Annotated in this window: 54 protein-coding genes (2 of these 54 running past the window's edge); 30 read left to right on the top strand and 24 right to left on the bottom strand. The window is 71.6% G+C overall.

Features of this window, described 5'->3' with window-relative positions; genetic code table 11:
* The 5 genes from E1286_RS00560 to E1286_RS00540 form a co-directional block, all read left to right on the top strand.
* Positions 1-893, top strand: partial view of a LysR family transcriptional regulator gene (locus E1286_RS00560; RefSeq protein WP_132608027.1) — the 3' portion only. It extends 7 nt beyond the left edge of the window; 893 of the gene's 900 nt are visible here — the last part of the coding sequence; its start codon lies beyond the left edge, outside the window; its stop codon occupies positions 891-893.
* 108 nt (positions 894-1,001) lie between these two features.
* On the top strand, positions 1,002-2,009 hold the full coding sequence (locus E1286_RS00555; RefSeq protein ID WP_132608025.1) for an ABC transporter substrate-binding protein: 1,008 nt from the start codon (positions 1,002-1,004) through the stop codon (positions 2,007-2,009).
* Positions 2,006-3,088: a FecCD family ABC transporter permease gene (locus E1286_RS00550; protein WP_132608023.1), complete on the top strand. Its 1,083-nt coding sequence runs from the start codon at positions 2,006-2,008 to the stop codon at positions 3,086-3,088. Before E1286_RS00555 ends, E1286_RS00550 begins: the two co-directional genes overlap by 4 nt.
* A complete protein-coding gene (locus E1286_RS51085; protein ID WP_132608021.1) occupies positions 3,085-3,831 on the top strand; it encodes an ABC transporter ATP-binding protein in 747 nt (248 codons plus the stop codon). Before E1286_RS00550 ends, E1286_RS51085 begins: the two co-directional genes overlap by 4 nt.
* A gap of 53 nt (positions 3,832-3,884) precedes the next feature.
* Positions 3,885-4,325 carry a hypothetical protein gene (locus E1286_RS00540; protein WP_132608019.1) on the top strand — a complete coding sequence of 147 codons (441 nt, stop codon included), beginning with the start codon at positions 3,885-3,887 and terminating at the stop codon, positions 4,323-4,325.
* 8 nt (positions 4,326-4,333) lie between these two features.
* On the opposite strand, the gene E1286_RS00535 is transcribed toward E1286_RS00540, so the two are convergent.
* Both E1286_RS00535 and E1286_RS00530 read right to left on the bottom strand, forming a co-directional pair.
* Positions 4,334-4,564, bottom strand: coding sequence for a Rossmann-fold NAD(P)-binding domain-containing protein (locus tag E1286_RS00535; protein ID WP_132608017.1), 231 nt, complete (start codon positions 4,562-4,564; stop codon positions 4,334-4,336).
* 11 nt (positions 4,565-4,575) lie between these two features.
* Entirely contained in the window at positions 4,576-5,307 is a 732-nt protein-coding gene (locus E1286_RS00530) for a carbonic anhydrase (protein WP_223189390.1), read from the bottom strand.
* A gap of 147 nt (positions 5,308-5,454) precedes the next feature.
* Here E1286_RS00530 and E1286_RS00525 point away from each other — a divergent pair, with 147 nt between their 5' ends.
* On the top strand, positions 5,455-6,210 hold the full coding sequence (locus E1286_RS00525; protein WP_132608013.1) for an ABC transporter ATP-binding protein: 756 nt from the start codon (positions 5,455-5,457) through the stop codon (positions 6,208-6,210).
* Positions 6,207-7,757, top strand: coding sequence for a hypothetical protein (locus tag E1286_RS00520; protein ID WP_132608012.1), 1,551 nt, complete (start codon positions 6,207-6,209; stop codon positions 7,755-7,757). The genes E1286_RS00525 and E1286_RS00520 overlap by 4 nt, the downstream gene beginning before the upstream one ends.
* Here the strand turns inward: E1286_RS00520 and E1286_RS00515 are convergent.
* Genes E1286_RS00515 through E1286_RS00505 form a run of 3 tightly spaced genes read right to left on the bottom strand, consistent with a single transcriptional unit; the run spans position 7,750 to position 9,472 of the window.
* The gene (locus E1286_RS00515) at positions 7,750-8,391 is read right to left on the bottom strand and encodes a CPBP family intramembrane glutamic endopeptidase (protein ID WP_132608011.1); all 642 of its coding nucleotides are present in this window, start codon (positions 8,389-8,391) and stop codon (positions 7,750-7,752) included. The genes E1286_RS00520 and E1286_RS00515 overlap by 8 nt on opposite strands.
* Positions 8,388-9,089 carry an RDD family protein gene (locus tag E1286_RS00510; RefSeq protein ID WP_132608010.1) on the bottom strand — a complete coding sequence of 234 codons (702 nt, stop codon included), beginning with the start codon at positions 9,087-9,089 and terminating at the stop codon, positions 8,388-8,390. The genes E1286_RS00515 and E1286_RS00510 overlap by 4 nt, the downstream gene beginning before the upstream one ends.
* The gene (locus tag E1286_RS00505) at positions 9,032-9,472 is read right to left on the bottom strand and encodes a PadR family transcriptional regulator (protein WP_132608009.1); all 441 of its coding nucleotides are present in this window, start codon (positions 9,470-9,472) and stop codon (positions 9,032-9,034) included. The genes E1286_RS00510 and E1286_RS00505 overlap by 58 nt, the downstream gene beginning before the upstream one ends.
* A 127-nt stretch (positions 9,473-9,599) precedes the next feature.
* On the opposite strand from E1286_RS00505, the gene E1286_RS00500 reads away from it, so the two are divergent.
* On the top strand, positions 9,600-9,836 hold the full coding sequence (locus E1286_RS00500; protein WP_132608008.1) for a hypothetical protein: 237 nt from the start codon (positions 9,600-9,602) through the stop codon (positions 9,834-9,836).
* Between the two features lie 85 nt (positions 9,837-9,921).
* Here the strand turns inward: E1286_RS00500 and E1286_RS00495 are convergent, their stop codons facing one another.
* Positions 9,922-10,323 (bottom strand): MerR family transcriptional regulator, encoded by a 402-nt coding sequence (locus E1286_RS00495; protein WP_132608007.1) that lies wholly within the window; start codon positions 10,321-10,323, stop codon positions 9,922-9,924.
* Between the two features lie 390 nt (positions 10,324-10,713).
* Between E1286_RS00495 and E1286_RS00490 the strand changes: the two genes are divergently transcribed.
* Together E1286_RS00490 and E1286_RS00485 are read left to right on the top strand one after the other, a co-directional pair.
* Positions 10,714-11,397, top strand: coding sequence for an NADPH-dependent F420 reductase (locus tag E1286_RS00490; protein WP_132608006.1), 684 nt, complete (start codon positions 10,714-10,716; stop codon positions 11,395-11,397).
* A gap of 228 nt (positions 11,398-11,625) precedes the next feature.
* Complete coding sequence (locus E1286_RS00485; protein ID WP_132608005.1) at positions 11,626-13,353, top strand: ABC-F family ATP-binding cassette domain-containing protein; 1,728 nt, start codon at positions 11,626-11,628, stop codon at positions 13,351-13,353.
* A gap of 30 nt (positions 13,354-13,383) precedes the next feature.
* On the opposite strand, the gene E1286_RS00480 is transcribed toward E1286_RS00485, so the two are convergent.
* Positions 13,384-13,950: a TetR family transcriptional regulator gene (locus E1286_RS00480; RefSeq protein ID WP_132608004.1), complete on the bottom strand. Its 567-nt coding sequence runs from the start codon at positions 13,948-13,950 to the stop codon at positions 13,384-13,386.
* A gap of 83 nt (positions 13,951-14,033) precedes the next feature.
* On the opposite strand from E1286_RS00480, the gene E1286_RS00475 reads away from it, so the two are divergent.
* Positions 14,034-14,957: an SDR family oxidoreductase gene (locus E1286_RS00475; RefSeq protein ID WP_132608003.1), complete on the top strand. Its 924-nt coding sequence runs from the start codon at positions 14,034-14,036 to the stop codon at positions 14,955-14,957.
* Here the strand turns inward: E1286_RS00475 and E1286_RS00470 are convergent.
* Positions 14,939-15,286, bottom strand: coding sequence for an STAS domain-containing protein (locus tag E1286_RS00470; RefSeq protein WP_165969500.1), 348 nt, complete (start codon positions 15,284-15,286; stop codon positions 14,939-14,941). The two genes, E1286_RS00475 and E1286_RS00470, sit on opposite strands and share 19 nt — an antisense overlap.
* A 211-nt stretch (positions 15,287-15,497) precedes the next feature.
* Between E1286_RS00470 and E1286_RS00465 the strand changes: the two genes are divergently transcribed.
* From E1286_RS00465 to E1286_RS00435, 7 genes are all read left to right on the top strand, one after another.
* Positions 15,498-15,782 carry a hypothetical protein gene (locus E1286_RS00465; RefSeq protein ID WP_132608000.1) on the top strand — a complete coding sequence of 95 codons (285 nt, stop codon included), beginning with the start codon at positions 15,498-15,500 and terminating at the stop codon, positions 15,780-15,782.
* Between the two features lie 65 nt (positions 15,783-15,847).
* Positions 15,848-17,011, top strand: coding sequence for a sensor histidine kinase (locus E1286_RS00460; RefSeq protein ID WP_246074266.1), 1,164 nt, complete (start codon positions 15,848-15,850; stop codon positions 17,009-17,011).
* On the top strand, positions 17,008-17,658 hold the full coding sequence (locus E1286_RS00455; protein ID WP_132607996.1) for a response regulator: 651 nt from the start codon (positions 17,008-17,010) through the stop codon (positions 17,656-17,658). Before E1286_RS00460 ends, E1286_RS00455 begins: the two co-directional genes overlap by 4 nt.
* 93 nt (positions 17,659-17,751) lie before the next feature.
* Positions 17,752-18,657 carry an ABC transporter ATP-binding protein gene (locus E1286_RS00450; RefSeq protein WP_132607994.1) on the top strand — a complete coding sequence of 302 codons (906 nt, stop codon included), beginning with the start codon at positions 17,752-17,754 and terminating at the stop codon, positions 18,655-18,657.
* A gap of 11 nt (positions 18,658-18,668) precedes the next feature.
* Positions 18,669-19,400, top strand: a complete 732-nt coding sequence (locus tag E1286_RS00445; RefSeq protein ID WP_342776144.1) for an ABC transporter permease — start codon at positions 18,669-18,671, stop codon at positions 19,398-19,400.
* 1 nt (position 19,401) lies between these two features.
* Positions 19,402-20,154, top strand: coding sequence for an ABC transporter permease (locus E1286_RS00440; protein WP_132607990.1), 753 nt, complete (start codon positions 19,402-19,404; stop codon positions 20,152-20,154).
* Between the two features lie 327 nt (positions 20,155-20,481).
* Positions 20,482-22,182: a nitroreductase/quinone reductase family protein gene (locus E1286_RS00435; RefSeq protein WP_132607988.1), complete on the top strand. Its 1,701-nt coding sequence runs from the start codon at positions 20,482-20,484 to the stop codon at positions 22,180-22,182.
* Here E1286_RS00435 and E1286_RS00430 read toward each other — a convergent pair.
* From E1286_RS00430 to E1286_RS00420, 3 genes are read right to left on the bottom strand one after another with little or no spacing between them, the layout of a single operon-like run.
* Positions 22,151-23,005, bottom strand: a complete 855-nt coding sequence (locus E1286_RS00430) for an alpha/beta fold hydrolase (protein ID WP_223189388.1) — start codon at positions 23,003-23,005, stop codon at positions 22,151-22,153. The genes E1286_RS00435 and E1286_RS00430 overlap by 32 nt on opposite strands.
* The gene (locus E1286_RS00425) at positions 22,977-23,477 is read right to left on the bottom strand and encodes a hypothetical protein (protein WP_187368091.1); all 501 of its coding nucleotides are present in this window, start codon (positions 23,475-23,477) and stop codon (positions 22,977-22,979) included. The genes E1286_RS00430 and E1286_RS00425 overlap by 29 nt, the downstream gene beginning before the upstream one ends.
* A gap of 34 nt (positions 23,478-23,511) precedes the next feature.
* Positions 23,512-24,540, bottom strand: a complete 1,029-nt coding sequence (locus E1286_RS00420; RefSeq protein WP_132607984.1) for a LacI family DNA-binding transcriptional regulator — start codon at positions 24,538-24,540, stop codon at positions 23,512-23,514.
* A gap of 442 nt (positions 24,541-24,982) precedes the next feature.
* On the opposite strand from E1286_RS00420, the gene E1286_RS00415 reads away from it, so the two are divergent.
* On the top strand, positions 24,983-28,198 hold the full coding sequence (locus tag E1286_RS00415) for a family 78 glycoside hydrolase catalytic domain (RefSeq protein ID WP_165969499.1): 3,216 nt from the start codon (positions 24,983-24,985) through the stop codon (positions 28,196-28,198).
* Positions 28,199-28,281: 83 nt separating this feature from the next.
* On the opposite strand, the gene E1286_RS00410 is transcribed toward E1286_RS00415, so the two are convergent.
* The 5 genes from E1286_RS00410 to E1286_RS00390 form a co-directional block, all read right to left on the bottom strand.
* Positions 28,282-29,256: a saccharopine dehydrogenase NADP-binding domain-containing protein gene (locus E1286_RS00410; protein WP_132607982.1), complete on the bottom strand. Its 975-nt coding sequence runs from the start codon at positions 29,254-29,256 to the stop codon at positions 28,282-28,284.
* A gap of 18 nt (positions 29,257-29,274) precedes the next feature.
* Positions 29,275-30,705, bottom strand: a complete 1,431-nt coding sequence (locus tag E1286_RS00405; RefSeq protein WP_132607980.1) for an MFS transporter — start codon at positions 30,703-30,705, stop codon at positions 29,275-29,277.
* 311 nt (positions 30,706-31,016) lie between these two features.
* Positions 31,017-31,673: a maleylpyruvate isomerase N-terminal domain-containing protein gene (locus E1286_RS00400; RefSeq protein WP_132607978.1), complete on the bottom strand. Its 657-nt coding sequence runs from the start codon at positions 31,671-31,673 to the stop codon at positions 31,017-31,019.
* 201 nt (positions 31,674-31,874) lie between these two features.
* On the bottom strand, positions 31,875-32,270 hold the full coding sequence (locus E1286_RS00395) for a VOC family protein (RefSeq protein WP_187368090.1): 396 nt from the start codon (positions 32,268-32,270) through the stop codon (positions 31,875-31,877).
* A 5-nt stretch (positions 32,271-32,275) separates the two neighbouring features.
* A complete protein-coding gene (locus E1286_RS00390; RefSeq protein WP_132607976.1) occupies positions 32,276-33,112 on the bottom strand; it encodes a helix-turn-helix domain-containing protein in 837 nt (278 codons plus the stop codon).
* A gap of 328 nt (positions 33,113-33,440) precedes the next feature.
* Between E1286_RS00390 and E1286_RS00385 the strand changes: the two genes are divergently transcribed.
* Positions 33,441-36,761 (top strand): S8 family serine peptidase, encoded by a 3,321-nt coding sequence (locus E1286_RS00385; protein ID WP_281282596.1) that lies wholly within the window; start codon positions 33,441-33,443, stop codon positions 36,759-36,761.
* A gap of 43 nt (positions 36,762-36,804) precedes the next feature.
* Here the strand turns inward: E1286_RS00385 and E1286_RS00380 are convergent, their stop codons facing one another.
* Positions 36,805-37,623 (bottom strand): helix-turn-helix domain-containing protein, encoded by an 819-nt coding sequence (locus E1286_RS00380; protein ID WP_132607972.1) that lies wholly within the window; start codon positions 37,621-37,623, stop codon positions 36,805-36,807.
* Between the two features lie 133 nt (positions 37,624-37,756).
* Here E1286_RS00380 and E1286_RS00375 point away from each other — a divergent pair, with 133 nt between their 5' ends.
* Positions 37,757-38,482, top strand: coding sequence for an alpha/beta fold hydrolase (locus tag E1286_RS00375; RefSeq protein ID WP_132607970.1), 726 nt, complete (start codon positions 37,757-37,759; stop codon positions 38,480-38,482).
* Positions 38,483-38,552: 70 nt separating this feature from the next.
* Here E1286_RS00375 and E1286_RS00370 read toward each other — a convergent pair whose 3' ends face one another.
* Positions 38,553-39,191, bottom strand: a complete 639-nt coding sequence (locus tag E1286_RS00370; protein WP_165969498.1) for a DUF305 domain-containing protein — start codon at positions 39,189-39,191, stop codon at positions 38,553-38,555.
* Between the two features lie 196 nt (positions 39,192-39,387).
* Here E1286_RS00370 and E1286_RS00365 point away from each other — a divergent pair, with 196 nt between their 5' ends.
* The 4 genes from E1286_RS00365 to E1286_RS00350 all read left to right on the top strand — a co-directional run bounded on the left by E1286_RS00365 (position 39,388) and on the right by E1286_RS00350 (position 43,282).
* Positions 39,388-41,193, top strand: a complete 1,806-nt coding sequence (locus tag E1286_RS00365; RefSeq protein ID WP_223189384.1) for an LVIVD repeat-containing protein — start codon at positions 39,388-39,390, stop codon at positions 41,191-41,193.
* Positions 41,194-41,337: 144 nt separating this feature from the next.
* Positions 41,338-41,736 (top strand): VOC family protein, encoded by a 399-nt coding sequence (locus E1286_RS00360; protein WP_132607966.1) that lies wholly within the window; start codon positions 41,338-41,340, stop codon positions 41,734-41,736.
* A 20-nt stretch (positions 41,737-41,756) separates the two neighbouring features.
* Entirely contained in the window at positions 41,757-42,095 is a 339-nt protein-coding gene (locus tag E1286_RS00355) for a YciI family protein (RefSeq protein WP_165969497.1), read from the top strand.
* Positions 42,092-43,282: an RNA polymerase sigma factor gene (locus E1286_RS00350; RefSeq protein WP_132607964.1), complete on the top strand. Its 1,191-nt coding sequence runs from the start codon at positions 42,092-42,094 to the stop codon at positions 43,280-43,282. The genes E1286_RS00355 and E1286_RS00350 overlap by 4 nt, the downstream gene beginning before the upstream one ends.
* Positions 43,283-43,312: 30 nt before the next feature.
* On the opposite strand, the gene E1286_RS00345 is transcribed toward E1286_RS00350, so the two are convergent.
* Entirely contained in the window at positions 43,313-44,497 is a 1,185-nt protein-coding gene (locus E1286_RS00345) for a cytochrome P450 (RefSeq protein ID WP_132607962.1), read from the bottom strand.
* 90 nt (positions 44,498-44,587) lie between these two features.
* On the opposite strand from E1286_RS00345, the gene E1286_RS00340 reads away from it, so the two are divergent.
* Positions 44,588-45,175 carry a TetR/AcrR family transcriptional regulator gene (locus tag E1286_RS00340; protein WP_132607960.1) on the top strand — a complete coding sequence of 196 codons (588 nt, stop codon included), beginning with the start codon at positions 44,588-44,590 and terminating at the stop codon, positions 45,173-45,175.
* 22 nt (positions 45,176-45,197) lie between these two features.
* Here the strand turns inward: E1286_RS00340 and E1286_RS00335 are convergent, their stop codons facing one another.
* The 3 genes from E1286_RS00335 to E1286_RS00325 form a co-directional block, all read right to left on the bottom strand.
* Positions 45,198-46,433: an MFS transporter gene (locus tag E1286_RS00335; RefSeq protein ID WP_132607958.1), complete on the bottom strand. Its 1,236-nt coding sequence runs from the start codon at positions 46,431-46,433 to the stop codon at positions 45,198-45,200.
* Positions 46,430-47,509 carry a PLP-dependent cysteine synthase family protein gene (locus E1286_RS00330; RefSeq protein WP_132607956.1) on the bottom strand — a complete coding sequence of 360 codons (1,080 nt, stop codon included), beginning with the start codon at positions 47,507-47,509 and terminating at the stop codon, positions 46,430-46,432. The genes E1286_RS00335 and E1286_RS00330 overlap by 4 nt, the downstream gene beginning before the upstream one ends.
* 92 nt (positions 47,510-47,601) lie before the next feature.
* Positions 47,602-48,009, bottom strand: coding sequence for a hypothetical protein (locus tag E1286_RS00325; protein WP_132607954.1), 408 nt, complete (start codon positions 48,007-48,009; stop codon positions 47,602-47,604).
* A 242-nt stretch (positions 48,010-48,251) separates the two neighbouring features.
* On the opposite strand from E1286_RS00325, the gene E1286_RS00320 reads away from it, so the two are divergent.
* The 4 genes from E1286_RS00320 (at position 48,252) to E1286_RS00305 (ending at position 52,405) form a co-directional block, all read left to right on the top strand.
* On the top strand, positions 48,252-49,553 hold the full coding sequence (locus tag E1286_RS00320) for an aminotransferase class V-fold PLP-dependent enzyme (protein ID WP_132607952.1): 1,302 nt from the start codon (positions 48,252-48,254) through the stop codon (positions 49,551-49,553).
* A gap of 271 nt (positions 49,554-49,824) precedes the next feature.
* Positions 49,825-50,229 carry a hypothetical protein gene (locus E1286_RS00315; protein ID WP_132607950.1) on the top strand — a complete coding sequence of 135 codons (405 nt, stop codon included), beginning with the start codon at positions 49,825-49,827 and terminating at the stop codon, positions 50,227-50,229.
* 86 nt (positions 50,230-50,315) lie between these two features.
* Positions 50,316-51,458, top strand: coding sequence for a serine hydrolase domain-containing protein (locus tag E1286_RS00310; RefSeq protein WP_132607948.1), 1,143 nt, complete (start codon positions 50,316-50,318; stop codon positions 51,456-51,458).
* A gap of 92 nt (positions 51,459-51,550) precedes the next feature.
* A complete protein-coding gene (locus tag E1286_RS00305; protein WP_132607946.1) occupies positions 51,551-52,405 on the top strand; it encodes a hypothetical protein in 855 nt (284 codons plus the stop codon).
* Between the two features lie 72 nt (positions 52,406-52,477).
* On the opposite strand, the gene E1286_RS00300 is transcribed toward E1286_RS00305, so the two are convergent.
* Complete coding sequence (locus E1286_RS00300; protein WP_132607944.1) at positions 52,478-54,397, bottom strand: molybdopterin biosynthesis protein; 1,920 nt, start codon at positions 54,395-54,397, stop codon at positions 52,478-52,480.
* Positions 54,394-55,203 carry the 3' portion of a molybdopterin molybdotransferase MoeA gene (locus E1286_RS00295; protein WP_132607942.1) on the bottom strand. 411 nt of this gene lie beyond the right edge of the window, so 810 of the gene's 1,221 nt are visible here — the last part of the coding sequence; its start codon lies beyond the right edge, outside the window; it ends in the stop codon at positions 54,394-54,396. Before E1286_RS00295 ends, E1286_RS00300 begins: the two co-directional genes overlap by 4 nt.

Here is a 55,203-nt window from a genome sequence, read left to right as displayed (position 1 = left end):
GGCCCGAACTTCCCCTCGCGCAGCTGCACGCCTTCGTCGTGCTCGCCGAGGAGCTCCACTTCGGCCACGCGGCCGCCCGCCTGGGCATCGCCCAGCCCCCGCTGAGCCAGCAGATCCGGCGGCTGGAGGAGAAAGTCGGCCATGCGCTGTTCCACCGCACGCCGGGACGCGTCGCTCTCACGGCGGCGGGCCTGGAGCTCCTGCCCGCCGCCCAGCGCGCGCTCACCGGCCTCGCGGACGGCCTGGCCGCCGCCCGGGCCGCCGGGAGCGGCCGAGCCGGGCGCCTGCGCATCGGCTTCGCCGCCTCCCTCGCCTTGACGTTCCTGCCCGGCCTGTTGCGTACCTTCCGGCGGGAGTATCCCGACGTGCGGCTGGACATCCTGGAGATGACCACGGCGCCCCAGCTCTCGGCCCTGCGCGACCGGGCCATCGACGTCGGGCTGCTGCGGGAGCCGCCTGCCGGCGAGACCGAGCTCGGCTGCGAGACCGTGCTGAGCGAGCCCTTCGTGGCCGTCCTGCCCGCCGAGCACCCCCTCGCCTCCCAACGCACGGTCCGGGTCGGGCAGCTGGCGGACATGCCGTTCGTGCTCCTCCCCCGAACGGCCGGCCCAGGGCTGCACGACCAGATCGCCGGCCTGTGCGCGGCGGCGGGCTTCACCCCGCGGGTCGCCCAGCGCGCGGTGGAATGGCAGACCGTCTGCGCGCTGGTCGGGGCCGGGCTGGGCGTCTCGTTGGCTCCGGCGAGCATCCGGCGCATCCGCCTCAGAGGGGTCGCCTTCCGCAGGATCGAGCCAAGCGCCGTCCGCACCCGGGTGGCCGTGGCGTGGCGCAGGGACGACGCGAATCCGCTGGTCGCGAACCTGCTGGCGACCGTACGCCAAGGTCCGGCTTGATGCAGGTTGCTAGCAATTGCGAATTATGTGCAAAATGGCATCGCATCACGATCGTCCGACCCCGGAGGCCCGCCGCATGCCCCGCACCGCCCACGACGGCGCCGCGTCATGAAGAAGTTGTTCCTCCTGGTGATGGCGCTGACGCTGGCCGCCTGCGGGCAGACCCCCGCGACGCGCGAGGCCGAGCCGGCCGTGGCCCCGCAGGCCGGGTTCCCGGTCACGGTGACCAACTGCGGGCGCAGGCTCACCTTCGACCAGCCGCCCGGCAAGGTGGTGACCGGCTACCACCCCGCGCTGGAGACGCTGTTCGCCCTCGGCCTGGGCGACCAGGTCGCCGGCCGGACGAACTTCTCGGAGAGCGCGTTCCTGCCCGGGCACGAGGAGCTCTACGACAGGATCCCGGAGATCTCTCCGACGATCATGCTGCCGCAGAAGGAGATCATGCTGGCCCAGGGCGCCGACTTCGTCCTGGACAACAGCATGGCGAGCTTCGACGCGGGCGGCGGCTACGCCACCGTGGAGGAGCTGGACGCCGCCGGCTCCCCGGTCTACATCATGGGCGGCTGGTGCAGCCCCGAGGAGACGCTCGCGTTCACCCTCGAGGACACCCTTACCGACCTGCGCAACCTCGGCGCGATCTTCGGCGTCCCCGACCGCGCCGACCGGCTGATCGCCGAGCTGCGCGGCGACCTCGACGACGTGCGCGAGCGCGTCAGCGGCCGGCCGCCGGTCAGGGTGCTGGCCACCGACGGCGGCAAGGGCCCGGTCAACGCGTACGGAGGCGCCGGGGTGACGCACCAGCTGATCACCGCCGCCGGCGGGCAGAACGTGCTGGCCGACGTCAAGGCCGACTACACCGAGGTGAACCCGGAGGCGATCGCCGCCGCGCAACCCGACGCCGTCCTGATCAGCGAGTACGCCACGCTGCGCGGCGAGAAGAAGCCGACCGTGGAGGCCAAGGCCGCCGACACCCTCGCCGTCGCCGCGAACAGCCCCGCCGCGAAGGACGACCGGGTGCTCGCGCTGCCCGTGGCGGCCCAGCACCCGGGCTACCGCAACCTGCTGGCCGTCGTGGACATCGCCCGCTTCCTGCACCCCGACGCCTTCACACGATGATCATCGAGACGGCGCCGGTCGCTCCCGTGAAGCCTCGCAGGAACGGCCGGTTCACCCTGCTCGTCACCGTGCTGGCCGTGGCCGTGGTCGCCTCGACGTGGCTGGCCGTGAGCATCGGCGCGGTGCACGTCGCCCTCCCGCAGGCGTGGGCCATCGTCGCCGACCGCCTCGTGCCCGGCCTGGTGCCGCGGACGTGGACGCCGGTGCAGGAGCAGATCGTCTGGCAGTTCCGGCTGCCGCGCGCGCTGCTGGCGCTGCTCGTCGGGGCCGGGCTGGCGGTGGTGGGAGCGGTGCTGCAGGCGCTGGTGCGCAACCCGCTCGCCGACCCGTTCCTGCTCGGCATCTCCTCCGGGGCGTCGTTCGGCGCGGTGGTGGTGCTCATCATGGGCGCCTCCACGCTGGGCGGGCTGTCGCTGTCGGCCGCCGCCTTCGCGGGGGCGCTGCTGGCCCTGGCGTTGGTGTACGTGCTGGCCCAGCGTTCCGGGCGGCTCACTCCGTCACGGCTGGTGCTGGCCGGGGTGGCGCTGGCCTACCTGTTCCAGGCCGCCTACAGCTTCGTGCTGCAGCAGGCGCAGAGCGGGCGGGCGGCTCAGCAGGTGCTGTTCTGGCTGATGGGCAGCCTGGGCGGCGCCCGCTGGGAGATGTTGCCGCTGCCGTCCGTCGTGCTGGCCGCGGGGCTGACGTACCTGCTGCTGCAGCATCGTCCGCTCAACGCGCTCAGCGCCGGCGAGGAGACGGCCGTCTCGCTGGGCGTGAACGTGCACCGCCTGCGGATCACGCTGTTCGTGCTCACCTCGCTGCTGGTCGGCGTGCTGGTGGCGACCAGCGGCGCGGTCGCGTTCGTCGGGCTGATCGTGCCGCACGCCGCACGCCTGCTGGTCGGCGCCGACCACCGCCGGGTGCTGCCGGTGACGGCGCTGCTGGGGGCGGCGTTCCTGCAGCTCGTGGACGTGGCGGCCCGTACGGTGGCCGCGCCGCAGGAGCTGGCGTTGAGCATCGTCACGGCGCTGTTCGGCGTGCCGTTCTTCCTGTGGCTGCTGCGCCGCCGCTCGGTCGACCGGGCGGTGACCGTCACATGAGGCTGGACCTGCGTGGCGTCACCGTGAACCTGGACGGCCGCCCCATCGTGCACGAGGCCGGCCTGCGGGTGGACGACGGCGAGTTCGTCGCACTGGTCGGCCCGAACGGGTGCGGCAAATCCACCCTGCTGCGGACGATCTACCGGGCGCTGCGGCCCTCGGCCGGGCTCATCAGCGTGGACGGCGACGACGTGCACCGGTTGCCGTGGCGCGAGTCTGCCCGGCGGACCGCCGTGGTGGCCCAGGAGACGCCCGCCGAGCTGGACTTCACCGTCTGGGAGATCGTGCTCATGGGCCGCACGCCGTACGAACGCGACGCCGCCGACGGGGAGCGCTGCGCGCGGGCGCTCGACCGCGTCGGCCTGGCCGGCGCGCAGGACCGTGTCTACGCCACCCTGTCCGGCGGGGAGAAGCAGCGCGCGCTCATCGCCCGTGCCCTGGTGCAGGAGCCCCGCCTGCTGCTGCTCGACGAGCCCACCTCCAACCTCGACATCCGCCACCAGCTGGAGATCCTGCACCTGGTGCGGGAGCTGGGCGTGGCCACGCTGGCCGTGCTGCACGACCTCAACCAGGCCGCCGCCTTCTGCGACCGCCTGTACGTCATGAGCTCCGGCCGCATCCTGGCCGGTGGCCCGCCCGGCGAGGTCCTCACCCCCGAGCTGATCAGCCAGGTGTACGGCGTGCGCGCCGTCCAGCGCACCCAGCTCGTCTTCGAACGCCTCAAGGACGAAGCTGAACCCTGAGCGCGTCGGCTGCGTACCCAGGCATGAGAGCCGTACCGACAGCTGGGTTCAACGTGAAACTTCCACTGCACCGATTACGAGCCGTCGCCGCCTGTTGCCTGACCGCCCTGGGCGTGGGCCTGGCCGTGGTGACGTTCTGGGGTTCGGAACCGACGACCGCCGGAGGCCACGACCATCACCCGACCGTGCCGGAAACGCATCCGCCGGTGGACATGGACCGCATCGTCGCCGTGACGCGATGCCCGCGACCGCAGGAGCAGGGGCGGGCCGCCGACTACCGTCAGGTCGTGTGCCAGTCGCCGCAGGGCCGCTACACGATCATGACCTTCACGACGCCGGCCGGTAAGGACGCCTGGCTCGACGCGGCGGAGCCGTACGGCGGGACGTACCTCGTCGGCGACCGGTGGGCGGTCGTCTCCACCCCGGCCCTCCTCGGCGAACTCCGTGCCGAGCTCGGCGGCGAGATCCGCGAACACCAGCACCACGGCCCCTGATCCGGCGGCTACATCGCGTACACCTGGCCGGTCTGACGCCCCTCGGCGGAGCGGGCGTACGCGCCGGCGGCGCCGAGGGCCGGCGACGCGACCGAGCCCGTGGCGATCGGGTCGCGGGCGAGCATGCCGCTGATGAGCGTGAAGGACGTGTCCTCCGCCATGAGCTGGCTGCCCTGCCGGACGAGCTCGATCTGGCTGAACGCCTTGCCGGTGAGGCCGGGCCGGCTCCCGTCGGCCACGCGCCTGGGGCCTAGACGAGGCGGGTGACGAGGCCGGTGTCGAGGGAGTAGTAGGCTCCGACGATCTCGAGTCGGCCCCTGGTGATCCGGCGGACGAGCAGCCGGTCGGCCTTGAGCTCGGTGACGACGCCGATGGTGTTGAGCTTGGTCATCTTCTCCACGTCGCCGTCGGCGTGTTCGTAGGCGGGGCGCAGGGCCTCGACGATGTCCTGGAGACGTCCCGGGAGTTCGCGGCCTTTGTTCAGGGCGTGGGCGGCGGCCGACACCGCGCCGCAGCGCTGGTGGCCCAGCACCACGATCAGGGGGACGTCCAGCTGGGCAGGGCCGTACTCGATGGCGCCCGACACGAGCGGGTCGATGGTCTGGGCGGCGCTGCGCACCGTGAGCAGGTCGCCGAGGCCCGCGTCGAAGACGAGCTCCGGTGCCACGCGCGAGTCGATGCACGACACGACCGTCGCGTACGGCTCCTGCTTCTCGGCGACCTCGTCCCGCCGGGCGCGGTCCTGGTGCGGGTGGACGACCTTGCCGGAGGCCCAGCGGCGGTTGCCCCGCCTGAGCTCCGCCCAGGCCCCTGCCGGGGTGGGGCGGCGGGTGACGGCCGCAGCAGGGGCGGCGCCCAAGAGCAGGCCGGCGGTGAGGAGCCCGGTGGTGCGGAGGACCGCCCGACGGTTCACGGTCTGCGCGTTCATGGATCCCGTACGATCCGGCGTCTCCGGCATGGCGAGCGCTCCCCGACTCTCCACGGCCCTACTCGTTAGGGGCCGACAAGGTATCCCAGCACCTCTCCCGCCCTTCGCGTGGGCAGAACGGTCAGCTCAGGAGGCGGCCCCTGTGCCCGATCAGATAGAAATGGGCGGAATGTCGTGATGTCTCCCTGAGGACCCCCCACCGTGCCTGATCTCTCCACCCCCGCCGTCGAGGTGACCGACCTCACCCAGCGCTTCGGCTCCGTGGTCGCCGTCGACGACCTCAGCCTGACCATCCCGCCGGGGATGTTCTACGGCATCGTCGGCCCCAACGGAGCCGGCAAGACCACCACCCTGACGGCCGTGTGCGGGCTGCGGGAGCCGACCTCGGGCTCGATCAGGATCGCCGGCCACGACCTGCGGACCGACCGCGAGACCGCCCTCGCCCAGCTCGGCGTGATGATGGACGGGTTGTCGCTGCCCGAGCGGCTGACCGCCACCGAGGTCCTGCGCTACAGCGCCGGCCTGCGCGGACTGGACGACGGCTGGCGGGCACGCGCCCGTGACCTGCTGGAGATCCTGGGCCTCGACGCGGTCCCGCGCACGCTGATCGTGGAGTACTCCACCGGCATGCGCAAGAAGATCAATCTGGCGCTGGCGATGCTGCACCGGCCCCGCGTGCTGGTGCTGGACGAGCCGTTCGAGGCGATCGACCCGGTCTCGGCCCACTCCATCGAGCAGGTGCTCAAGCAGTACGTCGAAGCCGGCGGCACGGTGGTCATGTCGAGCCACATCATGGACTTCGTCGAGCGCAACTGCCGCCGGGTGGCGCTGGTGGCCGGTGGGCGGGTGCTGGTCGAGGGGCCGGTCGACGAGGTGACCGCGGGATCCACGCTGAACGAGCGGTTCGTGGAGCTGGTGGGCGCCGACCCGGTGCGTCCGCTGGAGTGGCTGGCATGACCCGGGCCCTGTTCGCGCTCAAGCTGCGCCTGTTCCGCAACGGCCCGCACAACGAGCGAGCCTTCAGCCTGGTCACCGGGCTCCTCCTGGCCGCCCTCGTGGTCGCGGGCGCGTCACCGGCTGTGCGCGGCGTGGTCGGGGAGAGCTGGATCGCGCTGGCGCTCACGGTGTGGGGCGGCATGTGGCTGTTCGGGCCGCTGGCCCAGCCCCGCCATGACCCGTCGGTCATCTCCCGCGAGTGGTTGCGCGGCTACCCCATCCGGCCGTGGCGGCTGGCGCGCGCCCTGTCGTGGACGGAGCTGCTCGGCGTCGGGCCGCTGATCACGCTGGCGTGCCTGCTCTCCTTGGTGGTCCTGGCCGCGCCGGGCGGGCCCGTCGCGGTGGCGATCGCCGTCGTCGCGGTGGTGGCCCAGCTCTATCTGCTGGTCTGGGCGGGCAAGACGGTGGCGGCGCTGGCGTCCTGGCTGCTACAGACCCGGGCCGGGATGACGCTGGCCGCCGTGCAGACCGCGGTCATGCTCGCGGTGTCGTTCGCCGGGTGGGTGCCGTTCGCGGCCTGGCTGCTGCCGCGGCTCGGCGAGGGCGAGGCCGATCTGGCCACCCCCTCCCTCGGTCGGCTGCCCGAGCCGGTGGTGGACGTGCTCGCCGCCCTGCCCACCGGCTGGGGCTACGGCGCGGTGGTCGCCGCCCGCGACGGCGCCGGACCCGGCGCCGTCGTGTTGCCGATGGCGGCCCTCGCCCTGGGCGCCCTGCTGCAGCTGGGCTGGATCGCGCTCACGGCTCGCGCGCTGCGCCGGCCGCCTCGCCGGGCGACGCCGCTGCGGCCTGCCGGACCAGGGCGGGGGTTGTCGTTGCCGTTCGTGTCGCCGCAGGTGTCGGCGGTCGTCGCGCGCGAGCTGGCCACCTGGTTCCGTGACCCGGCGCGGGGCGTCGAGCTGCGCAGCGCGTGGCTGACGCCGCCGCTGATGGCGGCGATCATCGCGTTGACCGACTGGAGCTGGGCGCTGCCGCTGGTCGGCCCGGCGGCGGCCGTGTTCGGCGCGATGGTGGCGATCAACACCTACGCCCTCGACGGCACCGCCCTGTGGCAGCTGCTCACCACACCGGGCGCGCTCAAGGCCGACGTGCGCGGGCGCATGGCGGCGTGGGCGTTGCTGTTCGGGGCGCCGTCCGTCGTGCTGGCGGCCGTGTTGTGGGCCGTGACCGGCTCCCCCCTGGGAGGCGCGGCCGTCTGCGGCGCCGTCGCCGCCACCGCGGTCGGCTGCGCCGCGGCGCCGCTGCTCGCGGTCGTGATGCCGGCCGTGGGCACCGACGCCCGCGATCGTGTCTATCCTGGCCAGCAGGCCGGCGATCCGACCGGCGGGCAGATGACGATCTTCCCCGTGGTCGCGCTGGCCGCCGTCGCCGGCTCTCTGTGGTGGGCGGCCCTCCTGCCGGCCGCCGCCGTCCTGTACGCGGCCCCCGCCCTCACGCTGCGCCTGCTCCGGCGGCGCGGCACCGGCCTGCTCGACGCGATGGCCTCCCGCGACGCCGCGTCCGTCAGGTGAGGGCGACGGCCAGGATGGGGAGGTCGATGACGGCGTGCGCGCCGACGCACAACAGCAGGTTGCGGCGCGCCCAGTAGAGGCCGACGAAGAGCAGCGATCCCACGGCGACGACGGTCAGCGTGGTGATCCCGCCCGAGCCGGGCAGGTGCCCGCCGACGAACAGCGCGTACGACACCAGCGCCGCCGCCCAGGGCCGCCCGGTGAGGTCGATGACCCGCTCCATGAGGAAGCCGCGGTAGAAGAGCTCCTCGACGACGGCCGCGTTGAGGATCAGGTGGACGCTGCCGACGACCGACAGGCTCGTGATGATCTGCCCCGACTGCGTCTGCTGGTCGGGGCCCGCGCCGGCGACGAGACCGTACAGGGAGTAGGCGACCACCAGCGTCAGGACGGACAGCCCGACAGTGATCAGGACGTCGCGCCCGCGAGGAGCGCGTAACCCCACCGACGACAGCGGGCGCCGTTCCACGGCCAGGACGAAGCCCAGCAGCAGCGCGGCGGCGAGCCAGCGCAACGCCAGGATCAGGCCGAAGCCGACCCCGCCCAGCAGCCAGTCCACCAGCGTGGGGAGATACCACAGCGCGACGCCGGCGGCCAGCGCCATCAGGGGCGGGACGCGGACGGCGGTCTTCACTTCGCCCTCACGACCTTGGTCTCGGTCAGGCGGTCGAGCACCCGCCGCCGGTCGCCCCACACGACGGGCGCCCAGTCCACCCAGGCGAGCGGCCCGAGCAGCAGGCTGAGCCGCCGTACGACACCGGTGACGGGGTGGATGCGCAGCCCGTTCTCGCTCACGACGCGGAGTTTCATGAGGCGTTTGCCGGGAGTCAGGCCGTTCCGCGCCTCCAGCAGCCCCAGCCCGACGATCGACCAGAGCAGGGCGAGCGGAACGCCCAGGCTGTAGAGCAGCCCCGCGTGGTCATAGGCGGCCACGTTGCAGATCATGGGCCCGATGGCCACGCAGCCGTCGCCGATCTCGAAGTACACCCATGGCGGGAACGCCAGCCCGAAACCCTGCCCGAACTCCACCGTCCTGACGATCCCCTGGACGAGGAGCGCGATCGTGACGCCGACCAGCGGCAGATTGTCGATCACCACCGCGATGAACCGGACGTCGACGGGGGCGGGCGGTGTCTCCCGCAGCTCCGCGAAGGTGGCCGCCGCCTCTTCCGGCTTGCCGAGCCGGCTCAGGGCCTCGTCTAACTCGCCCGCCTCCGCCGCGTCGGACAGGTGCTCGCCGAGCTCGGCCTTCGCCCTCTCCCGGGCGGGGCCGGTCAGGTGGCGTCCGACTCTTTCCGTGTAGTCGTCGATGATCTGCCGCTCGTCGGCCATTCCTGCACCTCACCAAGAGTGTCGAGTAGCTGTCGCATCCCGTCGACCAGGCCGCCCCACTCGGCGCGCAACATGCCGAGATACGCACGGCCGTCTGGCGTGAGGACGTAGTACTTGCGCGGCCTGGCGCGGCCCTCGGCCTCCCAGGAAGCGCGGATGTGGCCGGAATCCTCCAGCCGGTGCAGCAGCGGGTAGAGCGTGCCCTCCTTGACCTCCAGGACCCCCTCGCCCGTCTCCCGCAACACTTTCAGCAGCTCGTAGCCGTATCGGCGGCGCACGCTCAGGACGGACAGCACGGCCAGCTCGGTGGTGCCGCGGGCGAGCTCGCGACGCAGCCGGGCGATGGTCGCCGATCCCGGCGTCGTCTCCATGTCCTCGGACATGACACCACAGTACGACCCGATACCTTGCGTGACAAGGTATCAAGCCGAGCGAGGCACAGGCATAGAGCGCACCTGCCAGGAAAGAGGCAATCAGCGACGAACCCATCCGAGAAAAGAGGAGAAGCCCATGGATCCGACACGGCAGGAGACCGGTGACATCACCGGTACGCGGGACAAGGACTACAACCTGATCTGGTTCGTCGAGCAGTGCCTCAGCAACGTGCTGCGACTGGACACCTACGTCGCCGACGCCGAACGCACCGGCGACAGCGAGCTGGCCGGGTTCTTCCGGCGCGCTCAGGGCGAAAGCCGCAAGGGAGCCGAACAGGCCAAGGACCTGCTCCGCCGCCGCCTGGCCGCGTGACGTCCGGGAGAGGCGCCCGATCCCGTACTCGGGCTCGGGCGCCTCATCGGCTGCGGAAGCCGCCCGCCGCTCCCCGACAGGGACGTCAGCGTACGGCGTGACCTCCGGCTTGGTCGGCGCGGCGTTGGAGGTCGGCGGCGAACTCCTCGGCGCGGCTCAGTTGTGTGCGCAGCGCCTCGCAGCGCTCGCGGGCGGCCTGCTCGAACCGGCGCAGGCGGGCCAGCAGCTGCTCGCGCTCCGCCGTGCCGAGCGCGGTCGCGGTGTCGTCGAGCCGGTCGGTGACGGCGAGCAGCTCGCCCATCTCGTCGAGGGTGAAGCCGAGCGGCTTCATCCGGCGGATCACCATCAGCCTGGCCACGTCGGCCTCGGTGTACAGGCGGAAACCGCCCTGGCTGCGCGCCGACGGCCGCACCAGGCCGACTTCGTCGTAGTGCCGGATGGTGCGCAGCGACAGCTCCGTACGGGCGGCCACCTCTCCGATGTGCATGTGATCTCCGTCACCCCCAGGAGCGGCAGGGTCAACGGCGGAGAGCTCTGGTCCGTCCATCATTCGCACGACCTCACTGCTCGGCTGGCTGCGGTTGTGCGGGCAGGCACGCCTGGCCCCGCCAGATCTCTACCCTGACGTCAGGGTGGAGTTGCCGGTGGCCAGGACGGTCTCCGTTACCGGCTCCCGGTGGCCACGAGCGCGGGACATGATCGCACAGCGCGTGCGGTCGCCGACACCCTCCGGCCCGCCACTTCACCGAGGTAAGGGACTCCGACGCCGGACAGCGCGCGCGGCGCTCACCAGCTCCGCGCCGTCGGATGGCGGGGCCAGCACCGCGTGGCGGCGCAGCAGGGAACAGAAGCGGCTCGTCACGAGGTTGCCCCCTACATGGCGACACTTGGACTCATCGGCAGCGGCCTGATCGGCGGCACGCTGGCCCGCCTCGCGGTGAACAGCGGCCTTGACGTGGTGCTCAGCAACTCCCGGGAGCCGCAGACCCTCTCCGAGCTCGTGACGGACCTCGGTCCGCGGGCCAGGGCGGGCACGCCGCAGGAGGCGGCCGCGGCGGGTGACTGGGTGGTGGTGACCATCCCGCTCAAGGCCTACCGGAGCGTGCCGCAGGAGCCGCTCGCGGGCAGGACGGTCCTCGACACCAACAACTACTACCCGCAGCGCGACGGCGCCTTCCCCGAGCTCGACGCCAAGGAGACCACCACCAGCGAGCTGCTCCAGCGGCACCTGCCGGGCGCCCACGTGGTGAAGGCGTTCAACAACATCTTCTTCCGCCACCTCGCCGACCTGCCCCGCCCGGCGGGCGCCCAGGACCGTACGGCGCTGCCGATCGCGGGAGACGACGCGGGCGCGAAGGCACGGGCGACCGAGCTGCTCGATCTGCTGGGTTATGACGCGGTGGACGCGGGTCCGCTCGCCGAGGGGTGGCGTTTCGAGCCCGGGACCCCGGTCTACGGCATCCCGTACGCGGCGGAGGCGTCGCCGCGGTTCGCCGAGCTGCCGGCGGGGCCGGCCCCGGCGACCGAGATCGCCAAACTGCTCGAAGCCGCCCGGCGCTGACCGCTCTGCCGGTCGCCGCCGGCACGTGACCCCTGGCGATACGGAACGTCTCGTCTTGCATTTCGAGCCGCGCGGCTCCATACTGATCCTCTAACGAGACGAAACGTATCGTCTTTATTCAGCAGTTGGAGCGGGCCCGTACGGAGGAGCCGGGCCTGGGAGCACCTGAGCAGGAAGGCACCGCGCTGACGAGGCAAGGAGCTGACGAGGCAAGGATGTGGGCCCTTGATGCGGCAATTGGCACTCAACGAGATCACCAAGCGTTACGGCACCCGCGTCGTCCTGGACCGGGTGTCACTCACCGTGAAACCCGGCGAGCGGATCGGCGTGATCGGCGACAACGGGTCGGGCAAGTCGACGCTGCTCAGGCTCATGGCGGGCGCGGAGCGGCCGGACAACGGCGAGCTCGTGGTCGTCGCGCCCGGCGGCGTCGGATATCTGCCGCAGTCGCTCGCGCTGCCGCCGCACGCGACGGTGGCCGACGCCCTCGACCTGGCACTGGCCGACCTTCGCGAGCTGGAAACCCGGATGCGGGCGGCCGAGCGGTTGCTCGGCGAGCCGGGCATGGACGAGGTGTACGCGGGGCTGGTGGCGGAGTTCGAAGCGCGGGACGGCTACGAGGCCGACGCCCGGGTGGAGATCGCGCTGCACGGGCTCGGGCTGCCGGGGCTGGTGCGCGACCGCCCGCTGGGCACGCTGTCCGGAGGCGAACGCTCCCGGCTCGCGCCGGCCGCCACGCTGGCGTCCGACCCCGGGCTGCTGCTGCTCGACGAGCCGACCAACGACCTCGACGACCAGGCCGTGACCTGGCTCGAACACCGCCTGCGCGCCCACCGGGGCACGGTCGTGGCCATCACGCACGACCGGGTGTTCCTGGAGCGGGTGACCGACGCCATCTGGGAGGTCGCCGACGGGCAGGTGCGCCGCTACGGCGACGGGTACGCCGGATACCTCGCGGGCAAGGCCGCGGAACGCGCCGCCCAGGCGCGGGCCCATGAGGAGTGGAAGGCGGAGCTGGACCGGCATGCCACGCTGGTGGCGGCCAACGCGGGCCGGCTGGCGGTCATCCCGCGCAAGACGGCCAAGGCGGGCATGGGCACCGGGGCCTGGCGGGCGCGTTCCCGTACGCACGGGGCCGCGAGCCGCATCCGGCAGTCACAACAGCGGCTGCGGTGGCTCACCGACCACCCGGCGCCGCCGCCGCCCGAGCCGCTGCGCTTCACCACCGCCCTCCCCACCGCGGGAGCCGCCGCCGAGGCCGAGGTGGCCACGCTCGACGGCGTGGAGGTGGCCGGACGGCTGCGCCTCGATCACCTGACCGTCCGCGCCGGTGAACGGCTGCTCGTCACCGGGCCGAACGGAGCCGGCAAGACCACGCTGATGCGGGTGCTCGCCGGAGAGCTGCGTCCGGACGAGGGCGAGGTACGGCGCTCCGGCCGGATCGGCTTCTTCCGACAGGACGAACTCGACACCGCCGACGCACGGCAGGCCGGGCTGCACGACGGTCCCGCTGAGGTGCTTGGGCAGGAAGGACCGCACAACGGCCGCGCCGGCGTCGTTGCGCGGGAGGAGTGGACCGTGCTGCGGGCCTACGCGCACCGGCGTCCCGGCACCCTGGACGAGCACGCGGACGCGCTGCTGGCCCTGGGGTTGTTCCGGCCGTCCGATCTGGGGCTGCGCCTGAAGGACCTCTCCTACGGGCAGCGGCGCCGGATCGAGCTGGCCCGACTGGTGAGCGAGCCCGTGGACCTGCTCCTGCTCGACGAGCCGACCAACCACCTGTCGCCGATGCTCGTGGAGCAACTGGAGGAGGCGCTGGCCTCGTACCAGGGCGCGCTGGTGGTGGTGACGCACGATCGCCGCCTGCGGGCCGCGTTCACCGGCCGCCGCCTGGAGCTGGACGGAGGCGTGCGGGCGACCCCCTGCTCAGCGCAGGCCGGCGCGCCGCAGCCATGAATCGATCCGGGTCCGCCGTCGCCGCCCTCTTCACCTGCCCGCGGTGACGGCTTTCAGCTCGTCGAGCGACTCGCGGATGATGCTCGACAGGTCTGCCCCGCCGGTTTCGCTGATCCAGCGTCCGAACGCGATCTTGAAGACGGCGATCCCGGCCTCGGCGGCCAGGCTCGCGGCCGGCTCCGCGACGCCGCGCCGCCGCAGCGCCTCGGCGAGCGCCGCGGAGAGCGTCGCGAGCTTGACCAGCTCGCGTTCCCGCAGCTCCGCGTTCGCCGCGATGACGGCCTGGCGCCGCCGGGCGTTTTCGCCGCGCTCCTGGAACAGGGCGCCGACGGACTCGATCGCCGCCGCTGTCGCGTCCATCGGCGCCGCCGACTCGGGCGCGTCCGCGACGGCGTTCACGAGGTGCTCCTGCAGCGTGCCCGAGCCCCAGAACAGGACCTCGCGCTTGTCGGCGAAGTGCCGGAAGAACGTGCGCTCGGTCAGCCCCGCCCGCTTGGCGATCTCCGCCACCGTGGTCTGCTCGAACCCGCGCTCGAGATAGAGCTCCAGCGCCGCCTGCTCCAGCCGGCCACGCGCGTTCGGCTCCCATCGACCCATGCCCTGCATCGTATCCCGATGACAGCCACTGACATCAAGTGCTAGCCTGATGACAGTCACTGACATCATTGGGAGTGTTTCTCATGCGCGTATTCGTCACCGGCGCGTCCGGCTGGATCGGCTCCGCCGTCGTTCCCGAGCTCATCGGCGCCGGTCACCAGGTCACCGGGCTGGCACGCTCGGACGCCTCCGCCGCCGCTCTCACCGCGGCCGGGGCACAGGTCCGGCGTGGCACCCTGGACGATCTCGACGTCCTGCGGCGTGCGGCTGCCGCGTCGGACGGCGTGATCCACCTCGCCTTCAAGCACGACATCGCCTTCTCCGGGGGCTTCCAGGCCGCCGCCGACGCTGACCGCCGGGCCGTCGAGGCGTTCGGCGAGGCGCTCGCGGGCTCCGATCGGCCGTTCGTCCTCGCCTCCGGGCTGCTCGGGCTCGTCCCGGGGCGGGTGGCGACCGAACGGGACGGTCGCGATCCCGCCTCGGACGCGCCTGCCGGCGGCCCGCAGACCCGGCAGGCCACCGCGCAGGCGACGCTCGCCTTCGCCTCCCGCGGCATCCGCTCATCCGTCGTACGGCTGTCCCCCACGGTGTACGGCGAAGGAGACATCGGGTTCGTGGCGGCCCTGGTCGGCATCGCCCGCGACAAGGGCGTCTCCGGCTACCTCGGCGACGGGTCCGCCCGCTGGCCCGGCGTGCACCAGCGCGATGCCGCACACCTGTTCCGTCTGGCGCTGGAGCAGGCCCCGGCCGGATCGGTGCTGCACGCGGTGACCGACGAGGGCGTGCCGATCCGTGCCGTCGCCGAGGTGATCGGCCGCCATCTGGACCTGCCGGTGGTCTCCGTCCCCCAGGAAGACGCGGGCGCGCACTTCGGGTGGCTGGCCGGCTTCCTGGCGACCGACGGCCCGGCCTCCAGCGCGCTGACGCGCGAGCTGCTGGGCTGGCAGCCCACGCGCCCCGGCCTCATCGACGACCTGGGCAAGGGCCACTACTTCCGCACTGTCTGACCAGTGCCACCGGGGTCGGGTGTGATGGTGAAGACGCCCGCCAGACCGGTGATGGCCAGGATGCGGAGCAGCCTGCCGTGCAGGTTGACCAGTTCCATGCCGCCGCCCAGGGCGGCGAGGGTCCGTTCGGCGTGGATGAGCGCCCGCAGCCCGCGAGAGTCGCAGAACGTCAGGTCCGCGGTGTCGACCACGAGGTGTCGCAGACCGGCCTTGATCACCGCGTCGATCAGCGGTGGGACCAGCTCGGAGGAGGAGAAGTCGAGGTCGCCGCGGAGCGTCAGCACGCCGTGGGCGGGGTGATGAACCAGGTTTACCGTGAGAACGGTCATACCGGGTGTCCGATCCGCGGTGCGAGAGAAATCGCCTGGCGCCCGCATGTCGCGTGCTGGGCAAGTCACCACTGGAATCCCTCAACCCTACAGACCGCGTGCGGGGATGCCGGCGTGAACGGCGACCTGGTGCTCCGGACGGCGGGCGAAATGCGGGCATTCCCGTGCTTCGCCCTCGGACCGGGAATGGGCCACGACCCCCACTCCGGGCATGGACTGGACGGTCGCGCGGACCGTGGCCCACATCAGCGAGTGCCTGTTGTGGTACTCCGCCGATCTCGTCGCAGGCGATCGGGAGCTCAGCACCATGGACATGCGGGTCCGGACCGAGAGCGATCCGGCGGGCCTCATCACCACCCTGGGCTCCTTCGCCGCGGTCCTGGCGAGCGTCGTCGACGGCTCGCCGTCCGGGGCCCGCGGATGGCATCCCCACGGCCTCGCTGACGCCTGGCACTGCGCCCCCTTGGCCGAGTGGGACGGCGTCGTGCCCGCCTGACGCGGTCAGCACGATCGGTGATCGCCATGGAGACGTGGCGCGTCGCGGCGGTTATTTTGGGCCGGATGAGACGAAGGGCGAACGCGTCGTGGCTGCGGGAGCGTCCGTGGGTCGTCGATCTGGTCGTGGCGCTGGCGGTGTTCGGCTACAACCTGCCGATCCAGGTGGCGTACGTCCCGGACGGGTCGCCCATCGGGGTCGCCGTCTCCGCCGGGTTGTGCGCGCCGTACGTCTTGCGACGGAAGCATCCGTTTGCGGTGTTCGGCGTCATCCTGCTGACGGCCTGCGTGCAGCTCGTGCTCGGCGTGGGCATCCTCCCGGCGGACATCATGTTGGCGTTCGCGCTCTACAACGTCGCGGTGCGGTTCCCGTGGACGGCTTCGCTCCCGGCGGCCGGCGCGGTGGTGCTCTGGTCGCTGGTCACGGTGGCGCCGCGCCTGGAGGAGTACGACCTCTCCGTCTTCGACCTGGGCCTGCTCGTTCTTGTGGCCGTCTGGGCGTGGACGTGGGGAACGACGGTCCGGATCCGTCGTGACTACGTGGCGAGTCTGCGCGAGCGAGCGCTCCAGCTGGAACGGGAGCGTGAGGCCCAGGCGATGATCGCGGCCGCGGCGGAGCGGGCCCGGATCGCCCGGGAAATACATGACATCGTCTCCCACAGCCTGAGCGTGGTCGTACTGATGGCGGAAGGCGCGGCCCTGAAAGTGCGCAGTGAGCCGGAACGTGCCGAACAGGCGATGTTCACCGTGCGCGACACGGGCCGGACCGCACTGGCGGAGATGCGCCGGATGCTGGACGTGCTGCGTGACGGGGAACCGGGATCGCACGCGCCGCAGCCGGGCATCGCCCAGCTCGATCGCCTGGTGAAGGAGTCGCGCGCGGCGGGGCTTCCCGTCAGGATGACGGTGTCGGGCGAGCCCGGGGATCTGTCCGAGGGCCTCGATCTGGTCGTGTACCGGGTCGTGCAGGAAGCCCTCACGAACGCCCGCAAACACGCCGGCCCGAGGCTGCGCCGGGTCGATGTCGCGTTGCGCCACCGGGAGGGAGAGATCGAGGTGCGGATCACCGATGACGGGCAGGGCGTACGCGACGGCCCCGCCGCCGACGGCCATGGGCTGGTCGGGATGCGCGAGCGGGTCGCCGCCTACGGCGGCACGCTGCGGACCGGCTCACGGGCCGATCAGGGGTTCGAGGTGGTGGCGGTGCTCCCGGTTGGAGGGGCGGAATGACGATACGCATCGTGCTGGTCGACGACCAGGAGCTGATCCGGATGGGACTGCGGATGGTCCTCGAGTCCCGTCCCGAGATCGAGGTCGTCGGCGAGGCCGACGACGGCGACACCGCACTGGAACTGCTCCGGACGGTGGAGGCGGATGTGGTGCTCATGGACGTCCGGATGCCGCGGATGAGCGGCGTGCGGGCGACCCGGGCGATCCGCGCGTCCGACGGGCCGAGGGTGCTGATCCTGACGACGTTCGATCTGGACGAGTACGCCTACGACGCGCTCCGGGCGGGTGCGAGCGGGTTCCTGCTCAAGGACGCACCGCTGAACGACCTGGTCTCGGCGATCACGCACGTGCACCTCGGCGACGCGGTCGTCGCCCCGAGCACCACCCGCCGGCTTCTCGACCACTTCACCGGCGCCCCTGAACCGGACCCGCGGCGGTTCGAGGAGCTGACCCCGCGGGAGCTGGAGGTGCTGCGTCTCGTCGCCCGTGGCTTGTCGAACGCGGAGATCGCCGAGGATCTGAGCGTGTCGGAGGGCACGGTGAAGACGCATGTGGGCAGGATCCTCACCAAACTCCACCTGCGTGACCGGGTGCAGGCGGTCGTCCTGGCCTACGAGAGCGGCCTCGTGCAGGCGGGCCGGCGCTGACCGAGGGGAGTATGCCTTGAGGCATACGCCGTACGTGAAAGATCCGCTTTCTGGGAGACGATTCGCGCCGACGACGTTGGGACGGTGGATCGCATGTCCTGCATCGTGTCCACGGATCGACTCACCAAGCGGTACGGAAAACGTGCCGTCGTGGAGAACCTGAACCTGCGCATCCCGCAAGGGTGCGTGTACGGCTTCCTCGGGCCGAACGGATCGGGCAAGTCCACGACCATGAAGATGCTCCTGTCCCTGATCCGGCCCACGAGCGGGCAGGTCGAGGTCATGGGGCGCCCGATGAACCGCTCGACGCGGCGGGAGCTGCTGGGGCGGATCGGCTCCCTCATCGAATCCCCGCCCGGATACGGGCACCTCACCGGCGGGGAGAACATGCGCCTGGTGCAACGCCTCCTGGGCATCGATGACGACCAGGTCGGCCGCGCGGTGCGCACGGTGCGGCTGCAGGGCCAGCTCGACAAGAAGGTCCGCGACTACTCGCTGGGCATGAAGCAACGGCTGGGGATCGCGATGGCGCTGGCGCGCGAGCCCCGGCTGCTGATCCTCGACGAGCCGACGAACGGGCTCGACCCGGCCGGCATCGAGGAGATCCGTGACCTCCTGCGGCGCCTGGCCGAGGGCGGGGTGACGGTGATGGTGTCGAGCCACCTGCTCGGGGAGATCGACAAGACCGCGACCATGCTGGGCATCCTCAGCAACGGGCGGCTGCTGTTCCAGGGCACCCGCGCCGAGCTTCTCGCCGCCTCCACCCCGGACATGCTCATCGACGCCTCCCACCCCACGCACGCGAACGCGCTGCTCACCGGCGAGTTCCAGAGCCGCCTCGACGGGTGTTCGGTGCGTCTGTCCGGGCTCGACGACCACGCTACGGCTAAGGTCGTCGCGCGCCTCGTCGGCGCCGGCATCGGCGTCCACGGGGTGCGCCGCGAGGAGCAGTCGCTCGAAGGCGTGTTCATGGACCTCACCGGGGGCGGGGGCCTGTGATGGACCGTGTCGTGGCGAACGAGTTCGCCAAGATGCGCCACCTGCGGATCGCCCCGGTGGCGATCGTCATGGTGGCCGCCGTGACCGGCCTGGTGATGTTCAGCGCGATCACCAGCCCGGACTTCGCGGATCCTGCCGCACGCTCCTGGGAGCTGCTGCTGGGCGGCATGTCGCTCGCGGTGCCGATGGTCTCGCCGATCATGCTGGCGGTGCTGGCCAGCCGTCAGGTCGACATCGAGCACGAGGGCGGCGGCTGGCTGCTCTCCCAGACCTCCGGGATCACGCCGGGCGGGCTCTGCCGGGTCAAGCTCGTCGCCGTCGGCGCCGTCGTGACCGTCGCGACGGTGCTCCAGAGCGTGCTCGTCATCGGGGCCGGGCTCCTGCTGGGCGTCACCGCCGCAGTTCCGGCCGGGCTGTGGCTGGGCCACACCGCCTCGGTCCTCGCGACGAACCTCGTCGTCCTCGCCCTGCACGTCCTGCTGTCCGCCCGGATCGACAACCAGCTGGCCGGGCTGGGCATCGGGGTGCTCGGATCCATGGTCGCGGTGTTCGCCTCCGGTCTGCCGCCCTGGCTCGCGCACGTGTCCCCCTGGGGGTACTACGCGCTGGTGGCCGCCGCCGGCTATCGGGACGGTGACCTGGTGGCCCTCACTCCGTCGTATGCGAGCGTCGCGGGGCTCGGCGTCGTCGGCGCCGCTCTCTTCCTGCTCGTCACCGGTTCGTTCGACCGCCGGGAGATCTGACATGGGTGCTGTTCGCGCCGAATTCCTCAAGGTGAAGCGTTCACTGAGCTGGGCGGTCGTCGTGCTGTTGCCGGTGGCCATGGTGCTCTCCGGAGCGGCCGGCACGCTCGCCTCAGGCGAGCGACCCGAAGACGGCTGGCACACGATGTGGCTGCGGTCGGTCGTCTTCCACGGCCTCTTCCCGCTCGCGATCGGGATCGGGATCCTCGCCTCCCTGGTGTGGCGGGCCGAGCACCGGGGCGGGAACTGGAACGCGCTCATGAGCGGGCCGACGCCGTCCTGGCGGATCGTGACCGCCAAGGCCGTCGTCGTGGCCGTGCTGGCGGCGGCGACGCAGGTCGTGCTGCTCGTCGCCGTCATCGTCATCGGGAGCCTGGTCTTCGGGTTGCCTGGCATGCCGCCGGGCGAGTACTTCCTGATCAGCATCCTGATCGTGCTGGCGTGCGTGCCGGTGGCCGTCCTGCAGTCGGGGCTCTCCATGATCATGCGATCGTTCGCCGCGCCGATCGCCGTGGCCTTCGCGGGCGCCGGCGTGTCCGTGGTGCTGCTCCTGGCCGAGCTGGACGCCGCCGTCTTCGTGCTCCCGTACGCGCTCATCGGCCGGGCCACCCAGCTCGGCACCGGCACTTTCGCCGACACCGGCCCCGTCACCGCGGGCGACGTCGCCTCCATCGTGATCGCCGCGGTGACCCTCGCCGTCCTCCTGACGACCGCGACCGTGTCAATCCTCGACCGCCGTGACACCCGCACCTGATTTTCTTCTCCGCGATTTCCTGGAGTTGCCTCACTCGTGAACCGGCGATAGCGTAAATGGCGTGACTGCCGGGTCGGCCATGGGCCACAAGCGAGTGAGGCACCCGGCCGCTGCGTGAGCGCCGGGCGGCCGCGAGGTCCGCCGTGTCTCCGCCTTCCTGACCTGAAGCCTCCTTTCCCCGCGCGTTCCCACGGGATCGGCGAAATCGCCGACCGTTGCCGCGCGTTTTTCCGTCATTCCTTCACCACCGCCGGCCCTTGTTTCGGCGACGTGGTCCATTCGTCATGCCCGAAAACCGGGCGCATTTTTTCGGCAAGAAAGCAGAGAATGCCGCACGACTTCAACCAGCAGATCATCGAGGAATTCCGCGCCGGCCGCGGACGGGTGGGCGGCCCTTTCGAGGGAGCCCGGCTGCTCCTCCTGACCACCACCGGCGCCCGCTCGGGAGCCCGCCGCACCGTCCCGCTCGGCTACCTACCGGACGAGGGCGGCCGCATGCTGCTCATCGCCTCGGCGGGCGGTGCGCCGCACCACCCGGCCTGGTACCACAACCTGCGGGCCGACCCTCAGGTCACGGTGGAGACCGGGGTCTTCACGATCGAGGCCGAGGCGACCGTCCTGGAAGGCGAGGAACGCGACCGGCTCTTCGCCCGCGCCGTGGAAGCCGATCCCGGCTGGGCCGACTATCAGGCCAAGTCCGGCCGCGTCCTGCCCGTCGTCGCGCTGACTCCGCGTTCCGGCTCCTTCCCCGACTTGCCGGAGGGCGAGGTGCTGAAGGCGCTCCACGACTCCTTCCGGCGGGAGCTGGCCCTGGTGCGCGCCGAAGTAGCCGCCTCGGGACCGGGACTCGGCGCGCAGTTGCGCGTCAACTGCCTGACCCTGTGCGCCGGGCTGCACCACCACCACACCGTCGAAAGCGGCGACCTGTTCCCGTACCTGCGTGACCGCCACCCCGAGCTCGACGCCGTCCTGGACCGGCTGCACGCCGAGCACACCGTGCTGGCCGGCCTCCTCGACGACCTGCAAGAGCTGCTCTCAGCGGACCCGGCCGGCCTGCTGACCCAGGTGGACCGGCTCATCACGGAGATCGAGAACCATCTCGCCTACGAAGAACGGCACCTCGTCCCCTTGATGAACGCGCTACCGCCCCGGCACGAGGACCACTCGAACATCACCCGCATCCCCGCCACCCCCGACGACCGCGCGGCCGTGATGGCCGTGATGCGGTCACTGACCGCCGAAGCGCCGCCGCTCGACGCCGACGTGACGCCCCGGCTCCCCCATACCGGAGGTGTACCGGGACAGTGGGTCACCGGCTCGGCCGCCGAGGACGGCGTGACGCTGTACGTGCACGGAGGCGGCTTCGAGCACACGCAGCCGGCGCTGGAGCCGCTCATGGCCTACCGCCTGTCCCAGGCCACCGGCCGTCCCGTCTTCAAGACGGACCAGCGCCTGGCCCCCGCCCACCCGTACCCCGCCGCCGTCGACGACGTCGTGGCCGTCTACCGGAGCCTGCTCGACCAGGGCGTTCCCGCCGGCCGCGTCATCATGGCGGGCGAGTCGTCGGGCGGCACCCTCGTGCTGTCGGCGCTGCTGGCGCTCAAGCAGGCGGGCGATCCCCTGCCCGGCGCGGCCGTCGCGATCTCCCCGCTCACCGACCTGACCCTGTCGAGCCCGTCCCTGGACGCCGACGACGGTCAGGACGTGGTCAACCGCCGGTTCGTCGAGCACGTCATCGCGCAGTACCTGGCCGGAGCCCCCGCCGACCAGGCGCCGCAGTCTCCGCTTCAGGGCGACCTGCGCGGCCTGCCCCCGCTCCTGCTGGTGGCCGGGACCGCGGAGGTGCTGCTGGACGACGCCCGCCGTTTCGCCGCCGCCGCGGCGGCCGCCGGCGTCGAGGTGACCCTCGACCTGTACGAGGGCATGCCGCACGCCTTCCACGTGAGCGTGATGGCGCAGGACCCGCCCGCCGTCGCCATGACGTTCCTGCGCCGCCTCAGCGACTGGTGTCCTGGAGGAAGTCACTGATCAACTGTGCCACGTCGCCGGGTTTCTCCTGCACCATGTTGTGGCTGGCCGCCAGCTCCACCACCTGGATGTGCGGGTGCGCCGCGGCGATGGGCGCCAGGTCACGGCGTACCCCTCGGCGCAGGGCGGCCATGAGCTCGCCGCCGGGCATGCCCGGCGGGTCCTGGGTGGGCAGGACCACCAGGGTGGGACACCGTACCGCCCGCAGTGCCGGGACGGCGTCGCGGAAGTGGGGCGCGTACCGTACGGCGGCCAGCAGTTCCGGGCCCGGACGCAGGTGACTGTCGCCGCCTGAGGTGGTCACGGCGCGCGGCGGGAGCGCGGCGACCTGCTCGGGCGGCAACGGCCGGGCCATCGCCGCCTGCTGCGCGTCGAACATCGCCTTCAGCCGCGCCAGCTCCTGTGTCACCAGGGCCGGGTCCATGCCGGGGTAGTTCGCGGGGTCGTTCTCGGCGGAGCGCAGGCCGTCGAGGTTGACGACGGCCGGGCATTCCGGATGGCGCGCGGCCCACAGGACGGCCAGCATCCCGCCCAGCGAGTGGCCGGCGATCGCCGGCGCGCCGAGCCCCAGGCGATCGACCACCGCTTCGACGTCGTCGAGGACGGCGTCCCACTCCCAGGGGGCGTCGCCCGACAGGCCGTGCCCGCGCAGGTCCATCGCGACCACGCGGTACGCGCCCGTCAGCGCCGGCGCCAGCTCCTGCCAGGCGTCGAGCGTGCCGCCCAGGCCGTGCAGCAGCAATAACGGCGGGCCGTCGCCGCCGTGGTCGCGTACGGCGAGCGGGATCGTGTGGTCAGTGATGGTCACGTCGTGCTGCGACACGTTGCTCCTTGGGTAGTGCGAGCCGGGCGCGGATCGACGCGGTGGTCACCCCGCCACTGGGGTGCCGGTCGAGCTTCGCGCGTTTGACCAGGTCGTGAACACCCTGGCGGGTGATGCCGAGCATCGCCGCGGCGGTGGAGAAGCCGACCGCCTCCGCTCCCGGATGCCCCGCCCGCCGCGCCACGGCGCGCCCGAAGGGCGTACGCCACCACTCGTCGGGCGGGTCGAACGGCCCGTCGCCGGGGAAGAGCGCGGCGATCAGCCGCGCGGAGGTCATGCCGGCCTGCCGCTCGTCCGGCCCCAGCAGTTGCGCGGCCCACACCTCGGCCTGCACCCGCAAGCGCTCCCGCACGTCACCCACCCCGCCCTCGCCGTCGGCCGGGTCGAGCAGGATCTCCAGCGGGTCGACGATCCGCACCTCGACCAGCCGCCTCAGCTCACGCGCCAACTCCACGTGCTCAGCAGTGCTCACTTGACGAACAATAGCAAGTACTTGCTATCAGCCGTCAAGCAGCTTCTCCGGTGGAGCCGCGGACGACCAGGCTCGGGGTCACGGTGAAACGCACCGCGGACATGCGGCCCTCGACGCGTTCCAGCAGCAGCTGGCCCGCGGCCCGGCCCATGACCGCGCCGTCCTGGTCGACGCTGGTCAGGGCGATGTAGGGCAGCGCGCCCAGGTGGGTGTTGTCGTAGCCGGCGACCGAGACGTCCACGGGGACCGCGAGGCCGGCCTCGTGGACCGCGGCGAGCGCGCCGAGCGCGGCCTGGTCGGCTCCCGCGAAGATCGCCGTCGGGCGAGGGGAACGGCTCAGCAGCTCACGGGCACCCTCGTAGCCGCCTCTCTCGTGATGGAAGCTCTTCGCGACGGCGATCTCGTCGGCGAGCCCGTGCTCGCGCATGACACGTTCGTAGGTCGCGGCCCTGATGTTGTGCAGCAGGTCGGACGGGCGTGCGTGGCTGTCGTCCTGATGCGTGATGTGCGCGATCCGGCGGTGCCCCAGGGCGATGAGATGGTTCACGACGAGTTCGGCGCCCGCTTCGTCGTCGTCGTGCACCGAGTCGTAGTACGACGAGCGCTCGTGCCGGGCGAGCACCACGGTGGGCTTCTCCTTCGCCACCTCCTCCAGCCGCGCCTTCGAGGCGAGGGGAGCGACCATGATGATGCCGTCCACCTGGCGGTCCATGAGAGCGTCGACCGCCCGGCTCTCGACTTTGCGGGTGGCGCCGCCCTGAATCATGAACGCCTGGTAATCGGTGCTCTGCAGATATTCGGTGAGGCCGTCGAGAATGTCGGCGAAGAACGGGTTCCTGATATGCGGCAGCATCAGGCCGATCGTGAAAGTGCGCCCCCGCATCCCCCGGGCGACCACCTGCGGCCGGTAGCCGAGCTCGTCGATGGCGTTCTTGACCCGCTCTCGCATGGCCGGGCTCACACCGTAGGCGTTCCGTATCACCTTGGACACCGCAGTCACGGAGACCTGAGCGTGACTCGCCACATCGGCGATCGTCACCCGTCGTCGACCAGGCGTGACCATGAAACTCCATTCCCGGGACGTTCGTCGAGTCTATGAGCCGTTCGGCCTGTTCCGGCTGGGGAACTGCACGCCCGCCGAGGACCAGGACGGGCTCCGCCTGGCACGACCACGCCGCCGGCGATCCCACGCCTACACCTTCAACCGGCTGCCCGACGGCACCGTTCGCGACCGGCGAAGAAACATGGATACCGTTACCCAAATCCTCGAGCTCCCAGCTGCGGTAGCTGCGAGTAGCACGTGAATCGTTACTCAAAACCGCTCTTGACGGCTTTTGCGGAAAAGCTTACGTTAACGACATTCCACGGGATTCTTAAATCGTTTTTAACGGCCCGAGAGGAGCCCTTCCAGGCCCCGACGTCGTGTCGGCCATCCGCACCGCCTCCGTCACCCGCAGGCGAAGTCACCGGCCGACCGGGCAACGTCGGCCGGAAGGGAGTGACCTGTGTCCAGAGTGCGCCGCCGGAGAAATCTGCTCGCCGGACTGGGAGTGTCCCTCGCTCTCGTCCTCTCACACCCGCTCACCGCCTCACCGGCCACCGCCGGTGGACCACCCCTTGTAGAGGTCGTCGGCCTGCAGGTGGACGGCAGACGAGATCAGCCTCTCGGGCTCGACAGCGCCAACCCCTTATTGGGCTGGCGCATGACACAGACCCGGCAGGCCGCCGGTCACCCGTGCCACCGGCCCGGGTCCGAGGCCGCCTGCCCGGGCGACCGGCAGACCGCGTACCAGATCCAGGCCGCCGCGAGCGATGCCGACCTCAGGCGCGGGCGGCTGCTCTGGGACTCCGGCAAGGTGGAATCCGCCACTCAGTCCGGTGTCCGCTACGCCGGACGGCCACTGGCCTCACGCCAGAAGGTCACCTGGCGCGTGCGTGTCTGGGACGCGGAGCAGAAGCCGTCGGACTGGAGCAAGCCCTCGTCGTGGGAAATGGGCCTGCTGCGGCAGAGCGACTGGCAGCCTGCCCGCTGGATCGAGTACCCCGGCCGCACCGAAGGCCGGCCGATGCCGATCTTCGCCCGCTCGTTCGACATCGACCACGGGAAGCGCGTGGCCGGCGCCCGCCTCTATCTCTCCGGCGTGGGGCTGCACCTGCCGACGCTCAACGGCCGCGAGCTCAGCGACGAGGTGCTCGCGCCCGGCAACTCCAACTACCAGCTCTCCAGCGAGTACCGGACCTACGACGTCACCGACGACCTGCGCGCGGGAGCGAACACCGTCGGGGTCCGGCTCGGCAACGGTCCCGCCTACGTACGCCGCAGCGTCACGAACCCGGCCGTCGGCCGTACCGCCCCCTACTCCTGGTGGCAGAGCCAACTGAAGGGCAACGGCACCCTGGCCGCCGACACCGCGGCCGGCGCCACGACCGTGAAACTGGACAACGTCGCGAACTACCACATCGGCGGCACCGTCAACATCGACACCGGTGACGGCGGCGACGACCTCGAATCCCGTACGATCACCGCGATCGGCACCGCCGGCCCGGACGGGACGGGCATCTCCTTCACTCCCGCGCTGTCCAAGCCGCACCCCACCGGCGCGTCGGTGACCGGATCGGGCAACAACATCGCCGCGAGCGACGCGAGCGCCGGCGCCGCGGTCACGCCGCGCATGATCGCCCGGCTGGAGATCTCCTACACCAACGGCTCGACGGACGTCATCGTCTCCGACCGCGGCTGGCGCACCGCGCTCGGGCCGCTGGTCACCGACGCGTGGTATTCCGGCGCGGACTACGACGCGCGCCGCGAGCAGGTCGGCTGGGACTCTCCCGGCGCGGACCTGTCAGCCGGCGCGGAAAGGCGTGACGGCTCCGCCATGTCGTGGGTGGATGCCGGCATCGCGCCGCCGCCGAACCTCGCCACCAAGCTCGTCGCCCGTACGGCCGAACCGGTGAAGGCCGTCGAGACCTTCACACCGGTCTCCATGAGCAACCCGAAACCGGGCGTCTGGGTGTTCGACCTCGGCCAGAACATCACCGGCTGGCCGCAGCTGAACCTCAAGGGGAGGGTCCCCGCCGGAGTGACGATCCGCATGTCGCCCGCCGAGTCGCTCGCCGCCGACGGCACCGTCGACCAGGCCTCCCTGATGGGCGGCGGCGGCAGCCGAGGCCGCGACCTGTTCAACACCTACACCACGGCCGGACTCCGCGGCGGAGAGACCTGGCACCCCGACTTCAACTACTTCGGCATGCAGTGGATCCAGGTCACCGGCCTGCCCGAGGGCTACACCCCCGGCAAGGACCTGATCAAGGGGATCCGGCTGCAGGCGGACACGCCCGTGGCGGGCCGGGTGACCACCTCGAACGCGCGCGTCAACCGCATCCACACGATGGCCCGCTACTCCTTCGCCTCGAACATCATGTCGGTCTTCACCGACTGCCCCGGCCGCGAGAAGCTGTCCTACCCGGCCGACTACACGATGCCGATGGGCGCCATTCACCGTGACCACAATCTGGCCGCGTACCTGAAGACCACGATGCGGCATCTCGTCGAAGGACAGTCGGTCGCCGAGACCCCGATGCGGGGCAACGTGGCGCTGAAGACCCCCGTCTACGACTGGGGATACAGCGGGCGCTTCGGCGACGAGATCAACTGGGGCAACGCCATCGTGCTCGTTCCCTCGATGTTGTACGAGCTCTACGGCGACACCGAGACGATGCGGCGGTACTACGACCAGATGGTCGACTTCGCCGACTACATCCAGCGGGAGAAGGCCGGCACCGGCGCCGACGCGCACATCGTCGACGCCGCCCTGGCCGACTGGGTGGCCGCCGACCAGACCTCGGGCCGGATCACCGGCACGTGGGGCTACTACGTCATGATGAGCAAGCTGGCGGAGATGGCCGCGCTGACCGGTCACACGGAGGACGCCACGCGGTACGAGGCGCTCACCGCAGAGATCAAGAACGCCTTCAACGCCCACTTCTACAACCAGGAGCTGCGCCGGTACACCACGGACGGCAACGCGGGGACCGCGGGCGCGACGCAGACGGCGCAGGCGCTCGCCCTCGACGCCGGCCTCGTCCCGCAGACCGAACGCCAAGCCGTCCTCGATGCCCTCGTCGAGCTCGTGCGCGCCTACCACCCCAACGGGGAAGGCCCGCACTTCAGCGGCGGCACCATCGGAATGGGGCCGATCGTCCGGGCGCTCGCCGACGGCGGCAGGGACGACGTCCTGTGGGACCTGCTGCAGGAGAACGACGAACCCAGCTACGGGTTCTTCATGGAGTCGACCAGCGCCAACCCGAACGGCATGACCACCATGGGCGAACGCTGGAACCGCGGAGACTCCAAGAACCACATGATCCTCGCCCAGATCGAGGAGTGGTTCCACACCGGCCTGGCCGGCATCCGCGAGGCCGAAGGCTCGACCGCCTACCAGCGCCTGGTCATCCAGCCCAGACCGGTCGGCGACCTCACCTTCGTCAAGGGCGCCTACGAGACGCCGCACGGCCTCGTCCGGTCCGAGTGGACCAAGGACGAACGCCGGTTCAGGCTGACGGTCGAGGTGCCCCCGAACACCACCGCCGAGGTCTGGGTCCCTGCCAAGGATCGACGCCTCGTCACGGCCCCGCACCGGACCGCGTTCCTCCGGATGGACGGCGACCACGCCGTCCACCGGGCGCCGTCCGGCACCTTCACCTTCACGGTGACCGGCTGACGGTCGTTTCCCATGGGCCTGTGGCGTCCGCGGACGGGGCTGCGGACGCCACAGGCCAAGTAGCCCGAGAGCGTCATCTCGTGTCAGTCGAGCCGGAGGTCGAACCCGCCGGCGGCCAGCTCGGCCAGGAAGGCGGCCGGATCCACCAACTGCTCGATGTGCCGGACGCCGGGTGGCAGCGCGGGCAGGTCGCGGATGAGCAGCGCGGCCGCGCGGCCGGTGGCGCGGCTCTGCGACGACCCGCTGAAGGAGGCACGGGCGGTGCCCGAACTGACCGTCACGGCGAACCGGTCGCCGCCCAGGTGCACGTTCCGCAGGACCCTGATCAGCAGCTCGCGAACCCCGCGCCGGCGCAGCAGGCGGGCGGCGGCGGGCCGCCGTGCCACGGCGAGCAGGCCGGTGAGCAGGCGGGAGTCGAGACACAGTCCGGTACGGGCGGCGGGAACGCCCAGGGTGCCGGGCAGGGTGTACTGATCGGAGAACGGAAATCGGTGCACCGTACGCATGCCGTACGGTTCGGGAAAGCGCATCGTCCACGAGCCGGCGAGCGCGCCCAGCCCGTCCAGGGTCCAGGCGATCGCCGCCGCTCCGTGCTGCTCCCCCGAGCCGAGCAGCACCCCGATGCGCACCTCACCGGCCGGTTCCCGTTCGGCGCGGACGCGAGCCAGCAGGTTGGTGACCCCGGGGACGAGGCCGACGCTGAGGGCCGCGGTCACACCGCGCTCCCGGGCCAGGTCGTCGAGGTCCTGGATCTCGGCCAGGACGCCGTGGGAGGCCGACACGTCCACGTAGCCGATGCCGCGTTCCAGACAGGTACGGGCGACCCGGCCATTGTCGATCTCGGCGCACATCAGGACGGTGGTGACGCCGTCCAGCGCCCGGTCCAGGTCTTCGGGGTCGGCGGCGTCCACGCGTATCGCGGTGGTCCCGGGAACGTGCCTGGCCTGGTCCGGGTTGCGTCCACCCGCGATCACCCGGGTGCCGGGATGCTCGGTCAGGGCGGCGGCGGCCCACCGTCCGACCGCGCCGTATTCGCCGAGAATGAGGATGGTCCGCATGGTTCTGCCCCCGACGGGTCAGTGGCCGTGACCGTGGCCGACGAAGGCCGTCGCCGGCTTGCCCGGCGGCACCAGCCCCAGCGCGACGACCGCCGCGACGCCCGCGACGACGGCGCACAGCGTGAGCCCCGCCACGAAGCCGCCGACGCCCCCCACGCCACCGGTCGAGCCGGGCACGAGGCTGGAGGCGGCGACGGTGGAGACGGCGGCCACTCCGATGGAGCCGCCGAGCTCGTGGAAGGTGTTGATCACGCCGGACGCGACGCCGTTCTCGCCGTGCGGGACGTTCGCCATGGTGGTCGTGGTGGCCGTCACGAACGCCGGCCCGATGCCCAGGGCCGCCAGTACGAACCCCGGCAGCAACGTGGTGTAGGCGCTCGCGTCGGGCGAGATGCGCGTCATCAGCGCCGCCCCCGCCGCCGTGACGACGAAGGACGCCACAGCCACCGGCCGTCCGCCGATCTTGCCGATGAGATGCCCGCCGAGCTGCGCCCCGATCGTGATCGCGATGGCCACGGGCAGGAAGAGCAGCCCCGTCTCGAGCGCGCTGAACCCCAGGACGTGCTGGAGATGGAGCGAGCTGACGAAGAACAGGCCCAGCATCAGCCCGGTCGCCACCAGCATGACGAACGAGCCGGAGATCACCGGCCGCCTGGCCAGGGTCTCGGCGCGCATCAGCGGTGACCGTACCGACCGCTCGATCACCACGAACAGGACATACAGCAGGACGGCCCCGGCCAGCGGCAGCACTGTGCTCACCGCTCCCCAGCCCGCGTCGCCCGCCGTCACGAGACCGTAGATCAGCAGTGCTGTGGCCAGCGTGACCACCAGGGCGCCGGGCACGTCGAGCCGTTCGCTTCGCCCGGGCATGGGCGGCACCACGGCGAGCAGGGCCCCGAACGTCACCAGCCCGATCGGGACGTTGACGAAGAACACCCACGTCCACCCCGGCCCCGCGGTCAGCACACCGCCGAGCAGCACGCCGAGGGCCGCTCCCGTACCGCCGATCGCCGCCCAGACGCCGAGTGCGCGGCCGCGCCGTTCGCCGTGGAACGTGGCGGTGATGACGGCGAGCGCCGCCGGGGAGAGCAGCGCCGCGCCGACGCCCTGCAGCGCACGCCCGGCGATGAGCACGGCGCCGTTCCCGGCCAGCCCGCACATCAGCGAGGCCGCCGTGAAGAGCGCCAGCCCCGCGAGGAGAGTGCGCCGGGCGCCCAGCGCGTCGGCGAGCCGCCCACCGAGCACCATCAGACCACCGAAGCAGAGCGTGTACGTGGTCACCACCCAGGTCAGCGACCCGCGGTCGAGGGCGAGGTCCGTGCCGATGCTCGGTAACGCCACCTGGACGACTGTGATGTCCACGATCAGCATGAACTGCGCCAGGCACAACAACACCACCACACCCCACCCGCCGGTACGCGTCACGGCAGGAGCCACGTCATGGCCCATCGAATCCTCCCCTAAGTCGAACATCTATGTTCGAGTTAGCCTAAACCATACACGGGTAGGGTTCCTCGGAGGTTCCTTGTTCCGGCGTAACCTGGGCTTCAGCCTCAAAAACCGGAAACGCCCCATGGCGCACGCAGCCGGCCATAGGGCTGGAAGTCAGCGCTGAGGGGTGACGGCGACCTGTCCCCTGGCCGGGACGCCTGCCCGCCGGGCCGGCCCCGGGTCGCGGTGGCGCCGTTGAGAGTGGCCGAGTCGCGGACGGCGGTGCCGGTGTGGCCGTAATCGGCGGCGAACTTTGACGCGGCGGGCGATCAGCCGAGGACGAGCGGGAGTTTCGCGGCGAGCTCGCCCAGCTCGGCCCGCTCCACGTCGGTGGGGGCACGCCGTCCGGTGCCGACCAGCAGCGTGTCCTTGTCGGAGAACGACGCGGGGAACGCGCTCCCGGCGATCGCCTCAAGCATCGCGCGCGACCGGGCGAGCCCCTCGGCGGGCGGCCCGGCCGCGTGCGGGAGGTGCGTGACCAGGTCGAGGTGATGCAGCGTCCACTCCACGACATACGCGGAGAGGTAGTCCCCCGCGGTGAGGACCTCGCCCCGGGTGCCGACCCGCAGATCAGGGTCGGCGAGTTCGGCGGCGCGGCCCGCGGCGGAGCCGACGTCGTCGAGGTGGAACCGGAGCAGCCGCGGCTCCTCGTACGCGGCGGCCAGCCGGACGACCAGCGCGTCGAGCGGGTCGTCGCCGGTCGGCGGCGTGTCGGCGACCTCCCAGTAGGTCACCGCGTCACGGGTCGGCTCGGTCTCGGCGGGGGTCACGAGGGTGATCAGGACGTCCTGCGCGTCGATGATCAGGTGGCAGACCAGGTCCCGAACGAGCCAGCCGGCGCAGCCGGACGGCTGCGAGAAGTCCTCGTCGGCGAGTTCGGCGACCGTCGTGCGCAACGCTGTCCACGAGCGGGAGAAAAGATCCACCTCGACAAGGTAGTGCGGCGGTGGACGTACAAGAGGCCCGTCACCCCTCCTCCGCTGGTGACGGGCCTCTTCCTGCCGGGTCACGGCAGGTGCGAGATCCGAGTTCGCGCACGTGAGCCGACGGTTTCCCAGAGGGACACCGGCCGGTCTGATCACCACCGAACGCCGCGGGCAATCCGTCCTGCACACCAGGAGAACGCGCTATGAGCCGGGGTAGGTGCCGAAGCTCCAGAGGTTGCCCTCCGGGTCGCGGACGGTGAAGGTGCGATTGCCGTAGTCCTCGTCCTTGATGTCCCGTACGACCTCCGCGCCGGCGGCGGTGGCGCGGGCGAGCAGGGCGTCCGGGGCGTCGGTGACCACGTAGAGGAGACCGGCGCCGGTCGGACGGTCGATGTCGCTGGTCGCGTCGGCCGAGCCGAGCATGATCCCGCCCGCCCCGGACGGCCAGGCGAGCTCGGCGTGCGCCACGGCGTCGCCCGCCGTGTAGCAGGCACGTTCCACGAACCCGAACGCGTCGACCAGGAACCGGATCGCCGCCCGCGCGTCACGGTAGGAGAGGCAGGGCCACACCGAAGGCCTGTCAGTACGTGTTTCCATGTGGCTCATCCTGGTTCGGAGACCGCCGCCCGGTCTTGGACGAATGGGAACTCGCCCAGCCACCGCGTCGCCGTCGTGCCGCCGAGATCGCGGAACTCCCGCGCCAGGTGAGCCTGGTCGGAGTAGCCGCACTCGGCCGCCGTCTCGGCCTGCGAGGGCCGCCGCGGCGAGCGCAGCAGCCGGCAGGCCCGCTCGAAGCGGATCACCCGGGCCGCCGTCTTCGGCGACAGGCCGGTCTCGCGGCGGAACCGCTCACCCAGGTGCCGCCGGCTCCAGCCGAGCTCCTGGGCCAGCTCACCGATGGCCAGCCGGCCGCCCGTCTCGCGCAACCGGCGCCACGCCTGGGCCACCTCGGGCGGCGGCCCGTCGCGGCCGTGATCGACCAGCTCGGCCAGCGTGTCGTCCAGGATCCGGAACCGTCCTCGCCAGGTCGGGGCGCCGGCCAGCCGTTCGCCCAGCTCGCGCGCCCGGCCGCCGAGCACCGCGGCCAGGTCGGCGACGTCTCCGGCGAGTTCGCTCGCGGGCAGGCCGAGCAGGGCCCGGGCGCCCCGCCAGGTCAGATCGAGGTGCACGCCGTACTGGTGACCGTCGTGCGCCATCACGACCGGCCCGTCGTGCAACCCGCCGACGGCCGACGTGAACGACCGCGGCGGCCGCGGCGGTCCGGGCACGCCGACGACATCGAGTGTGCCGGACAGGCAGACGACGAGCGTCACGTGCCCGGACGGCAGGCCGTGGTGCACTCCCGGTGGCCCGTGCGTCCGATACCCGGAGTACCCGGACACGAGCCCCCGCAAGGTCGGCGCGGCCTGGGACCAGGCGTATTCCGGCAGCTGCCCCATACGGCCAGGCTAGCCCCGGCCGTACGGGGCGGTCACGACCAGGCCCCCGGCACTCCTACGGCCCGGAAGCAGCAGACGAGGTCGTTGTCGATCGTGAAGTGTGACGGATCGCCGACGGGATTCTGGCAAGTCAGTGGGGTTCCTCAGCGAGAGATCACTGTTTACACTCCAGTTCGGAACTGGGGCGATCAAGCTCCACGTTCCCCACTCGTCACCCACCGGGGAGGGTCAGCGATCTCTCTGAACGGGTGACCTGACGCCTCCTGAGCGGCCTGACGAGTTCCCGCAGCCCCGACCAGGAAGGTCCTCCGTGTTACCCAGCTCCCTCTTGTCCCACGCGCGGCGACTCGTCCCAGTCGCCGCCGGCCTGAGCGTCGTCCTGGCCATGGGCCCGGCGGCGGCCCTGGCCAGCCCCACGCCGACCCCGCCGGCCAAGCAGTGGACGGCCACCCCCCTCACCCCCACCGAGGTCGTCGACGGCGCCAAGTCGCCGACCGGCAAGCTCGCCAAGAGCGACCCGGCCCTGCTGCGCAACACCTCTCCCGCGCCGGTCAACGTCGTGGTCAAGCTCGACTACGACTCGCTGGCCGCCTACCAGGGCCACCTGCCCGGCCTGCCGGGCACGAGCCCCGCCGTCACGGGCCGCGCCCTCGACACCAGGAGCGCCGAGGCCAGACGGTACGACGAGCACATCAAGGACGTCGAGAACACGTTCCTCGCGGAGCTGGCCGAGAAGGTCCCCGGGGCCGTGGTCGGCCAGCGGATCAGGACGGTGTACGGCGGCATCGCGCTCCGCATCCCCGGCGACAAGGCGGCCGAGGTGCTGAAACTGCCCGGCGCGGTCGCCGTGCAGGAGGACAAGCCGCAGCAGTTGCTCACCGACGCGAGCCCCGCCTTCATCGGCGCCCCCACCGTCTACGACAAGCTCGGCGGCAGTGACTCGGCCGGCGAGGGCGTGATCGTGGGCGTCCTGGACACCGGCGCCTGGCCCGAGCACCCGTCGTTCGCCGACCGGCCCGGCCTGCCCGACCCCGCGCCGACCAAGGACGGCACGCCGCGAGTGTGCGACTTCGGCGACAACCCGGCGACTCCCGCCGACGACCCGTTCGCGTGCAACAACAAGCTGGTCGGCGGGCAGCCGTTCCTGGAGACGTACAACGCGATCTTCCCGGGCGAGGTCTACCCCGACAGCGCCCGCGACTCCAACGGCCACGGCACCCACACGGCGAGCACGTCGGCCGGCGGCCCGGTGGACGACGCGAACCCGCTGGGCATCAGCCGCGGCTCCATCCACGGCGTCGCGCCCGGCGCCGCGGTGTCGGTCTACAAGGTGTGCGGGCTGGAGGGCTGCTTCCCGTCGGACTCGGCGCAGGCGGTGGCGCGGGCCATCCTGGACGGCGTCCGGGTCATCAACTTCTCGATCTCCGGCGGCAGCGACCCGTACAGCGACCCGGTGGAGCTGGCGTTCCTCGACGCGTACGCGGCGGGCGTGCTGGTCTCGGCGTCGGCCGGCAACTCCGGGCCGGGCGCGGACACCACCGACCACCTCGGCCCCTGGACGACGACGGTGGCCGCCTCCACGCAGAACCGGACGTTCCAGTCCACGATCACGCTGACCGGCGGCGGCGACACGGCGACGATCAAGGGCGCCTCCATCACGCCGGGGATCACCTCGCCGCTGCCCGTGGTGCTCGCCTCCGCGCCGCCGTACTCGCGGCCGCTGTGTGACGCCCCCGCGCCGGCCGGGCTGTTCAGCGGGAAGATCGTCGCGTGCGAACGCGGCCCGAACCGGACGTTGAAGAGCCACAACGTCATGCAGGGCGGCGCGGCCGGGATGATCCTCTACAACAGCTTCCCCTTCGACGTCTTCACCGACGCCCACTGGATCCCGTCGGTGCACGTCGACAAGCCGGAGGCCGACACGCTGCTGAGCTTCCTGTCCGAGCACCCGGACGCCGCCGCGTCCTTCACCCAGGGCGCCGAGAGCAAGTGGCAGGGCGACGCGATCACGCACTTCTCCTCGCGGGGCCCCGGCGGCGACTTCCTCAAGCCGGACGTCACCGCGCCCGGCCTGCACATCATGGCGGGCATGACCCCGACGCCCGAGTCGGTGCTGGAGGGCCCGCCGGGCAACCTCTTCCAGGTCATCTCGGGCACGTCGATGTCGGCGCCGCACGTGGCGGGGGCGGCCGCGCTGCTGTTCGCGCTGCACCCCGACTGGACGCCGGGGCAGGTCAAGTCCGCGCTGGAGACCACGGCCAAGACCGCGGTCACCAAGCAGGACCGTACGACGCCGGCGGACCCGTTCGACATGGGCGGCGGGCGCATCGACCTCACCAAGGCCGGCGACCCTGGCCTGACGCTGGACGAGACCGCGGCCGACTTCGTCGCCTCGGCCGCCGACCCGCTCAACCGGATCGACCTCAACCTGCCGTCGGTGAACGCCCCGACCATGCCGGGCGTCATCACCGCCAAGCGCACGGTCACGAACGTCACCGACCGCCGGCTGACGTTCACCGCCACGGGCAAGACCGTGGACGGCGCCAAGATCACGGTGCTGCCGCCGCTCTTCTCCGTCGCGCCCGGTAAGAGCGCCAAGCTGAGCGTGGTCATCACGGCCCCGGAGCTGCCCGACGGGCAGTACTTCGGGCGGGTGAACCTCAAGCAGGTCGGCGGCTCGCGCGCGCTGCACCTGCCCGTCGCGTTCTTCCGTCAGGAGGGCGCGGTGCCGGTCGACCAGACCTGCACGCCGTCCACCGTCGCCAGGAACACCGGCGAGTCCACCTGCACGGTCACCGTGCAGAACAACACGCTCGAGGACGCGGAGGTGACCGCGCTCAGCACGCTCGACACCCGCCTGCGCCTGAACGGCGTCACCGGAGCCACCAAGGTCGGCACGCAGATCGCGACCACCAAGGCGACGCTGGCCGCCCGGCAGCCCGCCAGCCCGACGATCGCGCCAGGCGCGGGACCGTCCGGCTACCGCCCGCTGGACTCCTTCGGCGTCACCCCGATCCCGATCGGCGACGAGCAGGCGGTGAACTTCACCCTCCCGGCGTTCACGTTCGCCGGTAACACCTACACCAGGCTCGGCGTGACCTCCAACGGCTACAGCGTCGTGGGCGGCACCGAGTCCGGCGACATCTCCTTCACCCCGCAAACGTTGCCCGATCCGGCGAATCCGAACGGCGTGCTCGCCCCGTACTGGACGGACCTGGACGGCACCGGCGCCCCCGGAGTCTTCGCCACGATCCTGTCCGACGGGACGAACCGCTGGGTGGTGGTGGAGTGGCGGGTGAACCTCTTCGGCACGACCACCACCAAGGTGTTCCAGCAGTGGATCGGGCTCAACGGCGCGGAGGACGTCAGTTACGTCTACGATCCGGACAACCTTCCCGGCGCGCCTCCGGCGAGCTACGGCCTGACCGTGGGCGCCGAGAACGAGGAGGGCACCGGGGGCGCCCAGATCACCGGGCCCCCCACCGAGAACCTCGTCGTGACGAGCACACCCGCCGCTCCCGGCGGGAGTCTGACGTACTCGATGAAGGTCAAGGGGGTCAGGACGGGTGTCGGCGACGTGACGACGGTCACCTCGACGCCCCAGGTCCGCGGCATCACCGTCGAAGTCGACAAGCTGACCGTGCGGTGATCTGAGCCGAGCCGCAGGCGGCACGCCCGCCTGCGGCTCGCGTTCATCGCAGGGCGGAGGCGAGGAGCGCCAGTTTGTCGGCGCTGTCGGTTCCGGGGTCCGGGTGGAGGACGACGAGTGTCTGACCCGCCGTGCCGCCGACGCCCAGCCTCTCCCGGTTCAGCCGCAGGCCACCGACCTGGGGGTGGTCGAGGTGCTTGGACGCGCCTTCGCACGCCAGCACGTCGTGGCGGGCCCAGAGCCGGCTGAAGCGCGGGCTGGCCAGGGAGAGCTCGCCGACGAGCTCGACGAATCGGGGGTCGTCCGTGTCGGTGCCGACCGACTCGCGGAAGCCGGCGACCATGCCCGCCGCGGCGTTCTCCCAGTCGCTGTGGAGGGCCTGCTCGGCGGGGTCGAGGAACACGTCCCGCAGGCGGTTGGCGCCCGCCACGAGACGCGGTGACAGAGCGGTCGCCAAGGCGTTGGCCGCGAGGACGTCGAAGTAGCGGCCCTCGACGTACGCGGGCAGCGGGAGCGTGGTGACGAGCTTGGCGACGCCCGGAGGGACGGTCTCCTTCGGGAGCCGGCGCCGTCGCCGTCGGGGTTTGCCGGCGCCGAGGCGCAGCAGGTAGGCCGTGGCGTCGTCGTCGAGCTGGAGCACGCGGGCGAGGGACTCGAGGACCTGCACGGAGGGGTTGCGGTCGCGGCCCTGCTCCAGGCGCAGGTAGTAGTCGGCGCTGATGCCGGCGAGCATCGCGACCTCCTCCCGGCGCAGGCCCGGCACGCGCCGTACCCCCAGAACGGGGATGCCGGCCTGTGCAGGAGTGACGAGCTCCCGGCGGGCGCGTACGTAATCGCCCAGAAGGTTGGATTCGTCGCTCATCTCTCCAGCGTAATTTCGCGCCCGCGTGCGTGCCTGGTCCTGTCACCCCCAGGATCGCCGGGGTGCTGGCTGCGTCGGAGCGTGCGCCGCAGTGTGGTCAGCGGCCTTTCCACAGTGCAGCAAGGAGCCCATCATGTCGACATATTTGCTGGTACACGGTGCTTGGCATAGCGGTGAGTGCTGGGAGCGGGTGGTCCCGTTGCTGGCGTCGGCCGGACACCGGGTGCTCGCACCGTCGCTGACCGGCTACGGCGACCAGGCGCATCTGCTCGGCCCCGAGGTGGGGCTCGACACGCACGTCGACGACATCGTCCGGCTGATCGTCGGGGAAGACCTCACCGAGGTGGTCCTCGTGGGACACAGCTACGCCGGGCTGGTCATCTCGTCCGCGGCCAACCAGGTCCCGGAGCGGATCGCGCATCTGGTCTACCTCGACGCGATGGTCCCGGAGGACGGCGAGAGCGCGGTCGATGTGCAGCCCATGACCCAGGCCCTGATCGACCTCGCCGTGACGTCCGACAGCGGTTGGCGGATCCCACCGCTGCCCGAGCTGCCGCCGCCCTCGGGCCTGTTCGGGGTCACCGACCCGGCGGACGTCGCCTGGCTGCGCACGATCCTGTCGGATCAGCCGGTGCGCTGCCTCCAGCAACCGGTCCGGCTGGACAACCCGGCCGTCGCCGCGGTCCCGCGGACGCACATCCACTGCACCGTCGGTGTGCCGGACGGCATCACCCACCGACCCGTCCCACCGACCCAGCCCAACGGCTCCCCCGCGCAGGTGTGGGAGTTGCCGACCGGCCACGACTGCATGATCACGATGCCGGTCGAGCTCGCCGCACTGCTGCTCAAGCTCGGCTGATCCGCTCACCCTCACCTGAACCCGCGTCAACCCCTGCGGCCCGGCCTTGACGCGGAACTCGCCCGCGCGATCAGAGGCCGGCGAGGAGCTGCTGCATGCGGACGATCTCGATGCGCTGGTCGGAGTCGACGTGGGTGGCGAACTGGTCGATCTCCGGCTCCATGCCGCCCTGCTCGGCGTACAGCCGCTCCACCATCTGCAGCGCGCCGGTGTGGTGCTGGATCATGTACTGGTAGAAGAGCCGGTCGAACTGCTCCCCCTTGGCCCCCCGCAGCTCGGTGAGCTGGGCCTCGGTGAGCATGCCGGGCATCAGTTCGCCGCCGTGGCCGTGCCCGTGAGGGGAGTCGACGCTCGGCACCTGTTCCATGCGCTCGCCCAGCCAGCGCACCATCAGGTCGATCTCGTCCCGCTGGGAGATCTCGATCCGCTTGGCAAGCCGCGGCAGGCCCGCGCTCTCGGTACGACCGGCGACCAGGTCCGTCATCTGCAGCGCCTGGGCGTGGTGCCGGATCATCCCCTGCATGAACCGTACGTCCGCGTCGGTGTATCCGGTCTCGGGCTCCTCGACCTGGTCCAGCGGCACCACCTTGCCGGTCTCGCCCGGCCGTCCGGGCTGTACGACCGTCGCCGAGGATCCGTCGGCCGTGCACCCGGTGAGCGCGGCGGTCGCGATCAGCAGCGAGGGGACGAAAAGGCGTAACGAGATCATGAGGGGTGCTCGCTTCCACCGTGCCTGCACAAAATCGGGCGTATCCGGAATGGGACAGGATATAGCACAAGTCATCACATCCTCGTTAGTGTCCGCATAACCGTTGTGCCGATCACCGGCTGGACATTCGGGGCCGTCCCCGGCTCGGCGCGACGCGTCGGGTCTCGCCAGAACCAGAAAAGGAGGGGTGCGGCCCATGCAGGAAAGCAGAAGGGCACGACGTCGTGCCGGGTTACGCGGCTTGGTGATGATCGCCGTGGGGGTGGTCCTAGCCGGATTGTTGCCCACCGCCACGGCGTCCGCCGAGCCGGCTCCGACGCAGGCCGACCCGCGGGTCGGCCTCGGCGCCGGATGGCACGACGCCCAGCAGGCGGCGAACGGACTCAAACTCGTCGGCCACCAGGACCGGCCGGAAGGCTTCTACCAGCCTGACAATCCAGGCAACCTCGCATTCGCCAATTCCGACCTCGCATTCAGCGGCAAGTACGCATTCGTCGGAAGCTTCCACGGTTTCAACATCTACGACGTCTCCACCCCGTCCCAGCCCGTCCTGAAAACATCCGTCGTCTGCCCGGGCGGCCAGGGCGACATGTCGGTGTACGGGAATCTGCTGTTCATGTCGGTCGAGGAGACCCGGGGCCGGCTCGACTGCGGCACCCAGGGCGCTCCCGGCACCGTGAACCCCGAGCGCTTCCGCGGCGTCCGGATCTTCGACGTGAGCGACATCGAGCAGCCAGTCCAGGTGGCCGCGGTGCAGACCTGCCGCGGCTCGCACACGCACAGCGTGGTGACCGGCAAGAACGACACCGAGAACGTCTACGTCTACGTCTCCGGCACCGCCGGCGTGCGCAACGGCCAGGAACTGGCCGGCTGCGTGAACGCGCCGGCGACCGACCCGAACACCGCCCTGTGGCGGATCGAGGTCATCAAGGTCCCGCTGGCCGCCCCGCAGAACGCGGCGATCGTCAGCCAGCCCCGGGTGTTCACCGACCCGGAGACCGGCGCGATCAACGGCCTGCAGAACACCCCGCCCGCGCCGACGCACCCGTCCGGCGGCAACTGGTCGCCGCAGCCGGTCACCAGCGCCTGCCACGACCTCACCGCGTTCCCGGCGCTCGACCTGGTCGCCGGCGCCTGCTCCGGCAACGGCATCCTGCTCGACACCTCCGACCCCGCCAACCCCGTCCGGCTGGACGAGGTCAGCGACCCGAACTTCGCGTACTGGCACTCGGCGACGCTGAGCAACGACGGAAAGAAGGTCGTCTTCACCGACGAGTGGGGCGGCGGCACCGGCGCGCGCTGCCGGGACACCGACGAGCCGTCGTGGGGCGCGAACGCCATCTTCGACATCGTGGACGGCAAGATGGAGTTCCGCAGCTACTACAAGATGCCCGCCGTGCAGACCACTACCGAGAACTGCGTCGCGCACAACGGGTCGCTGGTCCCGGTGCCGGGTCGGGACATCATGGTCCAGGGCTGGTACCAGGGCGGCGTCTCGGCGTTCGACTTCACCGACTCGGCCAACCCGAAGGAGATCGCCTTCTTCGACCGCGGCCCGATCAGCGCCACCCAGCTGTTCACCGGCGGCATCTGGTCCGCGTACTACTACAACGGCCACGTCTACGGCTCCGAGATCGCCCGCGGTCTGGACGTCTTCGAGCTGACCCCGACCAAGGACCTGGCCAAGGCGGAGATCGAGGCCGCGGCCACCGTCACGTACGACCGGTTCAACGCCCAGCACCAGCCGCAGGTGACCCACGAACCCAGCTTCGAGGTCGTCCGGGCGTACCAGGCCCAGGCTGAGCGGGCCGGCACGATGAAGAAGGGCATCGCCGTCGCGGTGGACAAGCTCATCGACTCGGCCGAACGCATGGCCGACCGGCGGCTCGAGAAGGTCGCCGCGATCGAGCTGCGCACCGCCGCCAAGCTCCTCAGAACCTCCGACCCGGCCCAGGCCGCCTTCGCCAAGGCGCTCAACGACCTGGCCAGAGCTCTGCACTAGCGGCAACACCAAGAGGGGACGCTCCGCGCAAGGGGCGTCCCCTCGTCACGTCTCGCCGGAGTGTCGTATGGGCGTGCCCGCCGTTCGTCTTCTTCAGTGAGGGGCCACTGGAGCGGTCCCCGTACGACCACTCAGGGAGAGCTCATGCGACCCGCGCTGAACACCGTCGACCTCATCGTTTCCGACCTGGGCGCGTCCATCGCCTTCTACGCCCGGCTCGGGCTGGACTTCACGATCGACCCGCACTCGCCCGAGCACGCCGGCTGCGACCTGCCGAACGGCCTGCACGTCATGCTGGACACCGAGGGCTTCCGCACGCCGTTCCTGCCGGGCTGGACCGCGCCGGACGGCGGACCCCGGACCTTGCTCTGTTTCGAGTTCGACACCCCGGCCGAGGTGGACGCCAAGTACGCCGAGCTGGTCGAGGCGGGTCACCGCGGGATCGCGGAGCCGTTCGACGCCTTCTGGGGAATGAGGTACGCCACGCTGGCCGACCCGGACGGAGGCGGTGTCGACCTGTACGCCACGCTCCCGGCAAGCTGACAGAGGGGAAGGGACACACCGTGAAGTACGTGCTGATGTTCGTCGAGACCGAAGAGTTCGCCAGGCGACTGGAGGAGATGGGCGAGCTGGAGCAGCAGGCCGCCTATGAGGCGGTGGGCCGGTGGTTCGCCGAGCACGCCGACAAGATCACCCACCACACGCACCTCGCGCCGGTGCACACCGCGACCACGGTGCGGCTGGACGGCGCCGAGCCGATGATCACCGATGGGCCGTTCGTGGAGGGCAAGGAGGTGGTCAGCGGGTTCGCCGAGGTCGAGGTGGCCGACCTGGACGAGGCGCTGCGGCTGGCCCGCTCCTGGCCGGCCTGCCCGGTCGTGGAGATACGCCCCGCGTCATGAGCGAAGAGGTCCTGGCCCGCGTGGTACGCGAGCACGCGGGCCGGCTGACCGCGTCCCTGGTGTCACTGCTGGGCGATTTCGCCGCCGCCGAGGACCTGGTGCAGGACGCGATCGAGACGGCGTTGCGGCGATGGCCGGCCGAGGGCGTGCCGGAGCGGCCGGACGCGTGGCTGTTCACCGTGGCACGCAGGCGCGGCCTGGACGTGTTGCGCCGGGAGTCGAACTACCGGGCCAAACTGGCCCGGCTCGCCCGGCCGGAGCCCGCCGCCGCCGACGACCGGCTGCGACTGGTCTTCACCTGCTGCCACCCGGCGCTGTCGCGTGCCGCGCAGATCGCGCTGACGCTGCGGGTCGTGTGCGGGCTGTCCACGACGCAGATCGCCGCGGCCTTTTTGGTGCCCGAGTCCACGGTCGCGCAGCGCATCACCCGCGCCAAGCGGAAGATCGGCGAGGCCGGGATCCCGTACCGCGTCCCGTCGCAGGAGGAGCTGCCGGATCGGCTGGGCGAGGTGCTGGCGGTCATCTACCTGCTGTTCAACGAGGGCTACCTGTCCAGCACGGCCGAGCGGGCCCACGCGCGCGACCTCGTCGACGACGCCGAATGGCTGGCCGCTCTGCTGGTGAACCTGATGCCGAAGGAGCCGGAGACGGCCGGGCTGCTGGCGCTGATCCGGCTCCATCGGGCCCGCGGCGCGGCCCGCTTCGACGCCGAAGGCCGTCTGGTGCTGCTGGCCGACCAGGACCGCGGCCTGTGGGACCGGCAGGCGATCGAGGAGGCGACCAGGCTGCTGACGCGTGCCGCCCGCGCCCATCGACGGCCGGGGCCGTACCAGGTGCAGGCGGCGATCGTGGCCTGCCATGCCGAGGCCGCCGGCTTCGCCGACACCGACTGGGCACAGATCCTCGTGCTGTACGACATGCTGCTGCACCTGGCGCCCTCCCCGGTCACCCGGCTGCACCGAGCGGTCGCCGTTCGCTACACCCAGGGCCCGGAGGCGGCGCTGGCCGAGCTCGAGAACCTCGGCGCGCCTCTGGAGCGCCACGCCTTGTTCCACGCCACCCACGCCTCACTGCTGCGCGACCTGGGCCGGCGCGAGCAGGCACGGCGCGCCGACGAACGTGCGCTGGAACTCACCGCCAACCCGGCCCAGCAGGCCCTGCTGGAGCAACGACTGCGCTGGGATTAGACACCCTCCGCGGATGGACGCGGCTCCCGCTCACCAGGTGACCGGGAGCGCGGTCAGTCCGCCGGTGAGCACCGTGTGGTCGAAGGTCAGCTCCTCCACCGCGCACGCCGGTTCCAGCGTGGGGAAGCGGGCGGTGAGCTGGGAGAAGACCGCCTGGAGCTCGATGCGGGCCAGCGGCGCGCCGATGCAGTAGCGGGCGCCGTGCCCGAAGGTCAGATGCGGCGCGGCGGGCCGGTCGAGGTCGAAGCGGTCAGGGTCGGCGAACATCGACGCGTCGTGGTTGGCCGCGCCGGTGTCCAGCAACACCAGGTCTCCGGCCCGTACGCGCACCCCGGCCACCTCGAAGTCGCTGCGGGCATAACGGGGGATGCCGCCGCCACCCAGGCCGGGCGCACGCAGGATCTCCTCAACGGCGGCGTCGATCCTGGACGGGTCTCCTGTCAAGGCCTGCCATTGGCCGGGAGTGGTCAGCAGCCACAGCGCGCCCTTCCCGATGGCGGTGACCGTGGTCTCGTGCCCGGCGAAGAGCAGGAACATGCCCATCGCGGCGGCCTCGTCGTCGCTGACCCCGTCGGTTGCGGCCAGCCGGGCGATCACATCGGCGTCCGGATCGCCGCCGGCGCGTTTGCGGGCCACCAGTTGCCGGCCGTAGTCGAACAGCTCGCCCAGCCCCTGCTCGGAGCGTGCCCGGTCGGTGACGTCGGCGGCGGCCTGGGTCCACGCACGGAACCGGGCACGGTCCTCGTACGGCACGCCGAGCAGCTCGCAGATGACCGCGATCGGCAGCGGCAGCGCCAGCGCGGCGTGCAGGTCGGCGGGCGGCCCGGCGGCGGCCAACTCGTCGAGCAGGTCCGCGGTGAGCGCCTCGACCCGGCCGCGCAGGGCGCGCATGCGCCCGGGCGAGAAATGCGGCTGCAGCAGCGAACGCATCCGCCGATGGTCGGCCTGCTCGTTGTCGAAGTCGCCTATCGGCCCGCCGAACAGCGCCGACTCCCCCGTACGGGAGGCGTGTTCGGGCTGGGCGTGGGCGCGGCCGAGCCGGTCGTCGTCGAGGAGCCGGCGCACCTCGTCATACCCGGTCACCAGCCAGGCCGGATCGCCGACGGCGGTACGGACGGCGTGGACGGGGCCTTGGACCTGAAGCGCGCGGAGCAGGGGCGCGGGCCGCAGGGGGCCGTTGTCGTGCGGGAACGGCAGCTGAACGGGGTCAGGCACGGCTCCTCCAAGAGGTAGACGGAGATTTGTATACTCCGACGTATAGAAAGCTACTTGTATACTTCCAGTTCGACAAGTAGCGGAGGCGGGATGAGCGACCCGGACCACGAAGCCACGCAGGCGCCGGTGCGCCGGCTGCGGCGCGCCGAGCGGCGTGAGCAGATCCTCGACGCGGCCACCCGCGCCTTCGCCCGCGCCGGCTACGCCGCCACCGGCCTGGACGACGTCGCCGCCGAGGCCGACCTGACCCGGGCCATGCTCTACCGGCACTTCGACTCCAAGGCCGACCTCTACCGGGCCGTCCTCGACCGCGCCTGCGTGCGGCTCGTGGAGAGCACCGGCGCCGACGACTTCGACGACGGCTCCATCCCCGGGCTGCTGCGCGCCGCCGCGGCCGATCCCGACGGCTTCCGCCTGCTGTTCCGCTACGCCGCCCGCGAGCCCGACTTCCGCGACCTGATCGACTCCATCACGGCCGCCTCCCGCGAGGTCGCCCACCGCAACCTGGCCAGGCGGATCCCGGCAGGCCCGTGGCTCGACTGGGCGGTGAACCTGATCCCCTCCATGACCGTCGAGGCCGTCATCGCCTGGCTGGACGCCGGCCGGCCCGACCCCGACCAGGCGGCCGAACGCATCTCGCAGGCCGTGCACGGCGTCATGGCCGCCGCCCATCCCTGACGGCGGCGTGTCGGCGTTCCTCTCATCCGCCGGCCATGGCGGCCGCTCGTGGGGCGCGCCGGTCCAGCCGGCGGACGGCCGCCGCGGAGGCCAGCCCCGCGGCGGCGAGCAGCACCCACGGCACGGCGGCCGCCCCGGAGGAGCGGGCCACGTCGACCAAGCCCCCCGCCAGCAGGTTGCCGGCCAGGATGCCGATGCCGGACAGCAGGTTGTACACCCCGTAGTAGGTGCCGACCAGCCGATCTCCCGCCATGTCCGCGATGGTGGCCATCTCGAACGGGAAGGCGATCAACGTCCCCATGGTGAGCAGCAGCGTGCACACCACCAGCGGAACGAACGCCCAGCCCGTCGGCAGAGAAAGGTGCGCCATCGCGGCCTGGGGCAGGAACGCGAGCCCCATGAGGGCCAGGCCCCGGCTGATCGCCTGCCCGCGGCTCCACCGGGCCGAACACCAGGCGGTCAGGCGCACCTGCCCGGCGATGCCGAGCAGCGCCGACAGCGCGTACAACGTCATCACGCCCACCTCGCCACCGCCGAGCCGCGCCACCTCCAGCGGCAGCGCCAGATACATCTGGAACGACAGCGCGTACGAGGCGATCATGGCGGCGGCGAAGGAGACGAAGGCGCGATCCCCGAACGCCCGCCGCCAGTCGCTCAGCACCGGCGGACGTTCACCTGCCGGGCCGCGCCTGGCCGGCAGGCACAACCCCTGCAGCACGGTCAGCACCGCGAAGATCGCCGCAGCGGCCAGGCACACGGCGGTGAACCCGGCGTTCAGCAGGGCGATGCCGACCAGCGGCCCGAGCAGGATGCCGCCCTGGTAGAAGACGTTGAACACGGCGAACGCCGCCACCTTGCGCTCACCTGCCTCGTACGCGAGACAGGCGCGGGCCGCCGGGTTGAACAGCGCCCCTGCCAGCCCCGTCACGACGGCCGCCACGATGAGCAGCGGTAGCGAGGTGGTCAGCCCGAACAGGGCGAACCCGACGGTACGCAACGCGCACCCCAGCATGATCATCGGCTTGTACCCGAGCCGGTCGGCCAGCGTGCCGCCGATCAGGAACATGCCCTGCTGGCTCAGGTTGCGCAGGCCCAGGACGAGCCCGATGGTCCAGGCGGCCAGGCCCGCGCCCGTGGACAGGTGCTGGGCGAGATAGGGCATGAGCATGTAGAAGCCGAGGTTGATGCCCGCCTGGTTGATCTGCAGGAGCTGGATCGGCCGGTCGAACGAGCGGAACTGCCGCAGTGTGTCCCTCATCGCATGCCCGCCAGCGGGTCGACCACGTTGGGGCAGCGCGTCCAGCGGCGCACTTCGCGTTCCGCCGGCTTGTCCAGCAGGTCCGGCTCGTCAGCGGGAACCCTGTCGAGCAGGTCGTGCGTGCGGCAGTAGTCGTCGTCGAAGACGGTGTTCCAGTACCGCCACGGCCCGTCGGGGAAGATCGCGACGATGGTCTGGCGGGGGTTGCCGCGAGCCAGCCAGCGCGCCACCAGGGTCACGGCGCCGGTGCTCCACCCGCCCGAGACGTAGTGCCGGGCGGCCAGGGTGCGGCAGGCCCAGACCGCCTCGGCGGGGGCGACCCAGTGCACCTCGCTGAAGGCGTCGTAGGCGACGTTGCTCGGGTGGATGCTGGAGCCGAGCCCGCGCATCAGCCGGGAACGGGCGGGCTGGCCGAAGATGGTCGAGCCCACCGTGTCGACACCGACCAGGCGCAGGCCGGGGAAGTGGCCGCGCAGCACGTTCGAGATGCCCGCGCTGTGCCCGCCGGTCCCGACGGAGCACACCAGCACGTCGATGTGGGACAGCTGGGCCAGCAATTCGTGCGCGAGTCCCGCGTAGGCGTCCACGTTGTCGGGGTTGTTGTACTGGTCGGGGCAGTAGGAGCCGGGGTTCGCGGCCAGCAGGCGCTCGACCCGCTCCCGGCGGGCCTGTTGCCAGCCGCCGTCCGGATGCGGCTCGGTGACGATCTCCAGACGCGCGCCGTACGAGGCGAGCAGCCGGCACATCAGCGGCTCCATGCCGGGGTCGCCGACCAGCACGACGGGATGGCCGAAGACGATGCCGGCCAGGGCGAGGCCGAGACCCAGGGTGCCGCTGGTCGACTCGATGATCGTGGCGCCCGGCGCCAGCTCGCCTCGGGCGCGGGCCCGGCGCACCATGTGCAGCGCGGGCCGGTCCTTGATCCCGCCCGGATTGAAGCCTTCGAGTTTGGCCCAGAACCCTCCTCCTCCCGGAACGAACGGCTCCGAAATGAACGCCAGCGGCGTGTTGCCGACGGTAAGAGAAAGCGCGTTATATCCCTCGTGCGGGCGCGCGAAAATCGCTGGTGATGACATTGATGAATCTCCGGAGAACAACGCGATCGACGGCATGACGGAATAGCCGCGAACCGAGTGCGGACATGGGCGACTGCTGGATGTCGCCGGTCCTATATGCGCATCACGCAGAGATTTCCCAGGCACGCCGCGGCGAGACGAGCGGCGTGCGCCGGGCTCGGCGCAGGCGCGGCGGCGGCGCCGGCCACGGAGGCGCACAGCTCCGCCGGCATGGCCACGTATGACGTCGAACCGGCAGGGCCGCTGGCCGAGCAGTCCTGCTCGGTGCCGTGCCGATGGTGCTCCGGCAGGCTGCTGTGCAGGCAATGCCCGTCGTGCTGATCCGGCCACTCCGCGTGGGCGCTGTGGCTCGCCGACTCGGCCAGCTCCACGGCCGCGCACGCGCCGCCGTGGGTGAACACCGCGCCGACGACCAGCGCGATCACGAGCAGCGCATGGCCCATCACCCGGCGGGCGCAGGATGCCGCCGGTCGGCGAATGCGGGCTGATCGTGTCGTCACCATCACCGAGCGTAATGCCCGTTGGGTGGGCCGACGCGCCCGGCGGCGGCAAAGGTTCCGGTAAAGCCGACGCATTTGTTTCGTGCCCGGCAACGCACGATCATGCGCGGAATACTTTCCGACCTGCGCATTTTCCAATGCCATGGCAAGGCTCGCCGACCGGCTGAAGGAAACATGGCTCTCGATGAGATTCCACGACAATGAGAGCCGCGAGATCCCGTCGAATACAGGTGGTGTTCTTCATGACCATGTCCAGACGCCAGGTCGTCGCGGGCCTCGGCGGGCTCGCCGCCGGCGCCGTGACCTTCCCCACCCCGGCCGAGGCGCTGGCGGTGCCCCGCGACGTCCCCGCCGACCGGCTGGCGGGCGACGAGCGCTTCTGGGGGACCGTCGCCCGGCAGTTCCAGGTGAGTCCCGACTTCGTCAACCTGGAGAACGGCTACTACGGGATCATGCCGGACCCGGTCCGGCGGGCTTACCACCGCAACGTCGACCACCTCAACGAGCGCAGCTCCCACCTGCTGCGCAATGTCTACAAGCCCCGCGCCGACGTGGTCCGCGACCGCCTCGCCGCGCTGCTCGGCGTCACCAGGAACGAGATCGCGCTGACCCGGGGCGGCACCGAGGCCCTGCAGAACCTCATCGCCGGCTACAACCGCCTGCGCCCCGGCGACGAGGTCATGTACGCCGATCTCGACTACCACAGCGGCCAGTACGTCATGAACTGGCTGCCGTCCCGGCGCGGCGTGCGCGTGGCGCGTATCGTCATCCCCGAGCCGGCCACCCGCCAGGCGGTGCTCGACACCTACGAGCGCGCGCTGCGCGAGCACCCGAACGTACGGATGCTCCTGCTCAGCCACATGAACAACCGCACCGGCCTGGTCACGCCGGTCCGCGAGATCGTCGCCATGGCCCGCGAGCGGGACGTGGACGTGATCGTGGACGCCGCCCACTCGTGGGGTCAGCTCGACTTCGGCCTCACCGATCTGGACGCCGACTTCGCCGTCTTCTCGCTGCACAAGTGGATGGGCGTGCCGCTGGGCGCCGGGTTCCTCTACATCCGCGAGCAGCGGCTGGCCGACATCGACCCCTGCTACATCGACGAGACCTACCCGGCCTCCGACATCCGCTCGCGCGTGCACTCCGGCACCATGAACGTGGCCCCGTTCCTGACCGTGGACGCCGCCCTCGACTTCCACGAGACCCTGGGCGCCCAGGCCAAGCAGGCCCGCCTGCGCTACCTGCGCGACCGCTGGGTGCGCCAGGCGCAGGACCTCGGCTCCGTCCAGATCCTGACCCCGGACGAGCCGGACGCCTACGGCGCCATCACCGCCTTCCGGCTGAACGGCCGCACCTCCAAAGCCGACAACGAGGCCATCGCCGAACACCTCATGACCCGCCATCGGATCTTCACCGTCGCCCGCGGCGGGATGAGCGGCGGCGACGCCGTACGCGTCACCCCTGCTCTCTACACCACCGCCGACGACGTGGACCGCCTGGCAGCCGCCCTGCGCGACATCATCGGACGCTTCCCGCCCCGGTAACTCCCGCCATTTCTTCACCACCTGTCCGGGCTTCCGCGAGGTGCTCGACACCCCGGACCGGCTGGAGACGCGACGACGCGGCCGCCGACATCCTGCTGTACCGGCGCGGAGTCCTCGCCGATCACGCGGTGTCGTGTCAGCGGCCGCGTCAGGACGGTGACAGCCCGGTATCAGAGCGGTCGGCGATGGTGGACCCATGAACGGTTCAGGACCGCGTTCCACCCCGTCCGTTCAACGGAATTTCGTAACAGATGCGAAGGAGCACACCACCATGTCCGTCACCCTTACCGACCAGGACAAGCTCACCCTGCGGACCGCCGCGTGGGGCGCCGTCTCCCTGATGTCCGCCGCCGGCGCCGCCGGCTCGGCCCACAAGGTCGCCACCGAAGGCTCCATCGCCCTGACCTCCTCGACCGGCCCGGTCGGGCACGTGCTCGCCAAGGCCCCCAAGGGCGTGAAGTACGGCAAGACCGTGGCCGAACTCGCCGACCAGGTGCTGCCGGCCCTGACCGCAGCCATGAGCCTGCTCAAGAAGCAGGCGCCGGCGGAGGCCGACAACTTCCGCAGCACCGTCATCGTCGCCATCGCGGCAGCCTCCCGGCCCCAGAAGGGCGAGCCCAGCCCCACCATGACGGAGATGGCCCGCAAGATCACCGAGGCCCTCGACGCCGCTTGATCCGATGTCGTCCTGCGCAGCTCGTCACGGGGTCCTCTCCGGACCCCCATCGGCTGAAATTTCGTAACAAACTAAGGAGCACAACCATGTCCATCGTCCCTGACGTCCACGACGAGCAGACCCCGCGGACCGGGCAGGATCGCCCGGAGCTGCAGAAGATCATCCAGGATGTCGTCGATTCCGGTTTCGTCGGCGTGCAGCTGCGCGTGCACGATGAGCGGGGCGAGTGGGCCGGCAGCGCCGGGGTCCGCGAGCTGGGTGAGAGCGACACCCCACCGGCCGACGGGCACGTCCGGATCGGCAGCAACACCAAGACCTTCATCGCGACCGTGGTGCTGCAGTTGGTGGCCGAGGGCAGGATCGCCCTGGACACCCCGGTGGATGACTACCTGCCCGAGTTCGGGCTGGACCGGCGGATCACGGTGCGAAGGCTGCTGCAGCACACCAGCGGGGTGTTCAACTTCACCGGCGACTACGACCCCGACGGGACGTACGTGCCGGGGATCCCCGCCACCCCCGCGGGCAAGGAGTGGGTGGACAACCGGTTCAAGACCTACCAGCCGGAGGATCTGATCCGGCTGGCACTGTCCAAGCCGGCGCGGTTCGAGCCGGGCACGGACTGGAGCTACTCGAACACCAACTACGTGGTGGCCAGGTTGCTGATCGAGAAGGTCACCGGCCGCCCCTACGCCGAGGAGATGCAGCGGCTGATCCTGGGGCCGCTCGCCCTGTCGGGCACGGTGGCGCCGACCACCCAGACGGAGATCCCCGAGCCGCACGCCCACGCCTACTACCGGTACGACGAGGACGGCCAGACCCGGACGGTCGACGTCACCCGCCACAACCCCTCCTGGATCTCCAGCGGCGGTGACATGATCTCCACCACGCGCGACCTGCACACGTTCATCTCCGCGCTGCTGGGCGGCAAGCTGCTGCCGGCCTCGCTGCTGGCCGAGATGTGCACGCCGGAGTCCAAGGCCGGCTACGGCCTGGGGGTGTTCGTACAGAACACGGACGGCGGCACCGTCATCACCCACAACGGCGGCATCGCGGGCCACGCGGCGCTGATGTACAGCACGCCCGACGGCAGCACGACCCTGACCGCCGCGCTGAACTACGTGGACGACGCCGAGCTGTCCATGGCCGCGGCCTTCCAGCAGGTGACGCAGAGGCTCCTCAAGGAGGTGTTCGGCGGCGGGCAGGCCGACGCTGCCGAGCCGGCTCAGTAGACAGGGCTGAGCACCGGCGGGCGCGGCGTACGGACCCGAGCGGAGGGCCTCCAAGGGTGAACCCCTGGGGGCGACCGCCCGTCTGGAAGAGCATGAGAGCTATCTGGCTGGTGGCCCTGCTCGTCGCACTCGCCGCCTGCGGGACGGCGCCGGCGGCGACCGCGCCCGCGACGCGGTACCAGGCCGACGCGACCGTACTCGCCGACGCACGCCACGGCCCCCAGCTCTGCGCCGGCGTCCTGGAATCCCTGCCACCCCAGTGCGGCGGGCCCGACATCGTCGGCTGGGACTGGAACGCCGTCGAGCACTCCCACCGGCGCGGCACCCGCTGGGGCGAGTACCGCGTGGTCGGCACCTGGGACGGTGAAAGGCTGACGCTGACCGACCCGGCGCGCCCCGCCGAGCCCCACGACGCGCCACGTGACCAGACGTACTTCACCACCCCCTGCCCGACGCCTGCGGGCGGCCGGCGCACGGTGGATCCGGCGAAGGCCACCCAGGAGGCGATGACGGCCGCGATCGCCCGGGCCGAGCAGCTCCCCGGGTACGCGGGCAGCTGGCTGGACCAGAGCTATCTCGAAGAGATCGACGGCTACGACTCCGACGATCCCCGATCGGCGGAACGACACGCCAACGACCCCGAGCGGCTCGTGCTGAACCTGCGGTTCACCGGTGACCCGGCCGCCCATGAACCGGCGATCCGAGAGCTCTGGGGTGGCGCGCTCTGCCTGAGCCGGGCCGAGCACACCGCGGCGGAGCTGCGTACTGTCCAGGAGAAGGTGCGGCAGGAGATCACGGGCGCCTACTCCGTGTCGGCGGACGAGCGGGCCGGTCACGTCCGGGTCGGCGTCTGGGTGGCCACCTCGGAGCTGCAGCGCCAGGTCGACGCCACGTACGGCAAGGGCCTGGTGGTCCTCGACGGCTTCCTCAAGCCCGTGGGGTCGTGAAGTCGGCGCAGATCGAGACCCGGCGATCTCGGCAGGCGGCAGGCGGGAGCCGAACGCCGCCTGCGGCGCAGGTCAGCGAATGCGGCGACCCGTCTCGGCGCAGGAGTACCCGCCCAGCGCCTCCACCTCGGCCCGGAAGCCGGGCTTCTCCAGAAGTTCCCAGAGCGGGGCCAGCAGCTCGTCGGAGAGCGCGCTGGTACGCACCACCAGGTCGTACGGCTCCTGAGCCACCGGGACGAAGTCCAGCCCGAAGGCGCGGGCGGCGGCGAGGATCCCCAGACCGGCGTCCGCGCGCCCGGCGGCCACGGCCGCGGCCACCGCCAGGTGGGTGTGCTCCTCGCGGGAGTAGCCGGGCACCTCGGCCGGGTCGATGCCGAGGCAGGTCAGCTCGTGATCCAGCAGCGCTCGCGTGCCGGCGCCGCGCTGCCGGTTCACGTAGCGCAGGTCTGGCCTGGTCAGGTCCTTGATCCCGCCAAGGTCGAGCGGGTTGCCGGGAGCGACGATCAGCCCCTGGTCGCGGTGGACCAGCCTGACCACGGCGACGTCGGCGTCCGTGCCCAGCAGCCGGTCGACGTAGGGCAGGGTGTACTCGCCGGTGGACGGGTCCAGCAGGTGTGATCCGGCGATGTGGCACAGGCCGTCGCGCAGCGCCACGAGACCGCCGAGCGAGCCGACGTTCGACGACGCCAGAGTGATCAGCGGGTCGGCGGCGCGCAGGGCGGAGGCCGCCAGGTCGAGCACCAGGTCGTGCGAGCCGATGGCGACGATGGTCCGGCCGATCTCGGACAGGCCGCGCAGCAATTCCACCCGCACCTGCTCCCCCGCGTGGTGGCCCTCCACGCCCGACGGCACGACGAGCAGGCCGTCGGCGCGGACGAGCGAGGTCAGCACGCCCGCGCCCCGCGGCAGCGGGGTGGCGACGAGCCGGTCCTGCACCCGTCCCAGGCGCACGCGTACCCAGTCGTCCATGCCGATGGCGGACGGCAGCTTCCTGGCGAGGTGGGCCGTGGCCGACGGGCGTTCCCGCGGCGCGGCGCCCTCCAGCTCGGCGAGCGTCGGAGCGGCGAAGATGTCGAAGGTCAGCGCCGCTGACACCGGATAGCCGGGAACGCCGATCACGGGCGTCTCCTCGACCGCGCCGAGGACGACGGGATGGCCGGGACGCACCGCGACCCCGTGGACCGCGACGACGCCGGCCCCGGCGACCACGCGGGCGGTGTAGTCGTCGCGCCCCGCGCTGGAGCCCGCGATGAGCAGCACCAGGTCGGCGTCGCGGGTGGCCTCCCGGAGCACCGTGGTGATGACCTCGGGGTCGTCGGGGACGATCTCGGTGACGCGGGCCTCGCAGCCCGCCTCCCGTGCCTGCGCGGCCAGCATCATCGAGTTCGTGTCGAGAATGTCGCCGGGGGCGAGCTCCGCGCCGATCGGCCGGATCTCGTCGCCGGTCGGCACGATCACCACGCGCGGCGCGCGCCGGACGCCGAGCTCGACGACTCCGGCCGCGGCGCAGGCGGCGACGTCGACGGGGCGCAGCCGGTGGCCCTCGGGGAGCAGCAGCTCGCCGGCGCTGATGTCCTCCCCGATGGAGCGGACGTGCTGGTAGGGCGGGACGGCCGCCCGGAGCTCGGCCTCCCCCGCCGCGGTGCGGTGCACGTGCTCGCGCATGACCACCGCGTCGTAGCCGTCGGGCAGCGGGTCGCCGGTGTCGACGACGGCGAAGTCGCCGGCGGCGAGCAGCACCGGGCTGGTCTCGGCCGCGCCGACGGTGTCGTCGGCGCGTACGGCGATGCCGTCCATGGCCGCGGAGTCGAAGGCGGGCGAGGACCGCCGGGCCCACACGGGCTCGGCCGTCACCCGGCCCACGGCGTCGCCGACCGGTACGCGGATGACGCCGACCCGGGCCGGGCAGCCCGCCGCGGCCCGCGTCGCGCGCCAGACGGAGAGAGCCTGCGCCGCGGGGACGTCGGAGACGAAGGGACTTTCTGCGCTCATCGGTACAGGATGACCTCTACCTCGGTGCCCGAGTCCAGCCCGGTGGCCGGTTCGGGCACGATCACGTATCCGTCGGCGCGGGTCAGCACCGACAGCAGCGCCGACGGGCCGAAGATCGGCTCCGCCACACCGTCGCGGACCACGACCTGGACGACGTCGAGCCGGCCGGCCGCGGACGCGAGGTCGCGCGACAGCCGCGCACGCGTGCTCGGCTGCGGCGGCGGGGCCTCGCACCCGGCGATGCGCCACAGCAACGGTACCCCGACCTGCCCGAACACCACCAAGGCGGACAGCGGGTTGCCCGGCAGCCCGATGATCGGGATCCCGGAGCACTCGGCCAGCAGCGTCGGTTTGCCGGGCTTGATGGCGATCCCGTGGCACCAGACGTCGCCGATGGCGGCCACCGCGCCCGCCGTCTCGTCCCGCGCGCCGACCGACGAGCCCGCCGACACGACCACCAGGTCGGCCTCGCCGACGACCTCGGTCAGCCGGCCTTCGAGCGCGCCAGGCTCGTCCGGGACGATGCCGGCGATCACCGGCTCGCCGCCCGCGTCGGCGACCAGCCCCGCCAGCGCGGAGGCGGTGGCGTCGCGTACCTGCCCGGGTGCGAGCTCCACGGTGCCGGGCGGCACCACCTCGTCACCGGTGGAGATGATCACCACCCGGGGGCGGCGGTGCACGGTGACCGTGGTCACCCCCGCGGCGGCGAGGAAGCCGAGGTCGGGGGCGCGCAACGGCCGCCCTCCGGGCGCCAGGACGCCGCCCGAGGCGACGTCCTCGTCGGCGCGGACGATGCCGCCGCCCGG

Source organism: Nonomuraea terrae, from assembly GCF_004348995.1.
GTDB classification, from domain to species: Bacteria; Actinomycetota; Actinomycetes; order Streptosporangiales; family Streptosporangiaceae; genus Nonomuraea; species Nonomuraea terrae.
Note: the sequence above shows the minus strand (reverse complement) of the source record. Positions and strands in the feature narration are given on the sequence as shown.

What these genes read in the sequence shown, in the direction of transcription:
- E1286_RS00555 (WP_132608025.1), top strand. Translation starts at nt 1,002, where the DNA reads ATGAAGAAGTTGTTCCTCCTGGTGATGGCGCTGACGCTGGCCGCCTGC.
- E1286_RS00550 (WP_132608023.1), top strand. Translation starts at nt 2,006, where the DNA reads ATGATCATCGAGACGGCGCCGGTCGCTCCCGTGAAGCCTCGCAGGAAC.
- E1286_RS51085 (WP_132608021.1), top strand. Translation starts at nt 3,085, where the DNA reads ATGAGGCTGGACCTGCGTGGCGTCACCGTGAACCTGGACGGCCGCCCC.
- E1286_RS00520 (WP_132608012.1), top strand. Translation starts at nt 6,207, where the DNA reads ATGACCCGGGCCCTGTTCGCGCTCAAGCTGCGCCTGTTCCGCAACGGC.
- E1286_RS00510 (WP_132608010.1), bottom strand. Translation starts at nt 9,089, where the DNA reads ATGGCCGACGAGCGGCAGATCATCGACGACTACACGGAAAGAGTCGGA.
- E1286_RS00505 (WP_132608009.1), bottom strand. Translation starts at nt 9,472, where the DNA reads ATGTCCGAGGACATGGAGACGACGCCGGGATCGGCGACCATCGCCCGG.
- E1286_RS00500 (WP_132608008.1), top strand. Translation starts at nt 9,600, where the DNA reads ATGGATCCGACACGGCAGGAGACCGGTGACATCACCGGTACGCGGGAC.
- E1286_RS00495 (WP_132608007.1), bottom strand. Translation starts at nt 10,323, where the DNA reads ATGCACATCGGAGAGGTGGCCGCCCGTACGGAGCTGTCGCTGCGCACC.
- E1286_RS00490 (WP_132608006.1), top strand. Translation starts at nt 10,714, where the DNA reads ATGGCGACACTTGGACTCATCGGCAGCGGCCTGATCGGCGGCACGCTG.
- E1286_RS00485 (WP_132608005.1), top strand. Translation starts at nt 11,626, where the DNA reads ATGCGGCAATTGGCACTCAACGAGATCACCAAGCGTTACGGCACCCGC.
- E1286_RS00480 (WP_132608004.1), bottom strand. Translation starts at nt 13,950, where the DNA reads ATGGGTCGATGGGAGCCGAACGCGCGTGGCCGGCTGGAGCAGGCGGCG.
- E1286_RS00475 (WP_132608003.1), top strand. Translation starts at nt 14,034, where the DNA reads ATGCGCGTATTCGTCACCGGCGCGTCCGGCTGGATCGGCTCCGCCGTC.
- E1286_RS00470 (WP_165969500.1), bottom strand. Translation starts at nt 15,286, where the DNA reads ATGACCGTTCTCACGGTAAACCTGGTTCATCACCCCGCCCACGGCGTG.
- E1286_RS00465 (WP_132608000.1), top strand. Translation starts at nt 15,498, where the DNA reads ATGGACTGGACGGTCGCGCGGACCGTGGCCCACATCAGCGAGTGCCTG.
- E1286_RS00460 (WP_246074266.1), top strand. Translation starts at nt 15,848, where the DNA reads ATGAGACGAAGGGCGAACGCGTCGTGGCTGCGGGAGCGTCCGTGGGTC.
- E1286_RS00455 (WP_132607996.1), top strand. Translation starts at nt 17,008, where the DNA reads ATGACGATACGCATCGTGCTGGTCGACGACCAGGAGCTGATCCGGATG.
- E1286_RS00450 (WP_132607994.1), top strand. Translation starts at nt 17,752, where the DNA reads ATGTCCTGCATCGTGTCCACGGATCGACTCACCAAGCGGTACGGAAAA.
- E1286_RS00440 (WP_132607990.1), top strand. Translation starts at nt 19,402, where the DNA reads ATGGGTGCTGTTCGCGCCGAATTCCTCAAGGTGAAGCGTTCACTGAGC.
- E1286_RS00435 (WP_132607988.1), top strand. Translation starts at nt 20,482, where the DNA reads ATGCCGCACGACTTCAACCAGCAGATCATCGAGGAATTCCGCGCCGGC.
- E1286_RS00420 (WP_132607984.1), bottom strand. Translation starts at nt 24,540, where the DNA reads ATGGTCACGCCTGGTCGACGACGGGTGACGATCGCCGATGTGGCGAGT.
- E1286_RS00410 (WP_132607982.1), bottom strand. Translation starts at nt 29,256, where the DNA reads ATGCGGACCATCCTCATTCTCGGCGAATACGGCGCGGTCGGACGGTGG.
- E1286_RS00405 (WP_132607980.1), bottom strand. Translation starts at nt 30,705, where the DNA reads ATGGGCCATGACGTGGCTCCTGCCGTGACGCGTACCGGCGGGTGGGGT.
- E1286_RS00395 (WP_187368090.1), bottom strand. Translation starts at nt 32,270, where the DNA reads ATGGAAACACGTACTGACAGGCCTTCGGTGTGGCCCTGCCTCTCCTAC.
- E1286_RS00390 (WP_132607976.1), bottom strand. Translation starts at nt 33,112, where the DNA reads ATGGGGCAGCTGCCGGAATACGCCTGGTCCCAGGCCGCGCCGACCTTG.
- E1286_RS00380 (WP_132607972.1), bottom strand. Translation starts at nt 37,623, where the DNA reads ATGAGCGACGAATCCAACCTTCTGGGCGATTACGTACGCGCCCGCCGG.
- E1286_RS00375 (WP_132607970.1), top strand. Translation starts at nt 37,757, where the DNA reads ATGTCGACATATTTGCTGGTACACGGTGCTTGGCATAGCGGTGAGTGC.
- E1286_RS00370 (WP_165969498.1), bottom strand. Translation starts at nt 39,191, where the DNA reads ATGATCTCGTTACGCCTTTTCGTCCCCTCGCTGCTGATCGCGACCGCC.
- E1286_RS00365 (WP_223189384.1), top strand. Translation starts at nt 39,388, where the DNA reads ATGCAGGAAAGCAGAAGGGCACGACGTCGTGCCGGGTTACGCGGCTTG.
- E1286_RS00360 (WP_132607966.1), top strand. Translation starts at nt 41,338, where the DNA reads ATGCGACCCGCGCTGAACACCGTCGACCTCATCGTTTCCGACCTGGGC.
- E1286_RS00350 (WP_132607964.1), top strand. Translation starts at nt 42,092, where the DNA reads ATGAGCGAAGAGGTCCTGGCCCGCGTGGTACGCGAGCACGCGGGCCGG.
- E1286_RS00340 (WP_132607960.1), top strand. Translation starts at nt 44,588, where the DNA reads ATGAGCGACCCGGACCACGAAGCCACGCAGGCGCCGGTGCGCCGGCTG.
- E1286_RS00335 (WP_132607958.1), bottom strand. Translation starts at nt 46,433, where the DNA reads ATGAGGGACACACTGCGGCAGTTCCGCTCGTTCGACCGGCCGATCCAG.
- E1286_RS00330 (WP_132607956.1), bottom strand. Translation starts at nt 47,509, where the DNA reads ATGTCATCACCAGCGATTTTCGCGCGCCCGCACGAGGGATATAACGCG.
- E1286_RS00320 (WP_132607952.1), top strand. Translation starts at nt 48,252, where the DNA reads ATGACCATGTCCAGACGCCAGGTCGTCGCGGGCCTCGGCGGGCTCGCC.
- E1286_RS00315 (WP_132607950.1), top strand. Translation starts at nt 49,825, where the DNA reads ATGTCCGTCACCCTTACCGACCAGGACAAGCTCACCCTGCGGACCGCC.
- E1286_RS00310 (WP_132607948.1), top strand. Translation starts at nt 50,316, where the DNA reads ATGTCCATCGTCCCTGACGTCCACGACGAGCAGACCCCGCGGACCGGG.
- E1286_RS00305 (WP_132607946.1), top strand. Translation starts at nt 51,551, where the DNA reads ATGAGAGCTATCTGGCTGGTGGCCCTGCTCGTCGCACTCGCCGCCTGC.
- E1286_RS00300 (WP_132607944.1), bottom strand. Translation starts at nt 54,397, where the DNA reads ATGAGCGCAGAAAGTCCCTTCGTCTCCGACGTCCCCGCGGCGCAGGCT.